The sequence below is a fragment of the Nocardia colli genome (assembly GCF_008704205.1).
GTDB lineage: Bacteria > Actinomycetota > Actinomycetes > Mycobacteriales > Mycobacteriaceae > Nocardia > Nocardia colli.
Genome location: NZ_VXLC01000001.1, coordinates 1 through 56,340, shown reverse-complemented (window position 1 = coordinate 56,340; position 56,340 = coordinate 1). Strand labels below are relative to the sequence as shown.

Here is a 56,340-nt window from a genome sequence, read left to right as displayed (position 1 = left end):
GATCAGGGTGCGCCGGAGACGTAATCGAGCGCCGCGTCGATCGCCGGCTGGCCACCGGACATCGCGAGTCCGGCCGCAGCCCCGATCGCCGCGCCCAGCACTGTGGTGATCGGCACCGTGATGAAGTCGATGACGAACAGCCCGAGCGGGAACCCGACCACGAAGCCGATCGCGGCGCCGATTCCCGCGCCCGCCAACACGATCGGCATGGCCTTCTCGACCTCGGCGAAGAAGCGTTCCTGGCTGCTCACGTCGCGCAGCGGCGCCTGCGACATGTGGTCGGGCACGAGGGTGAGCCGATGACCGGCCTCCTCGATGACCGGATTCAGCGCCACCCGCTTGTCGCCGACCCGCAATGCCATCGGTAAGGCGGCGACGACGCTGCCGTCGCGATCGGTCAGCGTGACCACCCGGCCGTCGTGGATCAGGTCGAAGCGGCCGTCCTGGATCGTCGTCACCGCGGCGCGCCGATCCTCGGATGCGGCCACCTGGTAGGCGATTTCGGCGAAGGACCCGTGCACGTCGAGTGCGGTGTCGGGTGTGGTGGGATCCGCGTGCGTGGCGCTCGTGCTGATGACGGTGGCCGCCAAGGCCAGCAGTGCGGTCGCGGTGATTCTGGAGAAGCTCATCGTGCTCTTTCGGTAGCGCTGCCCCCTGCGCAGTGTGTTCGTCGGCGACAGTATCAGGCGCAGGCGAGTACGGCTCGTCGTTCGGGCGCAAGAGAACTCGGCTCAGAGCTCGAGTTCGTTACTCAATCGACGCAGATATCCGGCGAATCGCTGCCGATCGGCGTCGTCCCAGTCGGCGGTGAGCTCGGTGAAGACCTGGCGTTGCCAGTCGCGGGCCTCGGCGAGCAGCCGCTCGCCGCTGGCGGTCAGCGCCAATGCCGTTCGGCGCCGGTCGTGTTCGGATTCCGCGCGGGACAGAAACCCCGCTGCCGTGGCATCGCGCACCATCCGGCTCGCCCCCGAATGGTCCAGTCCCAGTTGATGTGACACCGAGGTGATGGTGGCCTCGGCGTCCTGCTCGACGGTGGCCGCCACCGCCTCGACCACCTGGACGTGCTGGGCGTGCCGTAGCTCGTCGGGCAGGTCCGCCGAGGTCCGGTTGATCCAGCGCCGTGACCAGAACCGAACCAGCCGAAACAGCGCCGGTCCGCCGTCGGCGGCGGTTCCAGGCCTGGCGGCCGCCCGTCTGCTCATGGTGTCAGCCTAACCCGCCACTGGCAATCGCATGCGATACGCATGTATATTTATATGTGAACCGCACGCATCTAGGAGGTAAGCGTGACCATCGTCTTGAATCACACGATCGTGCCCGCGACGGACCGGCACGCCGCCGCAACGTTTTTCGCCGAATTGCTGGGCCTCACCGTGGGTGCGCCCAGCGACCCGTTCGCGCCGGTGCAGGTCAATGCCGACCTCACCCTCGACTTCGACGACCGCGGCCGGGTGGAACCGGGCCACTACGGATTTCTCGTCGACGACGAGACCTTCGACGCGGTGCTCGAGCGGCTGACCCGGTGGCCCGCGGTCGACTACGGGTCCGGTCCGCAACATGGGTGGGACCGGGCGATCAACCGTCTAGGTGGCGGCCGCGGCGTCTACGTCCACGCACCCGACGGCCACAGCTACGAGCTGTTCACCGCGGTCGCCTGACGCCACGTCCGAATCAGGTTCTGGCCGGGCCGATCCGGCGTTTGCGCGGCTTGAGATGCAGGCCGGGCAGCGGCGGGGCTGGGATGCGCTGCTCGGGCGGGTGTCCCGCGATGTCCGCGAAGCGGCCGAGATCGTGGTTCTCCCAATCGTTTCGGGCCGCCACGATCTCTTCGTGGCTGCGGCCGACGAAGTTCCACCACATCACCAGTTCCTCGCCGAACGGCTCGCCGCCGATCAGCGCGAAATGCGCTCCGGCAGCGCTGCTCAGCGAGATCTCGTCGCGATCGGTGCCGAGGTAGAGCAGCGGGCCCGCGGTCAGCGGCGTGCCGTCGACCGTCACCTCGCCCTCGATCACCATCAGCGCGTGCTCGAATCCACGCTCCAGCGGCAGGGTGGCCGCGCCCGGCTCCAGCCGCACGTCCGCGCCGACGATCGGCGTGTATGCGGTTGCGGGCGAGGCGATCCCGGCCAGCGTGCCGATCAGCACGATGGCGCGCAGGCCCGGCGCCTGATAGACCGGCAGCTCACGATGCTGCTCGAAGTGCGGATCGATCCCGGTCCGGTTGCCGGGCAAGGCGATCCACAACTGCAAGCCGTGTCCCGCGTGCGCGCCCGCCACGCCGTACTCGGAATGCGCGATGCCGCGCCCCGAGGTCATCAGATTCAGCTGCCCCGGCTCGATCTCCACATCGGAGCCGACCGAGTCGCGATGCCGGATCCGCCCGTCGAACGGCCAGGTCACCGTTTGCAGGCCGATGTGCGGGTGCGGATCGATATCCGGGGACGCCCCGGTATCAGTGACCGTCGGCGACCCGAAGTGATCGAGGAAGCACCACGCCCCGACGGTCGGCAGATCCCGTTGCGGCAGAACCCGTTCCACGAAGACGCCGCGCACACCGCCGAGCGGCACCTCCCGTGACGGGTACAGCTCCGCCACCGGACCCGGACCGGGCGCCGGCTCGCACAACGCCTCCGCCGGATGCGAATCCAGGTCGCTCACCGAGTGATGCCCTTACCGATCACATGCGCGTCGTACTGCGGGTGCTTGTCCAGGTAAGCCCGGATGAACGGGCACAGCGGCCGGATCGCCCGGTTCCGCTCGACCGCGTCCTCGACGGCGTGCTTGGCCAGCGTGCTGCCGAGTCCCTTGCCGGAGAACGCGCCGTCGATCTCGGTGTGGGTGAACACCGTCTCGTCGTCGCGCTCCTCGTACTCGGCGAACCCGGCCAGGTCGCCGCCGTAGAACACCTCGTACCGGTGCTTCTCGTCGTTGCGGACAACCTTGGATTCCGAGGCGGGTGTAGTCATGGTCGACTTCTCCTTCGATGCGCGTACCGGATGTCTGCTGAGGATCGACACGCGATTGAACGCGCCGATCGTGGTGGCGGCCCAGACGACGACCGAGAGCTGATCGTCGGTCAGAACTTTGCGCGCGAGCGCGTACTCACGCTCCAGCGTGTGCTCGTCCGGCAGCGTCGCGGTGGCCTCGGCCAGCCCGAGCGCGGCCTGCTCCAGCGGTGAATACAGCTCGGTGCGCCGCCACGCGGGCAGCACGGCGATTTCCTGCTCGGTGTTCCCCGCGGCGAGCGCGGCGCGCTGGTGCGTGTCCAGGCAGAAGGCGCAGCCGCTGATCTGCGAGACCCGCAGGTTGACCAGCTCGATGAGCTTGCGGTCCAGGCCGGCCTCGGCCGCTGCGGCATGTACTTCGTTCGCGACCCGGATGAGGGCGCGGAACGCGGCGGGCGTCTGTTTGTCGATCCAGACGCGATCGTGCGGGACATCGGGCTTCACTCCATTGGATGGTAGTAGCCCGCGCGGCCGGGCATCCGGTGGGGTCCGGTTCAAACGGACCGGGGTCCGAGTTCATTTACACCGGCGTACAGAACTCGTAGAGATCGTCCGCGACCACTGTCCCGGCCCCGCTCACGGGACAAATATGGAGGTCCATCGAAGGAGAAAACGTCATGAGGTTCCGCAACCGCACCGCCCCCACCTTGGTCGCCGCCTGCCGCCGCAGCGCGCACCGCATCTGGGCCAGGCAGGATCTCACCCCGCAGGAGCGCGCGAATTTCATGGTCGGCTGGACGCCGCCGGCCATCATCAGCGCCTCGCTGGGTGGGCGCACGTTCCACTGAAACGCCGCGGCCCCGGCGATCCGAACTCGGGTCGCCGGAGCCGCGTGCTCGTCCCTAGATCTCGGCGAATCGCCGGAGATTGAACGGCTCGACCAGGATCTGGTCCAGGGCCGCCGCGCACCGCTTCAGATGCGGGGTCTCGAAGTGCGCCGCCAACGCCTCGGCGTCCACCCATTCCTCGAGCAGCACCACCCGGCTCGGATCGGTCGGGTGCAGATACAGCTCGTAGGCGAGGCAGCCGCTCTCGGCGAGGGTCGGCTCGATCATGTCCTGCAACACCTCGCGCAGCTCGGCCTCGTGGCCTTGCTTGGCGGTGAAGCGGACATTGAGCGTCAGCGTGGACACGGTGGAACTCCTGATCTGTTGTGGTGCTTGCTATTCCCGGCCGGCGGTCGGTTCGATGCCACTGCCACCCAGTGTGGTGGCCGGCAATGTTCCGGTCACGCGTTGATCCCTTCGCTGTCCCGCACGGTGATCGTGGCCGGCCGGGCCAGTTGGGCTTTGCCCTCGTAGATATCGATCTTGTAGTCCAATACGGCCACGGTCTGTTGCAGTTCATCGATCTTGGCGAGCACCTCGGCGCGGGTTTTGCGGAACATCGCCAGCCGCTCGGGGAATGTGGATTCCCCTTCGCGCACCAGCTCGGCATAGCGGACCATGTCCGCCACCGACATCCCCGTGGTTCGCAATCGTCCGATCAGCGCGAGCCATTCCAGGTCTCGATTGCTGAACCGCCGCTTCCCCGCGTGATCGCGCCCGATGTAGTCCATCAGCCCGATCCGCTCATACCAGCGCAGCGTGTCCCGGCTCAGCCCCGACCGCTCGGCCACCTCGCCGATCGAATACCGAGGCTGCTCCCACTCCCCACCCCGCTCGTTCAATGCGGCTTCACCCACGACACTCGCCCTTCCCGTAGAACCCTGACGACGCTACCCACCTGGAGTGCACTCCAAGCAACTCCAATGTACGCAAACGCCGGATTGCCGCACCTCGGCGCGTATATGTTGCGTGCCGGAACCGAGTCGGATTCGTGGGGAGGTAAGGAACGTGGCAGGACTTCCAGCGCCAGGGCGGCCCTTGACGGTCGACGGATACATCGCGCTCGGCGAGGACGACGAGTATCGCTGGGAGTTGCAGGAGGGATTGCTCGCCATGATGCCGTCGCCGACACCGGATCACATGGTCGCCGTCATGCAGCTCTATGCCCGTCTGAAGGAGGATCTGCCGCCAGATCTCGTCGTCGTGCCCAGCGTGGATGTAGATCTTCAGCTTGCTGCTTCCGATGAGCCCGCAACAGTCCGCAGGCCGGATCTTGTTGTCGTCGATCGAACCGAGTACGACCGATGCAAGGGCGGCGACGCGATCCTGCGTGCATGCGGCGCTCGCCTAGTTGTCGAAATCGTCTCGACGGGCTCCCGGCGGATGGACTATCTGACGAAGCGTGCGGAGTACGCCGAGGCCGGGATTCCGCACTATTGGATTTTCGACCTGGAGCCGACAGTGCAGCTGCTTGCTTTGCGGCGTGCGAAGGAACGCACCTATGACGGTGACGAGGTGACCGGTACCTTCAAGGCCACCTCGCCGTGCTCGGTGACTATCCAGCTGGATCAGCTGGGCCGGTCCTGACCGGCTCTTCGGTCGATAGGTAACAACGATCGTCTCGATGATGGGAGCGAATGTCCGCGCTCAGTCCTTCTTCGGCAATTCCTGCACGGCCCACTGATTCCCATCGGGGTCGGCGAAGTAGGTGAAGCTGCCCCAGCTCAAGGTTTCCACCGGCTTCGCGTCCACCCCGGCGGCGACCAACTGCTGGTACGCCTCTTCCGCGTTGGAGACCACGATCTGCATGCCCCGCACGCTGCCGGGCGCGGCTTCGGTGATCCCTTCGCCGATGCAGATCGAGCACCCCGATCCGGGCGGCGTGAGCTGGACGAAACGCAGGTTCTCGTTCACCCGGTGATCGTGGTCGGCGTTGAATCCGATCTTGGTGTAGAAGTCCTTCGCGCGGTCCACGTCGGTGACGGGGATCGCGATGAGCTCGATTTTCCAATCCATCGCCCGAGCATCTCACCGGTCGCCGACAAAGTCCCGAGTTCCGGCTTACCCTGGGGACATGCCTGGTAAGGACGTCAACCGGATCAGGGCCCGCTCGGCCCTGGCAACGGTCAAGGAAAGCCCGGTGATCACCGCCATCGCGGTGGCGCCGGTGGTACTCGCACTCGCCGTCGTGTGGTGGCTGCTCGGCGGTTTCGCCGCGTTCGTGCTGCTGGTCGTGCTCGGCGCGGTCGTGGTGGTCGGCGGCAAGCTGCTGCGCTGACCGCGCATTCAGCGGGGGATGTGGAAACGCACCAGCTCACCGGTTCCCGGATCGACCTGTGCCCACGGCCGGTCGAATTCGAGCACGGCCAGCGCCGAGGTCGGGAACTTGCGACTGAGCTCGATCGCGGGCGTCGAACTTCGATTGCTCGCCAATTCCCATGCCGTCCATGGCATTCCGGGCGCGTGCCCGATCACCAGCAGCGTCGCCACGTCGTCGTCGCTGAGCTGGACCAGCTCGATGAGGCTCTGCGGGGAGGCCTCGTAGATGCCCGCCTCGTAGACCACCGGGGCGTCGATCCCGGTGGCCGCCAGGGTTTCTCTCGTGCGCGTCGCGGTGGAGCACCGCACCGCGTCGATCGTCGGTTGCGTCGTTCGCAACCACTCGCCCGCCAGCCCGGCTTCGCGTTGCCCGCGCGGCGCGAGCGGGCGTTCGTGGTCGCCGACACCGTCGGGATAGGCCGACTTGCCGTGCCGCATGAGGATCAGAGTCCGCACCATGGAGATACCGTAAGGCCTCCGGTCGCATGGCCTCGAACACACTCGAGGCAAACTGAAAGCGGCGTCACATCGCGGTGGTTCCGCGTCGTGCCGTTTTTGTCCACCTCTGCCCACCGGGTGGCCTACAGCCCACGTACATCTTCGAGGATCTGCACAATATGGCCTACGTAATCACGCAGCGTTGTTGCAACGACGCCAGCTGCGTTTCCGAGTGCCCTGTCGATTGCATCCGTCCGACTCCGGATCAACCGGAGTTCGCGACGACCGAGATGCTCTACATCGACCCCGACACCTGTATCGACTGCGGTGCGTGCGTCGATGCGTGCCCGGTCGAGGCGATCTTCTCCGAAGACGACCTGACCGCATCGCTGGCCAGATACCGCGAGATCAATGCCGCCTATTTCGAACGGCATCCGCTCGAGTCGAACTTCGACCCGATCGTCACCCCGCCCCGGCCGCCGAAGGAGCTCGGCACCCTGCGGGTCGCGATCGTCGGGGCCGGCCCGGCGGCCTGCTACGCCGCCGACGAGCTGCTGCGCCGGGCGGACGTGGAGATCGAGATGTTCGACCGGGTGCCGACCCCGTGGGGTCTGGTCCGGGCGGGCGTGGCCCCCGATCACCCCGGCACGAAGACGGTGTCGAGCCTGTTCGAGTCCGCGTTCCGGCGCGAGACCTTGCAGTACTACCTGAATGTCGAGATCGGCACGCACATCTCGCACGAGGAGCTGCTGAAGCACCACCACGCGGTGATCTACGCGGTCGGCGCGTCGACCGACCGTCGCCTCGATGTGCCGGGCGAGGATCTGCCGGGCAGCCACTCGGCCACCGAGTTCGTCGCCTGGTACAACGGCCATCCCGACTTCGCGGACCGGCAGTTCGACCTGTCCGGCGAGCGGGCGGTGATCGTCGGCAACGGCAACGTCGCCCTGGACGTCGCCCGCGTGCTGACCGTCGACCCGGACGAGCTGGCCAAGACCGACATCGCCGACCACGCCCTGGACGCCCTGCGGCGCAGCAATATTCGCGAGGTGGTCGTGCTCGGCCGCCGCGGCCCGCTGCAGGCGGCGTACACGTCGTCGGAGTTCCTGGCGCTGGCCCACCTCAGGGGCATCGACGTCGTGGTCGACGAGTCCGATCTGGCGCTCGATCACGCCAGCCAGTCGCTGCTCGACGACCCGGACATCGAACCGTCGCTGAAGCTCAAGTACACCCTCGCCGAGGAGTACGCCGGCGCGCCGCGCGACCCGAGCCACAAGCGGATCATCTTCCGCTACCTGGCCTCGCCGACCGCGCTCACCGGCACCGACCACGTCGAGGCGATCGAGTTCGTGCACAACGAATTGTTCGAGGACAACGGCCAATTGGTGGCGCGGGCGACCGAGCGCACCGAGCGGATCGAGGCCTCGCTGGTGCTGCGTTCCATCGGCTACCGCGGTTCGGCCGTCGCCGACCTGCCGTTCGACGAGCGGCGCGGCGTGCTGCCGAACGAACACGGCCGGGTGCTCGACACCGACGGCACCCCGCTGTCCGGCGTGTACGCGAGCGGCTGGATCAAGCGCGGCCCGCGCGGCGTCATCGGCTCGAACCGGACCGATGCCGAGGAAACGGTGGAGAACCTGATCGCCGACTTCACCAGCGGCAAACTCGGTGCGCCCGAGGCGAATCGAGCGGCGCTGAAGGCGTTGCTCAATGAGCGGCAGGCCGATCTGGTGGATCGGGACGGCTGGCGGGCGATCGATCAGGCGGAGAAGGCCGCGGGCAAGTCCGCGGGCCGGCCGCGGGTCAAGTTCACCACCCGCGAGGATCTGCTGAAGGCCGCACGCGGCTGACGGAGCCGGCCGACCGGATCCGTCAGGTTCCGGTCGGCCACTGCCTATTCGGGCGGCAGCGGCATGATGCGGACGACCGTGGTGGTCGTCCCGCCGACCACGAACCACAGGCGAAGCACCGGCCGCCCCGTGCGATCGCCCGGTTCGAACCGGCTGCGCACGGTCACGTGCTGACGCGCGAGCACCGGCGCGACATATTCGATGACCGCGCGATGCGGACCGGCGAGCAGCTTCGGGTACTCGACCATGAACTGTTCCACCGCCTGCCAGTAACAGGCGTTGTTGACGTGGTTGTACTGGTCGATGTCGGTCGCGCGCACCGGAAACGGCATGTCGGTGTCCGACTCGGACGGCGAGGTGTCGGTCAGGTACGGCCGCCAGCGCAGCCGATGCTCCTGCGTGGTCTGCGCGAGATAGGCCAGGCCCTCGTCGCTGATCCGCGCGGGCATCCCGGTCGACTCGCTGATGTTGATCCAGAAGCCCTCGGTCTCGATCAGCCCACCGTTCGAGCTGGTCACCCGCACCCGCATGTTCGTCCAGCGGGTCGACATCGCCGAGCACCAGCGCAGCAGCTGCACCTCGTCCGGCCACAGGATCGGCCGGATCACGTCGATCACCGTGCGCCGCACGATCCAGTTCGGATCGCTGCGGCTCAGGAACGTCTTGTGCAGGTTTTCCCAGGCGATGTCCTGCAGGTAGCGGGCGACGGCGTCGAAGCGCAGCCGATCGTAAGGGTCCACATCGCCAGCCCGGATGGGCCACGCCGAAGCAAAGCCCATGCCCTCCTGGGGAAGCGGGGCGAGTGGCTGATCGAGTGACACTGGTGCTCCTCGCGCTGCACGGTGTGCCGCGTTCTTCGTGTGGTGCTGTTGTGAGACGACTTTACGGGTCGTACGTCACACCATCGCGTCGAGTGCGTAGGTAGCCGCCGGTGTGCTCGCGAACAACGCCTCTACCAGGCATCATGGACGCCATGAGCGATTCGGATCTGCCTGGCCAACTCGGCAAACCCGCTGAACGCGCCTTGGCCGCGGCCGGAATCCGCGACCTCGACGACCTCACCTCCTGGACCGAGCGCGATCTCGCCGCGCTGCACGGGGTCGGCCCGACCGCGGTCACCAAACTCCGCGCCGCCCTCGCCGCGCGCAACCAAACCTTCGCCTGACGGCCACACCGGAATTCCGGTCACCACCAAGACGTGTCACATGTGCCCCGGTACGATCCCCGGAACAGGCACGACAGGGGAGGAACACGGGTGAAGGCGCTCGGCCGGCACGACCCGCGCGCGGCAGGCCGGCACCAGCCGATCGCGGTCGAGATGATTCCCCGTCACCCGGCCGGGAATCCGGAGTTCCGGGCCCGCTTCCGGCTGGAAGTTCAAGCCGCCCAACGTGTTACCGGTGTGCACACCACGGAGAGGAAACGCGTCGATCTGGTCCCGGAATATGCCGGATTCTCGGTGAACGGCAGCCCACTTGATGACTTACCCACGGTCCGCCGTATAGATTCCGACGGCACGTGTGCGACCTACCATCCGGTGCGGCCGACCATCGAGGATCGAGGAGAACAGATCGCCGTGACCGAGCGACCGACCGGACCCGGCGCTGCCGAGGCAGTCTGTGCCGCTACCGAATCAGTCCTCGGCGGTGTCGTGGCTCGCCTGCGGAGCCGGTGATGGTGACCCCGCTCGCACGCGACGAGCCCACCCAGATCGGCAGATACCGGCTGCTCGGCGAGCTCGGCTCCGGCGGCCTGGGACGGGTTCTGCTCGGCGTCGGACCGGACGGCCGCCTGGTCGCGATCAAGCAGGTGCATCGGCACCTGGTGGCCGAGCCGGACTTCCTGCCTCGGTTCCGTCGCGAGGTACGCACCTCCGTGCAGGTCTCGGGCGCCTTCACCGCCGCCGTGGTCGACTTCGATGTCGAAGCCGAAGTACCTTGGCTCGCTTCGGTTTTCGTGCCGGGGGTGCCGTTGGACAAAGCCGTCGAGAACTACGGCCCGCTCACCTCGGACGAATTACACAAGCTGGCAATCGGACTCGCCTCGGCCTTGCAGGCTATCCACGGCGTCGGGCTCATCCACCGAGATCTCGTGCCCGCCAACGTGATTCTGGCCGAGGACGGCCCCCGGGTCATCGATTTCGGGATCACGCGCGCGGCCGAGGGCGGCTCCGAGCACACCGGCCCGATCGCGGGCTCGCCCGCGTTCATGTCTCCGGAACAGGCGCAATCGCTGCCGCTGACGCCGGCCGGCGACATGTTCTCCCTGGGCGCCGTGCTCGCGATGGCCGCGGGCGGCGCGAGTCCGTTCGCCGGATCGTCGCCGCGCCACACCCTCCACAACATTGTGCACACCGAACCCGACCTGAGCGGATTACCGCCCGAAGTAAGAGAATTGGTTTCCCCATGCCTGAGCAAGGACCCACAGGAGCGTCCGACGCCCGCCCAGCTCCTCGACTTTCTCGGACCGCTGCCGCCGCAGCATCGACCCTGGTCGGCGCAGGTGCATAAGGAAATCCGGGAACAGGAGGCCGAGCTGTCGGCGCTCCGCGCCGATCCGAACGCCACGCAGGCCACCGGCGCGGATCCGGCCCGCTATCCGGAGGCCTCCAGTGTCGACGCCTTCGAGCAGCGCTTGCAGGCGCTCGTCGAGATCCAGCGGGCGAGCTCGCTGCGCCGGCGCCGGAAGCGGGCACTGATCGGGGCCGCGGCCGTGGTCGCCCTGCTCGTCGTCGTGTTCGCGGGCACGGCCCTGTTCGGTGGTGACGACGAGGGACCGGCCGAACCGGCGGTGAATCCGCTTGCGGCGCTGAATCTTACGAAGCTCCGGTCGATCGATCTGTGTGCCGCGGTGAAGGATCCGCTGGTCTCGTCGCTGGGGGCGTGGACGAAAGCGCCGAGCTCCACGCAATGGGGCACGTGCGCGGGGGAGTCGGGCGGCTATCAGTTCGACTTCGATATCAAGCGCGTCGAGGGTTACCGGGACAACGGTAAAACCGTCGCGGGAGTCCCGGTGCTGGAGGACGCGACCGGCGGAACCGACAGCTGCGGCCGGGCCTTGTTCCCCGCGAAAACCGATCCGCAATTCGGCATCGCGGTACGGGTGAAGGGCGCGAAGTCCGACACCCTGTGCGGGGTCGCGGACGAGGCGGCCACCGAACTCGCCCATCGGATATCCGAAGGGCCACCGCAACTTCCGAACATTCGCAACTCGCTCGCCCGGCAAGACCCGTGCGCGCTGGTCGATTCGGTCGTGGTGAAGCTGAATATCGGCGATCAAGTGCGCGGCGCTCCGGATCAGCTGCACACCTGCAAATGGACGTCGACCGGCACGGTCACGCTCGCCCTCGAACGCTCGAAGGCGTTGACGCCGACCGAAAAGCCGATCCCGTTCGACCTCGGCGGCGGCAATTTCGTCTTCTTGGACGAGGCGGAATTGGGCTCGCCGACCTGCGTGCGGCGCGGACAGTACCGGGCCATCGACGGCGGCGACGCCGAGGTGGTGTCGGTGCAGGTCGACAATCCCACCCTCGCCGAACATCCCGAATTCAGGTGTCTGGCAGCACAACAGGTGCTGCAGAACGTCCTGGACAACCTCCCACAGGTGAGTTGATGAACTGGAATACCCGAGTCGCCACGGCGCTCCTCGTCGTCCTCGCCACCGCCGCAGCGGGCGGCTGCGCAGCGGAAGTGCAGGGAACCAGCGTGTCCAGCGAGATCGATGTGCGCGCGCTGGACACCGGCAAGTTTCCGACCACGCCACCCAAGATCGCGAGCCGCCTGGACGATCTCGGCTACGCGCGATTGGAGGCGGCGCGCCTGGCCGATGCGGTCCTGAGTCCTCATGAGGTGGACCCGAAGTACTCCGTCGGTGCGTCGGCGCGCGTGCACACCGACGCCCAGTCGGTGGCGCAGTACCTCGCGGAGCCGGCCATCCCGGTGCTGCAGAATCACGGTTTCGTACTCGGGTTCTCCACCGGTTCGGCCGAGGACGTGCCGCCGCTCACCGATCCCGCGGCCGGCGTTCGCCAGCGCGACGGCCTGACCGTGACGGTGTCGCGTTTCCCGGACGCCGCGGCCGCGAAGGCGGCGGCGGCCGAACTCGACGCCGTCGACCTCGGCCTCAACCCGGAGAACGCGCCGGTCGGTCTGCCCAAATACCCGGACGCGCGGGCACACTGGCGTCCGGCGTTTCCGACGCTCGGCAGCACGACCCCGCACGGGAACTATGTGATCAGTGTGCTGGCGGAGGCGCGGACCGCGGATATCGATCGGCTGGTCGACGCGACCCAGAAGTATCTCGCCGCGGAGGTCGCCGAACTGGACAAGTTCAGCGCGACACCGATCGGGAAATTCAACACGCTGCACCAAGATCCGGATGGCTTGCTGGTCCGGGTCATCCAGGACAAGGGTGTTGTCCCGGCGCCGGACGGACAGGGTGAGGTCGTCTTGACCCTGCGCGGCTATCTGAACTACGTGCAGGATCAGGCGGGCCGCCTGCCGGTGCTGCGGAAAGCGGGGGTCGATCGGATCGCGGTGACGCCCAATGCGTTCGGGTTCCGGGCGACCGATGACGCGGCCGCGGCGCGCTTCGTCACCGAGTCCGCCGAACTCGGTAATGCGGCGGACCGCCGTGCGGTCGATCCGCCGGTGGATGTGCCCAGCGCGGCGTGCGTGCAGGACTATGTCGCGCCGAAGGAAGCGCAGTTCAGGTGCTTCGTGTCCTATCGGCGGTACGCGGCCCTGGTGCTCGGCGGCCGCCTGTGGGAAACCCAGCAGCGCGCGGCCGCGCAGTACGCGTTGTTAGCGAACGAAAGCGGTGAGCGTTAGTAGCCCTGGTACGCGCCACCGGAATTGACCGCGACCACGCCGGGCACGTTGTTGACCGATCCATACCTGTCGATCGAATAGCGAACGCCCGCAATAATATTGTCCACCGGGTTCCAGATGTCGTCGTGCCCCGGCGCCTTGTAGGAGTTGAAGGTGCTGTCGATCGTCTGCATCAGCCCCTTCGACGGGTGCCCGGCGACCCAGTTACTGTCCCACTGGTTTTCCGCGTACGGGTTACCTGCCGATTCGTGCTCGATGATCATGGCGATGGCGCGCTCATCGATGTCCTTGGGGTCGTACCCCATTTCGATGAGTTTCTGTTTCGCCTCCGCGATCCATTTCGCCATATCGCCGCTCGGCATCGGCCCGGTAGGCGCGGACGAACTGGGACTGCCGGAACCGCTGTAACTTCCGCTGTTGTACGGGGTGCCCGATCCGGAGTTGTGGTTCCCCATCGCGTAATTGGGCTTGCTCGACGACGGGCTGCCGTTACCGTTGTTCACCGCGGCGGGCGAACTGACGGCGGCCGGCACCGTGCTGGCCGGCGGCGCCACGTTCGCGCTCGGGTCGCCGAGCCCGTTGAACGCCTGCTCCAACTTGCCGACCGCCGTGTCCACCTGTGTCTTCGCCTGGCCGGCCACGGTTTCCGCGGTCTTGAGCGCATTGGTCAGTTCCCAGGTGCGCGACGCGGCCAGCAGCGACTCCTGGAAAACGAGCCCCTCCACGTCCGTCTTGTCCGAGTGTTCGCGCAGCGCCGCGATCCGGGTGGTGGCGTTGACCTTGCCGTTGTCCTCCACGTCGAACGGCGGCTTCTGGTTGATCGCGTCGTCGCGCAGCTGGATCACCTTGTTCTTCGCCTCGACCAGGTTCTGCGTCTGGGAGGTGAAGGCGGTCTTCAGTTCCAGCAGCGCGGCACTCACCGCGGAGGAACGGGTCTTCTCGGTGTCCATCCGCGCGTTCGCGGCGGCGCCCGCCGTTCCGGACCACTTGTGCCCGTCGTCGAGCGACTTCGTCTCGGTGGAGCCCTTGCCGACGGCGGTGTCGAGGCCCTGCGACATCGTCCCGGCCTGTTCGCCTGCGGCGGTGAGCTGTTCGGGCTTCCAGTTCTCCACGTCCGAGATGCTGAGCGTCATGCGGTCAATCCGATCGCGCGGAGTTTCGCGGCGAAATCGTCCTCGGCCAGTTCGTATTTGCCCGCGGCATTGTGCAGATTGTCGGCGATCGTGGTGAGCCGGCCGCCGATCCGTTGCAGGCAGCGGTTGACCACATCGTTGGCCTGGTTTGCCGCCGTGCCGAATTCGGTACCTGGTAGCGCGCCCGCCGCGGCGGATAACGCTCCCCCCGCGTTCAGCCCGGTCACCTCCCCGGCCTCGGTGCCGAGAGTTTGCGCGAACGATCGCAGTGCGCCCGGATCTACCTGCACACTTGTCGACGCCGGTTGATTTTGCTCGACCATGAGTCCCCCTTCACGCCCGACCATAGGTCGCGGTCAGCATAGCAAAACGGGGGCTGCCGGACAGGGGCCTCGGGCCGGTCTGGCAGTGCGGGCAAACGTAGACAGGGTGCGCACGCCGAATCGATGCGGGTTACGTTGATCACGGCGGCGTCGGCGTGGAGAAAAGCCGGTGCCACGACAGAGAGGTCGGCAGATGCGCGCAGCCCAGGTCAGCAAGCTGGAGGGACCGGAGTCGGTCGAGATCGTCGACATTCCGGAGCCCGAGGGATACCCCGGGGGCGTGGTGATCGACGTGCACGCGGCCGGTGTCGCCTTCCCGGACGTGCTGATGACCCGCGGGCTCTACCAGATGAAGCCGGAACTGCCCTTCGTCGTCGGCGGCGAGGTGGCCGGCATCGTGCGCGAGGCCCCGGCGGACGCGCACGTCAAGGCGGGCGACCGGGTCGTCGCGCTGACGCTGCTCGGCAATGCCATGGCAGAAGTGGCAGTCGTGCCGACCCAGATGGTGTTCAAACTGCCGGACAACGTCTCCCTCGAGGCCGGCGCCGGCATCCTGTTCAACGACCTGACCGTGCAGTTCTGCCTGCGCAAGCGCGGCAGGCTGGCCGAGGGCGAGACCGTCCTGGTGCACGGCGCCGCGGGCGGCATCGGCACCTCCACGCTGCGGATGGCGGCCGCGCTCGGCGCGGGCCGGGTGATCGCGGTGGTCAGCACCGAGGCGAAGGCCGAGGTGGCGCGCGCCAACGGCGCGACCGACGTGGTGCTCGCCGACGGCTGGCTCGCGGCGGTGAAGGAACTGACCGGCGGCCGCGGCGTGGACATCGTGCTCGACCCGGTCGGCGGCGACCGGTTCACCGACAGCGTCCGTTCGCTCGCGTCCGCGGGCCGCCTGCTGGTGGTGGGCTTCACCGCGGGCGAGATCCCGACCGTGAAGGTCAACCGGCTGCTGCTGAAGAACGTCGAGGTGATCGGCGCGGCCTGGGGCGAATGGGTGATGACGCACCCCGGCTACCTGACCGAGCAGTGGGACGAGGTGGCGCCGCTGCTGGCCGCGGGCAAGATCGAGGCGCCGAAACCGGTGCTGTACCCGCTCGACCGGGCCGCCGAGGCGATTGCCTCGCTGGACAACCGCACCGCGACCGGCAAAGTCGTGGTCACCCTCCGCTGACCGAAACATGCTGCTCTCCAATCGAACTCTGAACCGGACGCTGCTGGCGCGCCAGCACCTGCTGGAGCGTTCGCAGCTGACGGTGCACGAGATGTGCGACCACCTCGTCGGCCTGCAAGCCCAGGACTCACCGCCGCCGTTCGTCGCATTGTGGAGCCGCATAACGGATTTCGATCCGGCGACGGTGTCGGACGCGCTGGTGGATCGTTCGCTGGTCCGGATCACCTTGATGCGCGGCACCATTCACCTGGTCACCCCGCCGGACGCGCTACGGATCGCGCCGCACATCCAGCCGGAGCTCGAAAAGATCCCCTTCCGTAAGGGTTTCAACTACGGCGCGATGGTCGGCCTCGACGCCGACGAGGTGCGTGGGCACGGCGAGCGGGTGCTCGGCGACGAGCCGATGTCCGCCGCCGAGCTGCGCGAGCGCGCCGCCGAGATCTACCCCGACCGCAATCCGGGCATGGTCGTGCAGACCTGGCTCTACCAGCTGCCCGTGCTGCAAACTCCGCCGCGCGGCCAGTGGAAGGACAGCAGCAGGCCGATCTGGTCCCGGGTCGAGCCGTGGCTCGGCGCACCGCTCGACCCGTCGTATCCGTTGAGCGAGTTGCTCCTTCGCTATCTGCGCGCGTTCGGTCCGGCCTCCACCATGGACATGCAGACCTGGTCGAAGCTGCTCGGCATGAAGCAGGCGATCGAGCAGCTCGGCGACCGCGTGCGCACCTACACCGACGAGCGCGGCCGCACCCTCTACGACGCCGCCGACGCGGAATTGGCCGATCCGGACCTCCCGGCCCCGGTCCGTCTGCTCGGCTGGTACGACAATGCCGTTCTCTCGCACCAGGATCGAACCCGGATCGTGCCGGAGGGCAACGCCCCGCACCTGCGCGCGTTCGCCGCCGCGGTCGCCCCGGTGCTGGTCGACGGCTATCTCGCCGGCCTCTACAAGATCTTCCCGGAAGCCGGTGTCGCGCGCCTGCGGATCAGCCCGACCCGCACGTGGACGAAGGCAGAGCGCACCGCCGTGGAAGCCGAATCGCAGGCCCTGCTCGGTTTCATGGAGGCGGCGAAGGAACCTCGCGTAGAGATCCTGGAGGTCGGCGCCGACCTGCGTCCGTGAGGCTTAACCGCGTCGAAATACGGGCTCGGTAGGCTGCCCGCACGTCGCTCATGGCTGCAACGGGCGACGCGAGCCGCCGGATCGAGCGGGCGAACCAGCCGCATTTCCCAGGAGGAATGCCGCGTGTTCGAGAATCGACCTCATTCCGTCGTCATCGGTGCTGCCACCGTCTATACCCGAGGTGCGTGGCAGACCGGCCACGATGTCGTCGTCCAGGACGGCGCTGTCATCGCGATAGGTCCGAACGCGCGCGCGGATTACCGTGCGCTTCCGTTCGTCGACGGCAGCGGCGGCTATCTGATCCCCGGCTTCGTCAACACCCACACACACCTGCAACAGGCGGTGCTGCGCGGGATCGGCGAGGGCCTGCCGCTGCTCGAATGGCTGCGGTGCGTGGGGGAGCGCACGGTCGCCGCGACGCCGGAACAGACCTACCTGTCCGCGCTGGCCGGCGGACTCGAACTGCTGCGCAGCGGCGTGACCACGGTCGTCGAGCACATGTGGCCGAACCGCTCGGAAGCCGTGCACGACGCCATGCTTCGCGCGCTGGCCGAGCTCGGCATCCGCGTGGTCCTCGGCCGCGGCATCGCCGACCGCGCCGATCCCACCCGGCGCTGGGGTCTCGATCCGCGATTGATGCAGCCGCTGCCGGACGCGTTCGCGCACATCGATGCCTTGGACGCACAGCTGGCCGGTTCGCGGATCGGCACCGCCCTGGCCGTGCCGAATCCGCGCTGCCTCACCCCGGACGGCATGGCCGCCGCGCGCGAGTACGCCGGGCGGACCGGCAAAACGGTGTCGATACATGTACTCGAGACCTCGACCGACGAGGAAATGTGCCGATTGCATGCAGGCCGCGGCGCGGTCGATTATCTCGACGCCGGCGGACTGCTCTGGGATCGCACCCTGGCGGTGCACTGCTGTCACCTCGACAGTGCCGGCCGTTCGGTCTTCGCCGCTCGTGGCGTATCCGTCTCCTATAACCCGCTGAGCAATATGCGCCTGGGCAGTGGCGTCGCGCCCGTGCTGGAAATGCTGGCGGCCGGGATCGACGTCGGACTCGGAGTGGACGGCGCCGCCAGCAACGACACCCAGGACATGCTGCTGACCTTGCGCATGGGCTCCTACTTGCAGCGCGCCACTCGAAAACGCGCTGACCTCTTGGGATTCGACGAGATGCTGCGCATGGCGACCCGGGGCGCGGACCGGGTCCTCGGCCGGCCGACCGCGGCGCCGGGTGTCGCGATCGGCGATCGTGGCGACCTCACCCTGCTCCGGTTCGATCGGGACTTCGCCTGCCTGCCGGTTCTCGACCCGGGCGCGACGCTGCTGACCACGGGCTCGCCCCGGGTGGTGGACACGGTGTGGGTCGACGGCGAGGCCGTCATCCGGGCCGGCCGCAGTACCCGGGTCGACGCCGAGCTGCTCGCGCGTCGACTGAACAACATGCGATGAAGTTAATCAGACGGAAATCAATCGGCGATTGCATGTAATCACTCTCGATAAGACTGATGTTGTGCACGAGTTGCACGCAATATCGAGAGAAGGTGCGAACATGACGCGCTACGCGGAGACACTGCCGGAAGCCGGTGCGGGGACGCAGCTCTCGGGCCCGGCGGTCTCGTTCGTCAACGTGCACAAGCGATTCGGCGGCCCGACGGGAACCGAGGCGCTGGCCGACATCGGGCTCGAGCTACGCACGGGCGAGTTCGTCGCCGTGGTCGGGCCGTCCGGCTGCGGCAAGTCCACCTTGCTGCGGCTCGCCGCGGGACTGGAGCGGGCCACCTCGGGAGCCGTTGCTGTGCAAGCGGATTCGATCGGCTTCATCTTCCAGGAGGCCACCCTGTTGCCGTGGCGCAAGGTGCTGCGCAATGTGGAGCTGTCCGCCGAACTGCGCGGCATCGACCGAAAGACCAGGCGGCAGCGCGCACTTCGGGCGCTGGCCGCGGTCGGCCTCGCGGACGTCGCGAACAGCCTGCCCAGCCAGCTGTCCGGCGGCATGCGGATGCGGGTGTCGCTGGCCAGATCCCTCTCGCTCGAGCCGCAACTGCTGCTGCTCGACGAACCTTTCGGCGCGCTCGACGAGCTGACCAGGCTGAACATGCAGGAGGAGTTGCTCCGGCTGTATCGGGACAACGCCTTCACCGCGCTGTTCATCACGCACTCGGTGTCGGAGGCGGTGTTCCTCGCCTCCCGCGTCGTCGTCATGTCCGCGCGGCCGGGCCGGGTGCACGAGGTGATCGACGTGGACCTGCCCTACCCGCGCGACCGCGAACTGCGCTTCGATCCGGCGTTCACCGAGTTGGTCTCGCGCGCTTCGCATTCCCTGAAGGAGGCCTGCTGATGGTCAGTATCGCGGCACCCGTAACCCTGGTCCGGCCGATTCGGCGGATCGTTGTCCGTCCCCGCGCCGCGGTCACCAAACTCCTTCCGCCCGTGGTGTCCTTCGGGTTGGCGATCGGTGCGTGGTACCTGGTCTCGATGGTGCTGCTCGGTCCGAGCCGCCGCTTCCTGCTACCGCCGCCGCACGCGGTTTTCGCCGAGTCGCTGGCGAATCCGATCAAGCTCGAGGTGATGCTGCGCGCGCTCGCGGTCACCGCGAAGGTGGCGGTGAGCGGGCTCGCGGTGTCGGCGGTGCTGGGCGTCGCGATCGCGGTCCTGATGAGTCAGGCCAAGCCGATCGAGCGCGTGGTATATCCCTATGCGGTTGTGCTTCAGGCGATTCCAGTGCTCGCCGTGGTTCCGCTGATCGGGCTGTGGTTCGGTTACGGCACCGCCGCGCGGACCATCGTCTGCGTGCTGATCGCCATCCATCCGATCATTGCCATGACCCTATTCGGCATCCAGTCCGTCGACCGGAACCTCCAGGAACTCTTCACCCTTGGGCGCGCGAGCCGCTGGCGCAGGCTCTGGGCGCTGCAACTGCCCGCCGCGCTGCCGTCGATCATGACCAGCCTGCGCACCGCCGCCGGACTGGCCGTCACCGGCGCGATCATCGGCGACATGTTCTTCGCGCAGGGACGGCCGGGCATCGGCACCCTGCTCGACAACTACCGCGCGCGACTGCAATCCGAGGATCTGATCGCCGCGCTATTGCTGGCCGCGCTGTTCGGCGTGCTCGTCTTCGCCCTCTTCACCGCCGCCCAGAAGCTCACCGTCGGCCGCTGGCACGCGTCCGGTCGCTAGTCCTTGGAGAATCTCATGAGAACACCCCTTCGCCGGCTCGGCATAGCCGCCCTCGCGACCCTTGCCGTCGTGTCTGGAGCAGCCTGCTCCAGTAGCGAATCCGACACCGCCGCAGTGGATCTCCCCGCGGCGCCGGCCGAGCAGCAGCTGTCCGGCATCTGCCCGGGCACCGTCGTGGTGCAGTTGCAGTGGGAACCGGAGACCGATTCCGGTCCGATCTTCGGCCTGCTCGGTCCCGGCTACCGGGTCGATTCCGACCACAACAAGGTCACCGGTCCGCTGGTGACCGACGGCAAAGACACCGGGGTGAAGCTGGAGATTCGAGCGGGCGGGCCCGCCATCGGATTCCAGACGGTGCCGTCGCAGATGTACGTCGACCAGAGCATCACCCTCGGCCTGGCGCACTCCGAACACGCCATCGCCGCCGCGGGGGCGCAGCCGATCGTCGCCGTGACGACCTTGCTGCGCAACAGTCCCCAGCTGCTCATGTGGGATCCGAAGACGCACCCGGACTGGCACGGCATCGCCGATATCGGGAAATCCGGTGCGCCGATAGTAGTTTCGCAAGGTCAGCTCTACCCGGACTGGCTGGTGTCGCGCGGCCTGGTCGACGCGAAGCAGATCGACAACTCCTACGACAACGCCCCGTCGCGCTTCGTCGCCGGGCCGTCCTTCGCGCAGCAGGGCTTCCTGAATTCCGAACCGTACGTCTACGAGCACGAGGTCCGCGCCTGGGGCAAGCCGGTGGCTTACCAACTGCTGCGCGACGTCGGCTACGAGGGTTACGCGCGCACCGTGAACGTCCGGGCCGACCGGCTGGCCGAGCTGCGCCCCTGCCTGCAACGGCTCGTCCCGATGATCCAAAGGGCGACAGCGCAATTCCGGGCCGATCCCGGCCACATCGATGACACCGTCGTCGACATCGTTGCCAAGAGCGCCAATTTCAGCCCGTACAGCGCCGAACTGGCCGCCTACGGATCCAAGGCGCTGATCGACGGCGGCCTGATCGGCAACGACACCGACGGTGTGCTCGGCAGTTTCGACGAGGCCAGGGTGCAGCGCGTCATCGACGAGTTCGCCCCCATCCTGCGCCGCGGCGGTGCCGCGGTGCCCGCCGGACTGACCGCGCGCGACCTGATCACCAAAGAGTTCCTGAACCCGGCGATCAGCGTCGCCGGATGAATCACCCACGCAGACAAGGACGGACATCATGACCGCCAGCTACGACCTGTCCGAGGTTTCCCGCGAGCAGCAGATGGGCGGCCTCGGCCGGGAGACCGACCGGGAGATCCGGGTGATCGACCTGACCGATTTCACCGGCCGCCGCGCCGAGATCACCGACGAATTGTGGTCGGCCGCCACCGAGATCGGCTTCTTCCAGCTCGCCGGCCACGGCATTCCGCAGGACCGGATCGACACCGTATTCGAGCTCACCGCAAAGTTTTTCGCCCTCCCCGAACCGGTGAAGGCCAAATACCCACTGGTCAAAGCGAACAACGCGGGCTGGGAGAGCCTGAGCCAGGTGCGCCCGTCCATCGGCGTCCCGGATCAGAAGGAGTCCTACCAGGTCACCCGCCCGCACATGGCCGAGCTGTGGCCGAGCGAGCAGGAACTCGCCGGATTCCGCAGCGCCATCCTGGATTTCGAGCACCAGGCCTGGTCGGTCGCGATGCAGGTGCTCTCCTGCTTCGCCGATCGGCTCGCCTTCGACCGGGATCACTTCACCAGGGCGCACGACCCGAGTTCCGCGCAGTATCAGAGCACGCTGCGGCTGCTGCACTATTTCGCGGTGCCCGCGGAACTACGCGGCGTCGAAGGCCGTTGGCGGGCCGGCGCGCACACCGACTTCGACTGTCTGACATTGCTTTTCCAGCGTGACGGGCAGGGCGGCTTGCAGGTGTGCCCCGGCAAGGAGATGGCCGAGCAGGAATGGACCTCGATCACCCCGTCGTCCAGCCTGATCACCTGCAACATCGGCGACATGCTCACCCGGTGGAGCGACGACCTGCTGCCGTCGAACTTCCATCGCGTGCGCAGCCCGGGCGCGGGCGAATACCAGGGCGACCGCTACAGCATCGCCTACTTCGCGCAGGCCGACCGCGACGCCGTCATCCAGGGACCGCAGGGCAAGTACCCGCCGGTGACCGCGGCCGACTTCCTCACCCAGCGGGTACAGGCCAACTACCGCCCGCAGGGGTAACTTCACCTCCGGACACGGAAAGGACCCACGCGATGACCGACGACGACGCGACGAGCTCCGCCCTGCTCGGCGAGTCCGTGCACCGCCAGGTCAGGCAGCTGGTTCTCACCGGCGAACTCGAGCCGGGGCACCCGCTCAGCGTGCCCGCGCTGGCGGCCCGGCTCGGGGTCAGTCGCAGCCCGGTCCGCGAGGCCGTCCAGCAGCTCATCTACGAGGGGCTGGCGGTCAATGTGCGGCATGCGGGGGCCCGGGTCGCCGCGATCGGCGACGAGCAGGTGCGCGACGTCCTCGCGGTCCGGGCCGTGCTGGACGGGCTGGCCGCCGCGGCGGCGGCGACCCGGCTGTCCGAGACCGACCTCGCCGAGTTGGCGACCATCCTGGCCACGCAGGAGGAGAACTTGCGCGCCGGCCCGGACACCGCGCGCGACACCGAGCTCGACGTCGAGTTCCATACCTTCATCCGTGAGCGGGCGGGCAATCGCCCGCTCGCCGACGAGCTGGCCCGCCTCGAGGCCCAGACTCACCTCTACCGGGGTGACCTGTGGCGCTCCGACCTCAACCGCCGGGTCGCGCTGCGCGAGCACCGGCACATCGTCGAGGCGCTCGAGTCAGGCCACGCCGAGGCCGCACGTGCCGCCGCGCAGGCGCACGTGCACGGACTGGTCACCCGCATCGGCAGGCAATGACCCGGTTACCGCTCGTGCGCCCGATAGGCCGGCGCCTTCGTGTTCCCCGCCGGATCGAGCGTGCGCAGCAACGGCAGCGTGCGGAACGGCACCACGGTCGACAGCACGATCACGCTGTGCGACCGCACCACCGACGAGGTCCGATCGATGCTCAGCAGCACCGACTGCAATCCGGCGTGCGAGTCCGCGCCGATCCGGCACCACACGTCGCCGGTGCCGGTGGTCGCGTACGCCTCCAAAACCCCTGGGATCGTTTCCAGTTCGGCCGCGACCGCGTCCAGCGCACCCTGCGCGATCTCCAGCGTGACAAAGGCCTGCACATCGAAACCCGCTGCGGTGACGTCGATCTGCGGATCGTAGGAGGCGATGACGCCGGACTCCTCCATCCGGCCGATCCTGGACTGCACCGTGGCTCTGGCCACTCGCGTCCGGCGGGACAGTTCGAGAATGCCCGCCTTCTGGTATTCGTGCATCGCGGTCAGGATCGCGAGATCGAGTTCGTCAAGTTTCGCCGGCGTTCGTGACATGGCGGCCTCCGTTCCGAGCACAGGCTGGGATTCCAGCCATGGATAGCACCAGCCAGCTGATGCTATTCAAATTGTCCAGCATTCAAGGGCACTTCCTAGCCGAATTCGCCAGAGTGTCTATCGAAAATCGCCGCTGTTGCCTAACCGCCGACCCTGACGATTACTTGGTGCATGACCATCGAGCAGATGCCGAATGCCCGGTCCAGCACGGCGCCCAGTACCGCCCCCACCGACACTGAGCTGCGCAAGCTCGTCGGTCTCGTGGACCATGACACCAGCGTCGACAATTTCCCGGTGACCGGTTGGGACGCCCTCGTCTGGGTCGTCGGCAACGCCACCCAGACCGCGCATTTCCTGGAGTCCGCCTTCGGCATGCGCCTCGAGGCCTACTCCGGTCCCGAGACCGGCAACCGCGACCACAAGTCCTACGTGTTGCGCAGCGGCGGTGCCCGATTCGTGGTCAAGGGCGCGGTCGACCCGGACAGCCCGCTGGTCGCGCACCACGATCGGCACGGCGACGGCGTCATCGACATCGCGCTCGAGGTGCCCGATGTGGACCGCTGCATCGAATGGGCGCGCACGCACGGCGCGACCGTCGTCGTCGAACCCCACGACGAGACAGACGAATTCGGCACCGTGCGCTCCGCCGCCATCGCCACCTACGGCGAGACCCGGCACACCCTGGTCGACCGTTCCCGCTACAACGGGCCGTACCTGCCCGGCTACATCACCCGCAGCGCCGGCTACCAGCCGCGCGAGGGCGCGCCGGTCCGGCTGTTCCAGGCGATCGACCATGTCGTCGGCAATGTGGAGCTCGGCCAGATGGACGAGTGGGTCGAGTTCTACCGCCGCGTCATGGGTTTCACCAATATGGCCGAGTTCGTCGGCGACGACATCGCCACCGAGTACTCCGCGCTGATGAGCAAGGTCGTCGCCAACGGCAACCACCGGGTGAAGTTCCCGCTCAACGAGCCCGCGGTCAGCAAGAAGAAGTCGCAGATCGACGAGTATCTCGAGTTCTACCGCGGTCCCGGCGTGCAGCACATCGCGCTCGCCACCGGCGACATCCTGACCTGTGTCGACGCGCTGCGCCGGGAAGGCATCGAGTTCCTCGACGCCCCCGACTCCTACTACGAGGACCCGGAACTGCGCGCCCGGATCGGCCACGTCCGCGTGCCGGTCGAGGAACTGCAGAGCCGCGGCATCCTGGTCGACCGCGACGAGGACGGCTATCTGCTGCAGATCTTCACCAAGCCGATCACCGACCGCCCCACCGTGTTCTTCGAGCTCATCGAGCGCCACGGCTCGCTCGGCTTCGGCAAGGGCAACTTCAAGGCCCTCTTCGAGGCGATCGAGCGTGAGCAGGAGGCCCGCGGCAATCTGTGATCGGTTGTGGCCCTGAGTATCCGGCAGTACGCTGCTTGGGATTCGCCGGATGCTTAGGGGACTGTCGCAGTGCTCGAGAGATCTGCCGCCACCTTCGCACTGGCCGTCGCGCTCGCCCTCCCGCTGAGCGCGACGACCCGAGCCGACCCCCCACCCACCTATTACCCCACCCTCGACGCCTGCCTGGTCGCCATGTCGAAATACAAAACCGGCCCCGCCCAGTGCACCTATATCGACGCGATCGGCGGCTACGAATTACGGGTCCAGAGTGGCTGACCGGGCCCCGGTGCGGCCCGCGTCGTCCGGGCTGGCCCACCGTGCGCGTGGGTAGAGTGCAGGCTATGCGGATAGGGGCGTTGGTCGGCTGCGCGGCAGTGCTGTCGTTGGTGCTGACCGGGTGCGGTTCCGGGAACGACTCGGACAACACCAGCACCCCGCTCCGGCCGCCGCCGAAAGTGGCCGCGCTCGGACCGTTCGTCGGCGAGTGCGGAAATGTCACCGACGACGAGGTGCGCACCCTGACCGGAATCGGTCAGACCTCCCAGGTGCTGAAGAATTCGGTCGGCTGCAATTGGCAGACCGCCGGATTGGGCTCGCCCACCGTCACCTTCGCGTCCTACCGGGGCAGTCCGATCGCCCGCGAGAAGGCCTGGGTGACCACGCAGGGTCGCCCCACCCAGACGATCGACGTCGGCGGCCGCGCCGGCTGGCAGGCGCTCGAGCCGGACAGCCGGATCTGCGACCTCGCCGTGCAACTCGACGACGACTTCTTCGAATGGTCCATGTCCTTCGGGCTCTTCGCCCCGCCCACCGCCAACCCGTGCGACCTGATGCACAAGCTGGCGGAGCTGACCGTGCAGCGGCTGAAGTGAAGGGGACGACGACCATGCAGCTTCGCGGAATAGCCGTGGCCGCCGCCGTGTTGACCATCACAGCTACCGTGTCCGCCTGCGGTCAGACGGTCAGTGGGTCCGCCCACCCCGCCGGCTCGGGGACCGGGGACACCGTCAACACCAACTTCGACAAGTTGCTGCGCGAGTGCGAAATCGTCACGCCCGAGCAGATCGCCGATGCGGTCGGGGTCAAGGGAACCGCGGCGCAGCCGTCGTTCTACGGCGCGGTCTGCATGTGGGACGTGCAAGGCGCGCTGGTCACCCTGAACTGGTACGAGATCGGCTCGCTGAACAACGAGAAGGCCAATAACGACAAGCTGGGGTACTCGACGAACAACATCACCGTGCAGGGCCGGCGTGGGTTGGAGACGCGGCGGCCGAACGATCCGGACTCCTGCGGGGTCAGCGCGGGCGCGGCGGATCAAGGCGTGATCGGGTTCTGGATCAACTATCGGCAGGGATCCGGGCATCCGGATCCGTGCGCGGGCGCGAAGAAACTCGTAGAGTTGACCCTGAACCTGGCCAGGTAGCGGGGTCGGTAGCGACCCCGCTTTGACCCTGTGTCGCGACCACGAGTATCGTGGATCGCTGTGCCCGGAAGCATACGGGCAAGTTCGTGCGTGACCGTAGGCCAGCGAAAGCGGCTGACACCTCCAGCGTGCCCGCAATTCGGGCCCTACACCACGCGCGACACGCCCGACCTCGGGGCACGTAAAACGTGGCCGGACGTGCGAGTGAAAGCTCGATGACCAAGACATGAAGTTTCAGACACCGCGTAACTAATAAGGAAAGCCGGTCTATGCCAACCATCAACCAGCTGGTCCGCAAGGGTCGCCGCGACAAGGTCTCCAAGACGAAGACCGCGGCGCTCAAGGGCAGCCCGCAGCGTCGTGGCGTGTGCACTCGCGTGTACACCACGACTCCGAAGAAGCCGAACTCCGCGCTGCGTAAGGTCGCGCGCGTTCGCCTGACCAGCGCGGTCGAGGTCACGGCGTACATCCCCGGCGAGGGCCACAACCTGCAGGAGCACTCGATGGTGCTCGTCCGCGGCGGCCGTGTGAAGGACCTTCCCGGTGTCCGCTACAAGATCATCCGTGGCTCGCTCGACACCCAGGGTGTGAAGAACCGCAAGCAGGCCCGCAGCCGTTACGGCGCCAAGAAGGAGAAGAGCTGATATGCCACGCAAGGGCCCCGCACCCAAGCGTCCGCTGATCAACGACCCGGTCTACGGGTCCCCGCTGGTCACTCAGCTGGTCAACAAGATCCTGCTGGACGGCAAGAAGTCCACCGCCGAGCGCATCGTCTACGGCGCGCTGGAGCAGGCGCGCGACAAGACCGGCACCGATCCGGTCGTCACCCTGAAGCGCGCGCTGGACAACGTCAAGCCTGCCCTCGAGGTGAAGCCCCGCCGCGTCGGTGGCGCCACCTACCAGGTGCCCGTCGAGGTTCGGCCGGGCCGTTCCAACACGCTGGCCCTGCGCTGGCTGGTCAACTACTCCCGCGCTCGCCGCGAGAAGACCATGGTCGAGCGTCTCGCCAACGAGCTGCTCGATGCCAGCAATGGTCTCGGCGCCTCGGTGAAGCGTCGTGAGGACACCCACAAGATGGCCGAGTCGAACCGGGCCTTCGCGCACTACCGCTGGTGACGTCTGCCCGGCCCGTAGTTTCGGGTCGGGAGGCACAGCCGGCCGCGGCACCAACCTGCCGCAGCCGGCGTTGAACAGAGACGACCACAGGGTCGTCCCCGAAAATCCCATCTAGCTACGAGCGGGGAAGATTTCCGTGGCACAGGACGTGCTCACCGACCTGAACAAGGTCCGCAACATCGGCATCATGGCCCACATTGATGCGGGCAAGACGACCACAACTGAACGCATCCTCTTCTACACCGGCATCACCTACAAGATCGGTGAAGTCCACGATGGTGCAGCCACCATGGACTGGATGGAGCAGGAGCAGGAGCGTGGTATCACCATCACCTCCGCGGCTACCACGTGCTTCTGGAAAGACAACCAGATCAACATCATCGACACCCCCGGGCACGTCGACTTCACCGTTGAGGTGGAGCGGTCGCTGCGCGTGCTCGACGGCGCCGTTGCGGTGTTCGACGGCAAGGAAGGCGTCGAGCCGCAGTCCGAGCAGGTGTGGCGTCAGGCCGACAAGTACGACGTGCCGCGAATCTGCTTCGTCAACAAGATGGACAAGCTCGGCGCGGACTTCTACTTCACCGTGCAGACCATCAAGGATCGTCTCGGGGCCAAGCCGCTGGTCATCCAGCTGCCGATCGGCGCCGAGAACGACTTCGAGGGCATCGTCGACCTGGTCGAGATGAACGCGAAGGTCTGGAAGGGCGAGACCAAGCTCGGCGAAGAGTACGAGGTCGTCGAGATCCCGGCCGATCTCAAGGACCGCGCGGAGCAGTACCGCCAGGAACTGCTGGAGACCGTCGCCGAGTCGGACGAGGCGCTGCTGGAGAAGTTCTTCGGCGGCGAGGAGCTCTCGATCGAGGAGATCAAGGGCGCCATCCGCAAGATGACGGTCAACTCCGAGCTCTACCCGGTGCTCTGTGGTTCCGCGTTCAAGAACAAGGGCGTTCAGCCCATGCTCGACGCGGTCATCGACTACCTGCCCTCGCCGCTGGACGTGGAGGCCGCCACCGGCCACGTTCCCGGCAAGGAAGACGAGCTGCTGACCCGCAAGCCGAGCGTCGACGAGCCGTTCGCGGCGCTGGCGTTCAAGATCGCTGTGCACCCGTTCTTCGGTGAGCTCACCTACGTGCGCGTGTACTCGGGTCAGGTCGCCTCCGGCGCCCAGGTCGTCAACTCGACCAAGGGCAAGAAGGAGCGTCTGGGCAAGCTGTTCCAGATGCACTCCAACAAGGAGATGCCGGTCGCGACCGCGTCTGCCGGTCACATCTACGCCGTGATCGGGCTGAAGGACACCACCACCGGTGACACCCTCAGTGACGCGCAGAACCAGGTCGTGCTCGAGTCCATGACCTTCCCGGACCCGGTCATCGAGGTCTCGATCGAGCCGAAGACCAAGTCCGACCAGGAGAAGCTCGGCACCGCGATCCAGAAGCTGGCCCGCGAAGACCCGACGTTCTCGGTCAAGCTCGACCAGGAGACCGGCCAGACCGTCATCGGCGGCATGGGCGAGCTCCACCTCGACATCCTTGTCGACCGCATGAAGCGCGAGTTCAAGGTCGAGGCGAACGTCGGCAAGCCGCAGGTGGCCTACCGCGAGACGATCACCAAGAAGGTCGAGAAGCTCGAGTTCACCCACAAGAAGCAGACGGGTGGCTCCGGCCAGTTCGCGAAGGTCATCATCGCCATCGAGCCGTTCGTCGGCGAAGACGGCGCGACCTACGAGTTCGAGAACAAGGTCTCGGGTGGCCGCGTTCCGCGCGAGTACATCCCTTCGGTGGACGCCGGTGCGCAGGATGCCATGCAGTACGGTGTGCTCGCGGGCTACCCGCTGGTGAACCTGAAGCTGATCCTGCTCGACGGCGCCTACCACGACGTCGACTCGTCGGAAATGGCGTTCAAGATCGCCGGTTCCCAGGCACTGAAGGAAGCGGCCCGTAAGGCCGGTCCGGTGATCCTCGAGCCGCTCATGGCGGTCGAGGTCATCACGCCCGAGGACTACATGGGCGATGTGATCGGCGACCTGAACTCCCGCCGTGGCCAGATTCAGGCCATGGAGGAACGCAGTGGTGCCCGTGTCGTCAAGGCGCTGGTTCCGCTCTCGGAGATGTTCGGCTACATCGGTGACCTGCGGTCGAAGACCCAGGGCCGGGCGAACTACTCCATGGTGTTCAACTCGTACGCGGAGGTTCCGGCCAACGTGTCGAAGGAGATCATCGCCAAGGCGACCGGCGAGTAGGTGCCCTCGGGCGCTACGCAGGCTCCGCGCCTGCACGATGTCGGGGCAGGTGTAAGACTTGCCCCACATCCGCCGGGAGTCAGCACGACCCCAGTAATAACCGCACTGCTGCAACTGCACGCACCAACAAGTCCAGGAGGACACCACAGTGGCGAAGGCGAAGTTCGAGCGGACGAAGCCGCACGTCAACATCGGCACCATCGGTCACGTCGACCACGGCAAGACCACGCTGACTGCAGCGATCACCAAGGTGCTGGCTGACAAGTACCCGGATCTGAACGCGGCGTTCGCGTTCGATCAGATCGACAAGGCGCCGGAGGAGAAGGCTCGTGGTATCACGATCAACATCTCCCACGTCGAGTACCAGACGGAGAAGCGCCACTACGCGCACGTCGACGCCCCGGGTCACGCGGACTACATCAAGAACATGATCACCGGTGCGGCGCAGATGGACGGTGCCATCCTCGTGGTCGCCGCGACCGACGGCCCGATGCCGCAGACCCGCGAGCACGTGCTGCTCGCCCGTCAGGTCGGCGTGCCCTACATCCTGGTCGCGCTGAACAAGTCGGACATGGTCGACGACGAGGAAATCCTCGAGCTCGTCGAGATGGAGGTCCGCGAACTGCTGGCCGCCCAGGAGTTCGACGAGGACGCGCCGGTCGTGCGTGTCTCCGGTCTGAAGGCGCTCGAGGGCGACCCGAAGTGGACCGAGTCCATCGTCGAGCTGATGAACGCTGTCGACGAGTCGATCCCGGACCCGGTCCGCGACACCGAGAAGCCGTTCCTGATGCCGGTCGAGGACGTGTTCACGATCACCGGTCGTGGCACCGTCGTCACCGGTCGCGTCGAGCGCGGCATCGTCAACGTGAACGAGGAAGTCGAGATCGTCGGCATCAAGCCGACCTCGACCAAGACCACGGTCACCGGTATCGAGATGTTCCGCAAGCTGCTCGACCAGGGCCAGGCCGGCGACAACGTCGGTCTGCTGGTTCGTGGCATCAAGCGCGAAGATGTCGAGCGTGGCCAGGTCATCGTGAAGCCGGGCACCACCACCCCGCACACCGAGTTCGAGGGCCAGGCCTACATCCTGTCCAAGGACGAGGGCGGCCGGCACACGCCGTTCTTCAACAACTACCGTCCCCAGTTCTACTTCCGTACGACTGACGTGACGGGCGTTGTGACCCTCCCCGAGGGCACCGAGATGGTCATGCCGGGCGACAACACCGAAATGTCGGTCGTGCTGATCCAGCCGATCGCCATGGAAGAGGGCCTGCGTTTCGCGATCCGTGAAGGTGGCCGCACCGTCGGCGCCGGTCGCGTCACGAAGATCATCAAGTGATTCCCTGAATCACTGAACTGAACGGCGCCGCTCCGAAAGGAGCGGCGCCGTTTGGCATTTCCGGGGCCGAGCGCAGAGATAGCAGGAGACCATTCCAGACATCCAAGGTAGTGTGGATGTCATGAGTGCAGCCTATGACGTAGTTCCGTTCAGCGACCTGCTACATCGGCCTGCGGTTACCGCCGGGCTCCTCGATCAGGTGCGTGCTGTCCGCCTGCGCCGCCGTGATGCGGGCGATCTCGCATTGATGCGTATCGAGCAGCTGGATGCCGAAGGCGTGGTGGTCGATTTCACCGCACGCCTGCTCGCCGGGCTGGTCCGGCGTATCGGTTCGGAAGCTGTGCGCGAAGTGCTGCCCGATGCGGTTCCCTGGGTCACGTTCCTCCCCGCGGCAGACGTCGACAAGTTTCTGACCGAGCTCGTTGCAGTGGCACAGGGTGCGGCCGCATTGGAGAATCTGGCCCCGTTGGCCGGCTTGCTCACGCAATGGCAGCACACCGCAGAGGTCTACGCCGACCCGGTGTTGCTGGAACTGGTCACGAATGAACCGGAGGGTGATTTCGGACCTGCCCCGATGCCCGATCCGACCGAGCACGACCGATGAGCCCGAAGCGTGGCGACCGCGCCGCGCCTCCCGCAGTCGTCGGCGAATTCGAAATCCGCTTGGCCACCAGCGAATCCTGTGTCGGATGGGAGCAATTGGCAGCTGGCAATACGAAGTCACCGGCAGTGGCCGAATCTGGTACCTCATCGATGATGATCAGCGGACGGTGTGGATTGTCTATGCAGGCACGGGGCATCCGAAAGCCACCGACTGATCAGGCAACTCCTTGACGGGTGGTCGCTGGGTCGCCGCGTTGTTCATCGATGAGGTCGCTAACGGTGCCATGTGTTCGGACTGGTTCGGGTGCGGGTTGTTTCGGGCTCTGCGGGGGTTCAGTGCACCCGTCTTTTCGGAGCTGCTCCAGCTTCGGCACCGTCTAGATCTCCTTGCCGGGCTTGATGTAGTCGACGTGCAGGAGGAGGTAGGCGGGTTTTGTGCAGGCTTCTGCGGTGAAGGGTTGGGGGATGGGGGTGGGTTGGTTCGGGGGGTTGATCAGGAGGAATTGGGCGGGGGTGCGTTCGCAGTCGTAGTTGCCGGCCTGGGAGTAGCGGAGGGCGGCGTGGGCTGCTTGGGTGGGGGCGAGGGTGACCGGTTGGGGAGTGGCCGAGGCGGTGTCGGGTTCGGCGGGTGGGCCCAGCGGGGTGGGTGGGGTGCCGGCGGCCAGGGAGACGCCGGGGTAGCCGGAGAGGGTGCAGGGGGCGGGGGCGGTGCTGGTGAAGACGATGGGGACGTAGATGGAGCCTGCTGCTCCGCTGTTCTGGCCCAGGGAAATCGTGAGATCACCTGGGGCGCAGGTGGGTACGCCGTCAGGGGCGGCGGCCGCCGGGGTGGTCGGCGGGCCGGTGAGCGTCGGCGTTCGCTGGGACAGCGATGCCGCCGTGGGCGGGGTGGTGGCCATGGTCGAGGGGTCCCGCGTGGAGGTGCCGCATGCGGTCAGGGGTAGTGCCGCAGCGAGGAGGACCAATGCAGTGCCGCGCATGTGGCAACACTAGACCCGCGTGCGGGGTTTGCGCCGGGTTCGGCCCAGTGTCGCTCAGCAGCTGAAAGCCCGGCCGACGGACGGCTCACGCTTCGCTTCGGACAGTTCCCGGAGACAGCCGAACGGGACGATGCCGTCGTCGCTCATCTGCACGCCGGTGCGGCTGGCCGGGTTGACGCAGGTGAGGCCGCTGGTCGCGATGCGGCAGACGTAGTCGCCGAAGGTCAGCTTGCTGTCGTACGGCAGGGTCTGCCCGTCGCCGTGAATGAAAAGACCTGGGTCGCCACGGAATTGGCCGACCATCAGATTCTGTCCGGAGTAGTTGACGAACCCGCCGTCCCAGTTGCCGAAGCCCTCGCCGGGCTTCGGGATCGGGTTCTTCAGTTTGACCGTGCAGCTGAATCCGTCGATGTGGTACTCGGTTCCGGTGATGCAGCTGATCTTTCCGGACGGGCTGGTGAAGGCGATGTCGCCCTTCAGATCGGCGGCGGCCCCCGTGCCGGTGCTCGCGGAGTGATAGCGGTTCACGTCGACCGCGGTGCCGGACTGTGCCCAGGCGATCCGGTCCTTCAGCTGGCTTTCCGGGGTCTGCGAGGTGGTGGCCGGGGCGGTCGAGGTCGTCGTCGCCCGCGGTTGGTCCGCGCTGGGCTGGGGACGACCGGAGGTGGATTGGGAGCAGGCGCTCAGCGCCAGGATTAAGGCAGCGAGTGCCGCGATTCGCATGATCACAACACTAGTCTTTGTGTCGCAACGCAATCCGGCGGTGCTTGGCCCGCGAGGTGATTCGATGACCTCCGAGGTTATCGCGCCGGAGCGGACCGCTCCGTTAGCGTCGGAAACGAGAACGCGACCAGACGATGCGGAGAACATATGCGGAAGTCCACCCTCGCCACCGAGCTCGACGTCACCGCCGGCGCACTGCGCCACGGGATGCCCTACCTGGCGATGGGTGCCGGCCGCCCGCTGGTGTTCTTGCGCTGGTTCACCCCGGATCACGCGAATCCGCGCGGCTGGATGCGCGACTCGGAGATCAAGATGCTGGCGCCGTTGGCCCGGCACTTCCGGGTCTACGCGGTCAACCGCGCGCCGGGGATGGCCGAGGGCACCACGATGGCCGATATCGCCGCCGAGCACGCCGACGCGCTGCTCGCCGAGTTCGGCGAACCGGTGGACGTGCTCGGCGTCTCCTCGGGCGGCTCGGTCGCCTTGCAGCTCGCGGCCGATCATCCGGCCGCGGTCCGCCGCGTGGTGATCGCCTCGTCCGGCTACCGATTGGATCCGCTGGCCAAGGAGAGCCAGATCCGCTACGGCGAAGCGGCATTCGCAGGCCGCCGCGCACTGCACTACATGGCCTCGACCACCGTCTCGTCGCCGCTGCTGGCCCGCGTGGCCGGCACCGCGATGTGGCTGATCGATCCGCTCGCCCACCCGCTGATCACCGTCGCACGTCTTCGCACACCTACTTATTTCCTCGCAGCTCCATCGGACTGTTGTTTGCTGTGTCAAAGGTGAACCGGCTGTGCGAAGTTCAGATGGGCGCTGTCGGCGTCCAGCAACCGATGCGGTGGGTATGTGCTGCGGCTGCGGCGGCAGCGCGGATGCGTCGGATCAGCTGGTCTGGGTAGTCCAGGTCGCTCCAGGTCCAACGGACCACCATCCAGCCCAGCGCACGCAGCTTGTCTTCGCGGATCTTTTCCGCGATCACCACCTGCTCGGGCATACGCGCGCCTCGTAATTCACTCTGATACTTCACTTTTCCATCGAATTCGCCGATTACCCCGAATTCGGCGAACAGGAAGTCGACCCGCCCCACACAGATTCCGTTGTCGGTGAAAACGCGGGCTTGCAGTTCTGCCGGGGGCAACCCGCCACGACGAATGGCTATCCGGCTCCGGGATTCGCCAACACTTTCACTGCGGCCATCCGCGAAGCCGACAACGTCGGCGGCTTTCCGACACCCCGGCCGGTACCGCGCCCTCAGCAGGTGTGCGCGCAATTCGTCGGCGGTGGTCAGCCCTTGGCGAAGGAACGCATCAGCGACGGCGACCGATTGCTCGAAGCTTTCCGAGCGTGCGATATCGATGACCGTCCGGGCCGGGGTGGTGACCCGAATTCCGTTGACGATGGTGATTTCATCAGGTTCTATCTGCGCCGAGTGGACGACGAGTTGCCTGCCTTTGCGCCCGCCGTTTACTCTGTCACGCGTCATATGCACGCGGTCCAGTGGTAGCGCCCAGGTCGGCGCGCCATGGATCACCACCGCCGAACAATGGCTCGCCACTGCTGCATCGGACATCGCCTCGCCGGTCGCAAGGACAAGCATCAGATGACGACCCTCCGGAGTCAGCTCGGATAGCGGCGATCGCAAATACTGCCCCGCCCGCACCCGCTCCCACCCACCGCTATGGCACAACCTGCGCAAATCCGTATCCGACATCCCACAGGCCAACGCCTGGCGACGCGAAATCAGCTCCGATCCATCCATCCCCCGATCGTCACCACCCACCGCCCCCACCACCACCCCCACCCCGCCAAATGTGGACAACACGCCGCCTGTGGATAACTTTCGCCCGCATCTTTGCAGACCGTGGTCGCCTTTCACATACGCCTCGACTGCCAAATGGGTGTGCGAAGAACCAATGTGGTGTGCGAAGAACGCAAGCCCTATGCGAAGCAGTTAGCCGAGGTGAGTCATGCCTGCGGCGACCACCTGCGCGACATTGAGCAGGTCCTCGGCCGTCGGTATCGGCACACCGTCCAGCGCGTGCAGGCGATCGGTGCTCGCGATGGCGAACATGGCGGACACCCACGCGGCCGCGCAGGCCCGCAGCGTTCCCGGCCGCACCGGCACCGTCGCACTCGCCTGCAACACCCGCGCCGTCACGTCCAGCAATTGATCACGCAGCTGCCGCAATTGGCGCCGCACATCGGGATGGGTATCGGCCTCGCGCCACATGATCACCCGCAACACCGAGGAATGATGATCGCGCAGATTGAGCGCCGCATCCAGCGCCACCAGACTGGCCGCCGGATCACCGGGAGCGACCACGGTATCGATGTCATCGATCGGATGCGCGGGCACCCGTTCGTCCATCAATGCCGACAGGATCGAATCCTTGGTCGGGAAGTAATAGAAGACAAGGCCTTTCGGCACCTCCGCTGCGCCGGCGATGGCGGCCGTCGCGGTGGCGTCGAATCCCTGTGCCGCGAACAGCCTTTCGGCGGCGTCCAGGATGAGTTGCCGGGCGTCGCCGTCCACCTTCGCGCTGCGCCGGCGCCCGGCCCTCGGCTCCTTCCCCGGTCGCTTGGCGGCTGCCCGGCGACCGGGTTTCGGCATCTGCATCAGTGGTGTGTCGCCGCGCCGTGCAGACGTCCCGACACCGTCGGCAGCGCCGCTACCGCGACCACCGCCGTCACTACCCCGACTACCCATGCGGTCCAGGATGCGCCGCGGTAATCGGTGAAGTCCATCGCCCAGGGCGAAATGAACAGCAACACGCCGAACAGGCCCATCGCGTAGTCGGCGTTCGCCCCGAGGGCCGGCCGGTACATCTGCGCCAGGCCGGTGAGCGCGATGAGCACGCCGAGCACGACCAGTGACCACATCGCTTTGTCGGTGGTCTCCAACCACAGGGGTGAGAGCGCGGCGAAGATTCCGAGCACTACGGCCAGGAAATCCTGTGCGCGACTTTCGGTGAACATGGTGTGCCTCCTATGGGCTCAGGAATATGTCCTGTCTTCGGTATAGACCTGATTGACCGCCCGATCAATATTGGAACGGCCACGATTGCACCGCCATTGCCGAGTGATCGGGTTCACTCGAGTACTGAACCAAGCAGACGTTAGGGTGAGCTGCGTGGCACCTTCAGCAACAGATTCCGCGCCGATCGTGATCGTCGGAGCCGGGCTGGCCGGCCTGCGCACCGCCGAGGAATTGCGCCGCGCCGGCTACGCGGGCGAACTGATCCTGCTCGGCGACGAAGGCCGGTTGCCATACGACCGGCCGCCGCTGTCCAAGCAGTTCGTCCGCGGCGAAACCGACGACACCACCTTGCGGCCCGCGGAGTTCTTCGCCGAGAAGCAGATCGACCTGCGCCTCGACACCGCGGCGACCGGCGTCGACACCGGCGCGCGCCAGGTCCGCCTCGCCGACGGCTCGACCCTCGGCTACGACCAGCTGATCCTCGCGACGGGCCTGCGCCCGCGCCGGCTGCCCGGCCTGCCCGAGCTGTCGGGCGTGCACGTGCTGCGCGGCCACGCCGACGCCGCCGCGTTGCGCGCCGAATTGGCCGAGGCCACAACGGCGCTCGTGGTCGGCGCGGGTTTCATCGGCTGCGAGCTCGCGGCCAGCTTCCGCGCCCGCGGCGTCGAGGTGGTGCTGGTCGAGCCGCAGCCGACGCCGCTCGCCTCGGTCCTCGGCGAACAGGTCGGTGCGCTGGTGGCCGAGCTGCACCGTGACGAGGGCGTCGACCTGCGCTGCGGCACCGGTCTCGACACCCTGCTCGCCGACGGTGACCGGGTCCGCGGCGCGCTCCTGTCCGACGGCACCGAGGTCGCCGCCGACCTGGTGGTGATCGGCATCGGCTCGCGCCCGGTGACCGAATGGCTCGCCGATTCCGGCATCGCCCTCGCCGACCCGGCGCAGGGCGGCGGGGTGGTGGCCGACGAGGTGGGTCGCACCTCGGCCGACCGGGTCTGGGTGGTCGGCGACGTCGCCGCCTGGCTGCACGAGACCGGCCACCGCAAGCGAGTCGAACACTGGACCAACGCCGGCGAGCAGGCCCGCCTGGTGGCCTGCGCCCTGCTCGGCGCGGCCCCGCCGACCGCGGCCAGGGTCCCGTACTTCTGGAGCGACCAGTACGACGTGAAGATCCAGGCGCTCGGCACGCCGACCGCCACAGACGACGTCCACCTCGTCGTGCAGGACGGCCACAAGTTCCTCGCCTACTACGCCCAGGACGGCAAGCTCACCGGCGTCGTCGGCGCGGGCCTGACCGCCCAGGTGATGAAGACCAGAGCCAAGATCGCCGCGGGCGTCCCGGTCGCGGAACTGCTCACGCCCAGCTGAGTTCGGCCGCCGGACCGCAATTCCCGGCCGCCCGGAGACCGGATCGAGCCTGGTCGGCCGGTGGCCCAGGGCCACGCGCCTGCCGCTCGAACCGCTGCCGCGCAATTCGCGTCGGGGCACTGTAATACGGTTGACCCTGTGATCGTCGCGCTCATCGATTCGGGTCTCGGGCTGCTGCCCACATCCGCTTGGCTGCGCAAGCTGCGGCCGGACGTGGATCTGCTGCTGCAATTGGACCCGGACGGCGCACCGTGGGGACCCAAGCCGGATCAGTGGACGATCGACCGCGTGGTCGAAACCGCCCGCACCTCGATCGAGTTGGGCGCGGAGGTGATCGTGATCCCGTGCAACACCGCGAGCGTCACCGCCTTGGAACATGTGCGCGTGGAGGTCGGTCCCGACGTGCCGGTCGTCGGCACCGTGCCCGCGATCAAGCCTGCGGCCGCCGTCTGCCGCTCGGTGGCGGTCTGGGCGACCGCGGCGACCACCGCCAGCCGGTACCAGGCGGATCTGATCGCCAAGTTCGGCGGCGACGCGGACGTGGTCGGCGTGGCCTGCCACGGCCTCGCGGACTCGATCGATCGGGGCGACCTGGTCGCGGCCCGCGAATCCATTGCCCGCGCCGCCGAGCAGACCCCGGACGACGTCGAGGGCGTCGTGCTGGGCTGTACCCACTACCCCCTGGTGATCGACTCGATCGTCGCCGCACTGCCCGACGGCGTCCGGCTCTTCGACAGCGCGCAAGCCGTTGCCGCGCAAACCATTCGGCGGATGGACGCGCTCGGCCGCCCGACGCCGGGCAACGGCGAGGTGATCGTGCGCAACAGCGGACGGCCCGGCGAATTGCCCGCCAGCGCCGCCAGTTTCGAATCCGGCCGAATCCTGGGTGCCCAGGGGTGAATCACCGCGTCCGAAGGGAGTTCGCCAGATGACCGCAGCGGACGTGCGGGCCGCATTGCGCGCGGCGGCGAACCCGGCGGACGCGATCCATCTCCAGCGGTTCTTCAAGACCGGTCCGGGGGAGTACGGCGCGGGCGACGTCTTCATCGGCGTGCGCGTGCCGGCCAGCCGCGGCATCGCGAAACGCTTTGCGGCACTGTCGCTCGACGAGATCGACGTGCTGCTGGACAGCGCCGTGCACGAGGACCGGTTCGCCGGGCTGATCATCCTCAACGCCAAATTCGCCAAGGCGTCCAAGCCGAGCACCTTCGACGACGCGGCCCGCGCGGAGCTGGTGGATCGCTATCTGGCCGCCGTGCGCCGCGGCCGGGTGAACAACTGGGACCTGGTCGACGCGTCCGCCGAAAACATCGTCGGCCCATGGCTGTTGGACAAACCCCGCGATCTGCTCTTCGAACTGGCGGACGCGGATTCGCTGTGGGAGCGCCGGGTTGCCCTGCTCGCCACCTTCGCGTTCATCAAATCCGGGGACGCCACAACCACTTTCGAGTTGTCCGAGCGCCTGCTAGACGACCGCCGCGACCTCATCCAGAAGGCGCTCGGCTGGATGCTGCGCGAGATCGGCAAACGCATCGATCAGCAACTGCTGACCGGCTTCCTGGACAAACACGCGGCGAACCTGGGCCGCACCGCCCTGAGCTACGCCACCGAACACCTCGACGCCGGACTGCGCGCCGACTATCGCGCGCGATAACCCGGTTCAGAACTGGATCTTCAGGTGATCCGTCACCGGATGTGCCTGGCAGCCCAGGATATAACCGTTCTCGATGTCCTCCGGGTCGAGGATCTCGGCGTTGTCCATCTCGACCTTGCCCTCGAGCACCGTGCACGCGCACGACCCGCATTCGCCCTCCTGGCAGGAATACGGCACGTCGAGACCCTTGGCCAGCATGATGTCCACCAGCGTCTGCTTGCGCGGCCACTTCAGCTCGTGCACCTCGCCGTCGAGTTCCACCTCGACCGTCGCCGCACCGGCGGCCTCCTCGTCGGACACCTCGACCGGCGCCTGATCCGCGAACGGGTCTCCGGCAAGGGAATTGAACACCTCGGCATGCGTGCGCGAGCGCGGCATCCCGAGCTGGCCGAGCGCGTCGTGCACCCGGTCCATGAACGGCTTCGGTCCGCACATGAACGCCTCGTACGCCTGATACGGCGCGACCAGGGTGGCCAGCGCGTCGGCGGTCGGCAGGCCCTGGAGGTATTCGAGCCAGTGGATCACGGTGAGCCGCTGCGGATGCTTGTCCGCCAGCTCGCGCAGCTCGGCGGCGAAGATCACCGACTCGTGGTCACGATTGGCGTACACCAGCACGATTCGGCCGTTGCCGCGCGCGAGCGCCGACTTGAGGATCGACATCACCGGCGTGATCCCGCTGCCCGCGCCGAACAGCAGCAGATCCGCGTCGAGATCCTTGGGCGTGAAAACGCCTGAGGGCGGCAGGACTTCGAGCGAGTCGCCCGCTTTCAGGTTGTCGCACAACCAGTTCGAGCCGTACCCTTCGACTGTTCGCTTGACGGTGACCTTCGGCCGATCGTCGGTGTACGGCGAGCTGGCCAGCGAATAGCAGCGCGCCACCGAGCCGGTCCGGTCGCTGGGGATGCGCAGGGTGAGGAACTGGCCGGGCTGGTAGCGGAAACGCTCGGTCATCTCGTCCGGGATGTCGAAGACCAGTGAGCAGGTATCGACCGTCTCGGTGATGACCGCGGCTACCCGCAGTACGACCGATCGCGAGCCGTGTGGAACCTCGACTGTGGGCCCACCCGTCGCCCGACCGCCACCCCTCATCGGATCGCTACGCGATTCTGCGTCCATCTTGTCCTCTCGAACCTGGTACCGGCGCTGCGCGCGGGCAAAACTAGAACGTGTTGCAGTTTTATCGTACGTCGGACTCCGGCTGCCGGACAAGCTGAGCCTCCAGACCGGAGATCAGCACCTCCATGCCGAAGTCGTAGGCGTACTTACCGCGCAGGTCGGCCATGTACTTGGTGGCGCGCTCGACCGCCTCGGGCAGCGCGACGTCCGACAGCGGCGCGCGATCGCGCGGATTCACCCGGCTGCGGCCGAACAGGTAGGTGTGGATCGTCGCGTACGCGGCCAGCACGTTGCGATCGGTGAAACCCGCCTCGAACAGGATCTCCATGATGGCCGCGATCAGGTCGAGCTGCTTGCCGAGCATCTGCTCGATCAGCACGTCGCCGAGGCCGGGATGCTTGCGCAGCTTGTCGTCGATCTGGTCGATCAGGTCGCGCAGCCGGCGCTGCCACGGGCCGGATTCCGCTGGTGGCGTGCGTACTCCGGTCAGTGCGGCGGTAGCGACCAGGTCGAGCAGTTCGCGCTTGTCCGCGACGTAGTAGTACGGCGCCATCGGCGAGACCCCGAGTTCCCGGGAGAGCCGTCGCATCGACAACTTCTCCACGCCGTCTTCGCGGACCACCCGCAGCGCGGCCTCGACGATCTCGGATTCCGACAGGGTATTGCCGCCTCCGCTCGCCTGCATTCGTCCGACTCCCATGCCACCTCTACCACCGCGGGCGCGTGTCGCCCGTCACGTCCTGTTCAGCTGCTTTCCATCCGAAGTCTAGAGGGCGCGGCTGCCGCGGGTTCGGTGTGCGTACGACTGGGCGGAACCACGGACCAGGGAGATCTGTCCAGATCTAGTCCCAGTTGGTAGAACAGGTTCCATTTTGTCATCGAATGACGTTATCGTGTGACGGCGGCCACCAGCTGGCGGCCGCAGGCACGGATCGCTCGCTCGGAGGTAGAGATGCCGGAATACGGATCCAACGGACACACCGACACCGACCACTCGGGAACGGTCGGCACGGTCGAGGCACACGAGGACGCGGCACCGCTGATCGAGGAGACCCTCATCGAAGAGGTGTCCATCGACGGCATGTGCGGCGTGTACTGACGAAGGCGGTGGAGACCATGCTCGATCTCGATACCCGATGGCAGCTGCATCCGCGGGTGGCCCTGCGGCCGGAACCGTTCGGTGCGCTGCTCTACCACTTCGGCACCCGCAAGCTCTCCTTCCTGAAGAGTCCGCGGATCGTCGAGATCGTGCGGTCGCTGCCGGAGCACACCTCGGCCCGCACGGCCATGCGCGCGGCGGGCGTCACCGACGCGAATTCCGCGCAATACGTGAAAGCGCTGACCCAGCTGGTCGATTCGGACATGATCGTCGGTGCGCCCGCGGACGCTCCGCAGGCGCCCGCCGCGGTGCGTTCGGTCGCGGCGTCGTCGGCGGCGGGGGTGGTCCCGTCGTCCGACAAGGCGGTGCGCCTGATCGATCGGTTCGAAACCGGTCTGGCCGCACCGATTTGCCTGACCTGGGAACTGACCTACGCCTGCAACCTGTCGTGCGTGCACTGCCTGTCCTCGTCCGGCCGCCGCGATCCGCGGGAGCTGAGCACCGAACAGTGCAAGGCGCTGATCGACGAGTTCGAGCGCATGCAGATCTTCTACGTGAACATCGGCGGCGGCGAACCGACTGTGCGCCCGGACTTCTGGGAGCTGGTCGACTACGCGACCGAGCACCATGTCGGAGTGAAGTTCTCCACCAACGGAGTTCGGATCACCCCGGAGGTCGCCGCCCGGCTGGCCGCGAGCGACTATGTCGACGTACAGATCTCACTCGACGGCGCCGACGCCGCGGTGAACGACGCGGTGCGCGGACCCGGCTCCTACGACATGGCCATCCGCGCGCTGGAAAACCTTGCGGCGGCGGGCTTCCAGGACGCGAAGCTGTCCGTCGTGGCGACCAGGCACAACATCGGTCAGCTCGACGAGTTCCGGGCGATCGCCGAAAAGTACGGCGCCACCTTGCGATTGACCCGGCTGCGCCCGTCCGGTCGCGGCGCGGACGTCTGGGACGAGCTGCATCCGACCCAGGAGCAGCAGCGGGTGCTCTACGACTGGCTGGTGCGCAACGGCGAGGGCGTGCTCACCGGCGACTCGTTCTTCCACCTGTCCGCGTTCGGCGAGGCGCTGCCCGGATTGAACATGTGCGGCGCCGGCCGGGTGGTCTGCCTGGTCGATCCGCTCGGCGACGTGTACGCCTGCCCGTTCACCATCCACGACCGGTTCCATGCCGGAAATGTGGTGTCCGACGGTGGTTTTCGCACGGTCTGGCACGAGTCGGCGCTCTTCGCCGAGCTGCGCGAGCCGAGCGGTGGCGGAGCGTGCGCGTCGTGCAGTCACTACGACTCGTGCCGCGGCGGCTGCATGGCGGCCAAGTTCTTCACCGGCCTGCCCGCCGACGGGCCGGACCCGGAATGCGTCCAGGGTTACGGCGAGGCCGCGCTGGCCGACACCGCGCGGTTGATCCCGCGCTCGTCGGTCGATCACTCCCGGCGGGTGACGCCGAGGGCGGGCGCGCGTAAACCCGCGCCGGTTCCGCTGACCCTGTCCGTGACGCGCCCGAGCGTATTTCCGCCTGAACGTCCGCCGGCGCGCGCCTGCGACGAGAGTCCGCTGGCCTGATGCACGGCAGTAGCCAGTCGTATGCTGCCGTCCGCGCGGCGGGGGTCTTCCGGTCACGACCGGCCGATTGCCGCCGCGTTGCCGGATGCTGGAATCGAGCGGAAGTCGGCGCTTCATCGTCCGCCGCAACGACTGTCGCGGGGCTCGGCGTGCCGGATTCGTGCGGAATTCTGTCCTTTAAACCGGACGGATGATGCTTGTGCGCGAATCTCCGCCTAGCATGCCAGGAATGCGCCATGATCGCCTGCCCGACGGATTCGGGGTGCGGATTGATCCACGGGTACGCGCATACTCCGGAGGGCGGGTGCTGATCGGCGGCTCGCCCGCTCGGTTGCTGCGACTTGCCCCGGAGGCCGCCGAGATGATCGGCGACGGGTACCTCGAGGTGACCGGCCCGAAGTCCGCGACCGTTGCCAGACGGCTGCTCGACTCCGGAGTTGCCAACCCGCGTCCCCGGCTGCTCCCGTCCCCCGAGGACGTCACCGTCATCGTGCCGCTGCACAACAACCCCGACGGACTGGCCAGGTTGCTCGCCGCACTGCGCGGGCACAACGTCATCGTCGTCGACGACGGCTCGGACCAGCCGGTGCAGATCCCGCGCGACCGGGGCACCCGCTGCCGGGTGACCGTGCTGCGCCACGACGAGAAGCAGGGCCCCGCCGCCGCGCGCAACGCCGGATTGAAGGCCGCGACAACCGACTTCGTCGCGTTCCTCGATTCCGACGTGGTGCCGCGCAGCGGCTGGCTCGAGGTGATGCTCGGGCATTTCAGCGACCCGGAGGTGGCGCTGGTCGCCCCCAGGATCGTCGCGCTGGATCCGGAGTCCAATGCCCTCGCCCGCTACGAGCACACCCGCTCCTCGTTGGACCTGGGCCGGCGCGAGGCCGCCGTACAGTCGCACGGCCTGGTCTCCTACGTGCCGAGTGCCGCGCTGCTGGTGCGCCGCCGGGCGCTGCTGGCGCAGGACGGCTTCGACGAGTCGATGCTGGTCGCCGAGGACGTCGACCTGTGCTGGCGGCTCGAGCAGGCCGGTTGGCGGCTGCGCTACGAGCCGGCCGCACACGTCGCGCACGACCACCGGGTCTCCTTCCGCGCCTGGTTCGGCCGAAAGATGTTCTACGGCACGGGCGCTGCGCCGCTCGGCGAGCGCCATCCCGGGATGGTCTCACCGTTGTCGCTGCCCTCCTGGACGATGCTGGCCGCGTTCCTGTTCGCCACGCTGTCGAAGTGGGGACTGATCGGCGGGGTGATCACCTTGGTCACCGCGCTGGTCCGACTACGCCGGGTCTTCGCCGAGCTGGACAACCCGACGCGGATCGCCGCGATCTACCTGTCCCGCGGTTTCTTCGCCGGGCTGTGGCGGCTGGCCTCGGCGATGTGCAGGCACTACTGGCCGGTGACCCTGCTGGCAATGCTTGCCTCGCGGCGCATTCGGCGGATCGCGATCACCATGGCCGTCGCGGACGGCCTCGCCGACTGGTTCACCCATCGCGATGCCGGTGGCCTCGATCCGGTGCGTTACGTGGCGTACAAGCGGCTCGACGACATCGCCTACGGCACCGGCCTCTGGGTGGGCGCGTTCCGCGCGCGCAGCCCGGAATCGCTGAAACCTACTGCGCCGTCACACTGATCGGCGCGGTCACACTGATCGGACAGGGTTCGGATGACCGACACGCTCATCGTCGGAGGCGGAACCGCGGGCTGCGTGCTCGCGGCGCGGCTGAGTGAGAATCCGGACCACACCGTTCGACTGCTGGAGGCCGGGCCGATGTGGCGCGCGCCGGCCGGATTCCCGGCGGAGCTGCTCGATGCCGCCCGCCTGCCGGTCGGCGCGGACGCGCCATGGCTGTGGCGCTATCCGGTCACGCTGGCCGACGACGGCGTCGCGGTCACCGCAAACATCGTGCGCGGCAAGGTGATCGGCGGGTCCGGCGCGGTCAACGGCAGCTACTTCGTGCGGGCCACCGCCGCGGACTTCGAGGCGTGGAGCGGTGCGCTCGGGCCGTCGAAGCTGTGGTCGTTCGATTCGGTGCTGCTCGCGTACTGCCGTTCGGAGCGCGACCTCGACTTCGGTGATCGCCCGTGGCACGGACGGTCCGGCCCGATTCCGGTGCGCCGCAGCGCGAATCCGGTCGCGTCGAGCGAACGGTTCGCGACTGCCTGTGCGGCACTGGGTTTTCCGGCGATACCCGATCTGAACGAAGCGCACGGCGCTGTCGATGGCGTCGGCGCGGTGCCGTGCAATATCGAGGACGGTAAACGGGTCAGCGCGGCATCCGGATATCTCTTGCCCGCGTTGTCCCGGCCGAACCTCACGGTTCAGGGCGCAACGTCGGTGCTGCGCATCCGCTTTCGTGGCGCTCATGCGGTCGGTATCGATGTCGTGCAGGAGAACCGATCCGAGACCATCTGGGCCGACCGCATCGTGCTCAGCGCGGGCGCGATCGAATCCGCCGCGCTGCTCCTGCGTTCCGGCATCGGCGCCGCCGAACACCTCCGGGCCCTGGATATCCCGGTCGTGCAGGACGCCCCGGTCGGCGCCTGGTTCACCGACCACCCGGAGATCGGCCTCGAATACCGGCTCGGCGCCGACGAACAGGCAACCGTCCCACTGGAATACGTGCTGGAGCAGGACGACATCGAAATCCGGCCGTACACGACCGCTTTCAGCGCCGGCGTTCGACGCCTCGGCGTCGCCCTCATGCGCCCGCAGTCCGCAGGCGTGCTGCGGTTGCGCTCGGCCGACCCGGCAGTGCCGCCGGTGATCGAGCACCGGTATCTCGCGGCCGAGCACGATCGGACCCGGCTGCGCGCCGCGGTCGCGACGGCCGCGGAGGTGCTGCACGGGATGTCCGCGCAACCGGTCACCGACCCGCTGCCGCAGCCCTCGAAAGCCGCCGATGCGTGGCTGCACGCGAATCTGGCTACCTCGCAACACCTGTCCGGAACCTGCCGAATGGGACCCGCCACCGACGATCGGGCGGTGGTGGACGAGTTGTGCCGAGTGCACGGAGTGACCGGTTTGTCGGTGGTCGATCTCTCCGTCGTCCCGGTGCCGCTGAGCCGCGGCCCGCAGGCGAGCACGGTGATGATCGCGGAAAACGTCGCGGACTACCTCGGGCGGTGATGTGGAAGACGGATAGGTCACATTTGTAAGGGGTACAAACACGGTGTGACCTGGCGGACAAACCCAGGCATCCGCCCTTGCCGCGGTATCACCGCCGGTACAGTTTGGGTCGGAAAGAAAGGCAAATGGTCAGCAACATTGCAGGTGGGCGGCCCCCACAGCACGGCGTCGAGCCCGGCACGCAACTCGGCGCGCTCGAGGCCTATGCCGCGCAGGCCCACGGATACCTTAGCGCGGGTGGCGATCAGCTTACCCAGCTTGCCGGATTGTTGCGCCCTGCCGTGCTCGAATCCTGGCTGCGCAGCGTGCGCGGCGGCGTCGATCCGCTGGATCCGCTGGACGGGCGCGGTCTGCGCGGCGCCGATCTGCAGCGCTATCGCGAGGCGCACCCGATCGCCACGCTGATGCCGCTGATCGACAAACTGCTCGTACAGGACACGGCCAGAACGGGTTTGATCGTCGTGGTCGCCGATCAGTTCGGCCGGGTGCTCTCCGTGCACGGCAATCCGGATCAGGTCGGCGCGGCCGCCGAGATCGGGCTGCGGGCCGGCGACGATCTGAGCGAGCGCCGCATCGGCACGAACGCGGTCGGCCTGGTGGTGCGCACCGGCCGGGCCGCTTGGATCCACGGCCCCGAACACTTCCTGCACCGGATGCATCAGATCACCGGAGCCGCTGCGCCGGTGCATGATCCGGACGGCAGGCTGGTCGGCGTGCTGATGATCGCCGGCGGCGTGCGGGTCGCCCAGCCGGAGATCCTCGCCCTGGTCAAGGCCGCCGCGACCGCCGCGGAAATGGATCTGCTGCTGGCCGCGATGCGCTCGACCCGGCACGGTTCCCCGGGCGGCCAGGCGCTCGACGCGCCGACGTCGGGCCGGCTGGGTCTGGAGGTGCTCGGTCTCGGGCAGCCGCAATTGAGCGTCGCGGGCGACCGGGTCCCGTTGTCGCAACGGCACGCCGAGATCCTGCTGCTGCTCACCGAACACCTGGAGGGCCTCGGCGCCGATCACCTCGCGCTGCTGCTCGACGACACGGATCTGGACAACGGCACCATCCGCGCCGCGGTGTCCCGCTTGCGCAGCGTGGTCGGCCCGACCGTATTCGGTTCGCGCCCTTACCGTTTGCGCGTCCATATCGCAACCGATGTGGAGGCGCTGCGGGCCGCGCTCGACTCCGGTGATGTCGATGCGGCATTGCGGCTCTATGCCGGACCGGTCCTGCCGCGCTCGACCGCGCCGGGGATTATCGACATTCGCGACGAACTGCGGGTGCGACTGCGCACCGCCGTCCTGAGTTCGGGTGATTCCGGCGTGCTGCGCCGCTGGACCGCGGGCGCCGAGGGCCGCGACGACGCCGCCGCGTGGGCCGCCTACCGGGCGACAGTCGATCGTGATTCGCCCCTGTATGCGCAGATCGAGGCCAAGATCCGGGTGCTCGATCGGCGGCTCGGCGCCGATGCAACGTGGATGCAACGTTCCGGCTCATAGTCTGCACTTCCGAACGTGTGGTAGCTCACAAACGTGACCTTGATGTGGTCGCGCACACACTTCTGTCTGGCCGCGTCGGCCCTGGTAGTGGTCCTGGACAAGTGACCAGAAGTTTTTGAGGGAAAAAGTTCCTTTTTATTAACCGAACGCCTAGTGTTCGCAATGCACGGATCAGCTCCGTGTGATGTAGCCGACATGGCCGCGACGCCCGCCGAGCGGCAGTGAAGTTGGAGGATCGAGCAAGAGTTGGGCCGACGGCGGGAAATCTGTCGGATCTCGCGGTGACGCTTCGCGTTACGCGCATTCACCGAATCGCCTGTGCTGGTCGACGCCATGCATGCGGGCTCAGCCCGTCCCTGCCATGGCTTATTCGCGCTGCCCAAAACCATTCGGCCAGCTGTTGTTTCGCAAATCTAGGAGGCTCTGGTGCACGGTACGGAGTTGGGCCGGTTCAGTGTGCGGCCGCCGGCGGCCGCGGTCCCCGCGTCGTTTCCGCTCGCCCCCGCGCAGCTCGGCGTCTGGTACGCGCAGCTGCTCGATCCGGATGTGCCGATCAATATCGCGCAGTACGTCGATGTCCGTGGCGAGCTGGATGCCGCCCTGCTGCAACAGGTCTCGACCGAGGCGGGCCGGGAGTTCGAATCGGTGCTGGTGCGGCTCGGCGAATCCGGCGGTGTGCCTTACCAATGCGTCGACCCGGCGCTCTCGATCGACATCCCGCTGATCGACCTGCGCACCCAACCCGACCCCGAGGCCGCCGCGCACGAATGGATGCGCACCGACGCGAGCACGCCGGTCGACCTGCTGACCGATCGGCTGTTCGCGGGCGCGGTGCTGCGGATCGCCGAGCACAGATACTTCTGGTACCTGCGGGTGCATCACATCGTGCTGGACGGGTACGGCGCGCTGACCAACATGATGCGGATCGCCGAGCTCTATACCGCCCGGCTGCGCGGCACCGAACCCACGCCGGTGCGACCGAGCACGATGGCGGACCTGGTCGCCGGCGAGCTCGACTACCGGGACAGCGCCCGCCAGGCGACCGACCGCACGCACTGGGCCGAACGAGTCGCCGGGCTGGACGGCGCGACCAGCCTCGACGGACGCACCGCGACGCGCGCGGCGAGCAACCTGATCGCCGGACGACCGCTGTCGGCGGCCCAGGTGGCGCGACTGAATTTGCTTGCCGAGAGCCAGGATTCGACGCCCGCGGTAGTACTGCTCGCCGCGTTCGCCGGGTACCTCGCCCGGCTGGCCGACCGTGACGAGGCGGTGCTCAGCCTCCCGGTCACCGCGCGCACCACGGCGGCGCTGCGGCGCTCGGCGGGCATGCTGTCCAACATCGTGCCGCTGCGGCTCCCGATCGGCGAGACCACCTGGGGCGCGCTGCTGCGCGCGACGAGGGTCGAGGTGACCGGCGCGCTGCGCCACCAGCGCTACCGCCACGAGGACATCCGCCGCGATGCCGAGCACGCCGGCGGCTCCACACGCCGCGCGCTGTTCGGGCCGCTGGCAAACATCATGCTGTTCCGTAACGACCTGGCCCTCGGCGATACGGTCGGCTACTACCGCGTGCTCTCCACCGGTCCGGTCGAAGATCTCAGCCTGAACGTCTACTACGGCGAACGCGACGGCGTGCACGTGGATTTCGAGGCCAACCCGAATCTCTACACCGCCGACGACATCGCCAGGCACCACGCCCGTTTCCTCCGCTACCTCGAGCGTTTACTCGGCACCGACGCGAGCACACCGATGAGCGAGGTGCCGGTCGCGACCGAGCTGGAGCTCGAGGTCAGTACCCGGATCTGGAACGCCACCGCCTTCGATGTGAACACGGTGCTGACCGATCGATGCTCGGGCGCCGCGCCCAGGGCCACCTTGGTCGCGATGTTCGAGGCGCAGGCCACGCGCACCCCGGACGCGGTCGCCGTGCGATACCCGGGCGCGGCGGACCTGACCTACGCCGAATTGTCCGCGCGCAGTAACCAGCTGGCACGGCATCTGATCGCGCGCGGCGCCGGGCCGGAGACCCTGGTCGCGCTGCATATCAGGCGTTCACCCGAACTCGTGGTCGCGATCTACGCGATCCTCGCGGCCGGCGCCGCCTACGTGCCCCTGGACCCGGACCATCCGGCCGAGCGCACCGCGCACATCCTGGAGCTCGCGCGCCCGATGTGTGTGCTGATCACCGAGGACGACGTGGTCTCCGCGACGCCGGTGCTGCGGCTGAACGACCTCGAGGCGACCTATTCCGTGGGCCGCGTGTGGGATCGCGAGCGCACCGCCGCGCTGCGTTCGGAACACCCCGCGTATGTGATCTTCACCTCGGGCTCCACCGGCCTGCCGAAGGGCGTGGCGATCACCCATCAGGCGATCGTGAACCGGCTCGTCTGGATGCAGAGCGCCTACCGGCTGAGCACCGAAGATGTTGTGTTGCAGAAGACTCCGGCGACCTTCGACGTCTCGGTCTGGGAGTTCTTCTGGCCGTTGCAGATCGGCGCGACGCTGGTGCTCGCGCATCCCGACGGGCATCGCGACCCGGCCTACCTCCGCGAGGTGATCGCCGAGTACGGCGTCACCACAGCGCATTTCGTGCCGTCCATGCTCGAGGCGTTCCTGGCGAACCACGACTTCGCCCGCCGGACCACGTTGCGCTCGGTGTTCGCCTCCGGTGAGGCGCTGCCCGCCGCGCTCGCCCAGCGGCTGCGGGTATCGACCGGCGCCCGGCTGCACAACCTGTACGGTCCGACCGAGGCCGCGGTCGACGTGACCTTTCACGAAGTGATCGACACCGATACCCTCTCGGTGCCGATCGGCGCGCCGGTATTCAATACCAGGCTCTATGTCCTCGATTCGCGGCTGCGGCCGGTTCCGGTCGGGGCGCCGGGTGAGCTGTATCTGTCGGGGGTACAGCTCGCCCGGGGTTACGTGGCGCAGCCGGGACTGACCGCGGCGCGGTTCGTCGCGGATCCGTTCGGCGGGCCCGCGACCGGCAATCGGATGTACCGCACCGGCGATCTGGTCCGCTGGACCACTCGCGGCCAGCTCGAATACCTGGGCCGCACCGACTTCCAGGTGAAGCTGCGCGGGCTGCGGATCGAGCTCGGCGAGATCGAATCCGTGCTCGGCGCGGTCGATTCGGTGGTCCGCGCGGTCGTCGTGGTGCGTGACGACGCCGGAATCGGCGAGCAGCTCGTCGCCTACGTCGTCGAATCCGAGCCCGGGACCGTGCATTCCGCGCAGCTGCGCGCCGCCGCGGCACGTGCGCTACCCGGCTACATGGTGCCGGCGACCTACATGGTGCTCGACACGCTGCCGGTCAACGCCTCCGGCAAGCTGGACCGATCGGCGCTGCCTGCCCCGGTCCGGCCGAGCGCGGAGTATCACGCGCCGACGACGCCCACCGAGCAGGCGGTGGCCCGCGTATTCGGCGAGGTGCTCGGCCGCGCACCGGTCGGCCGCACCGACGACTTCTTCGCCCTCGGTGGCAACAGCTTGGTCGCGACCCAGGTCGCCGCCCGGCTCGGCACCGACCTCGGCTGCCTGCTCGGAGTTCGCGAGGTGTTCACCGCCCCAACGGTGTCCGGCCTCGCCGAACTGATCGAGCGGGCGGGTGGATCCGGCGGCGCGCCCGTGGTCGCGCAGCTGCGGGCACGGCCACGGCCGCCGCTGGTTCCGCTCTCACCCGCACAGCAGCGGATCTGGTTCCTGAACCGATTCGAGCGGGCGGGCGCGGCTTACAACATGCCGTTCGTGGTCCGGCTGCGCGGCGCGGTCGATATCGCGGCGCTGCGCCGCGCGCTCGATGATGTCGTGGCCCGGCACGAGGTGCTGCGCACCATCTTCCCCGCGCTGCTGCCCGGTGATGCCACCGGCGCGGCGGCGCGGCAGGTGGTGTTGTCGGTCGCCGCGGTGAGCGACGCGCCGGAATCGATCGGCGCGGACGAACTCGACGCCGAGCTGGCCGAGTTCGCGGCGCGCGGCTTCGATGTGGAACGCGAGATCCCGATCCGGGCGCGGGTGTTCGTGCTGGACGACGGCAGCTGCGCCTTGGCGCTGGTGCTGCATCACATTGCCGCCGACGGCCTTTCGCTGCGGGTGCTGGCCCGCGACGTGATGATCGCCTACGGCGCCCGGCAGGGCGGTGCCGCGCCCGACTGGGCGCCGCTGCCGGTGCAGTACGCGGACTACAGCCTCTGGCAGCGGGAGCTGCTCGAATCATCGGCCTATCCCGACCAGTTGGCGTTCTGGACCGAGACGCTGGCCGGCGCTCCCGATCAGCTCGATCTGCCCGCCGACCGGCCGCGGCCCGCGGTGAGTTCCGGGCGTGGCGCGGTGTTCGGCTTCGAACTGCCCGGCCCGGTGCACGCCGGGATCGCAGACCGCGCACGCGCTCACGGTGTTTCGACGTTCATGGTGCTGCACGCCGCGCTGGCGGCGTTGCTGGCGCGGTTGTCCGGCAACACCGACATCGTGATCGGCACCCCGGTCGCGGGACGCGGCGACCGGGCGCTGGACGACCTCGTCGGGATGTTCGTCAACACGCTGGTGCTGCGGACCACGATCGACTTCGCAGACCCCGTCGCGACCCTGCTCGCCCGGGTCCGGGAGGCCGACCTCGCCGCCCTCGGACACGCCGAACTCCCGTTCGAGCAGCTAGTCGAGGCCATCAACCCGGCACGCTCGCAAGCACGGCATCCGCTGTTTCAGGTAATGCTCGCCTTCGACAATGCGGAGGCAATCGCGTTCGAACTGCCCGACATGTCGGTGCTGACCAGTACCCTGGACACCGGAGTGACCAAGTTCGACCTCCTGCTGACGGTGACCGAGCACGCGACGGTGACCGGAAGCTCGGAGGTTGCCGCAAGCTCGGCGGTCACGGAAGGCTTCGCCGGTGCCGGACTCAGGGAAGGTTCGGCACCGGCGGGGATCCGGGCGGAATTCACCTACGCCACGGATCTATTCGACGAATCCACCATCGCCGACTACGCGCAGTGGTTCGTGCGATTTCTGCGGGCGATCATCGACGACGCCGACACCGCGGTGGGCGATCTGCCGCTGCTCGACGCCGCGGGTGCCCGCAGGGCCATCGAATGTGGGCGGGATGCTCGGCAGGCTGGTGCGGGGACCTTGCTCACCGCCTTCGAGGCGCAGGTGCGGCGGACGCCGGACGCGATCGCGGTGGTCGAGGGCGATCGTGCGCTGACGTACGCGGAGTTGGCGGCGGACGTCAACCGGCTCGCGCGGGTGCTGATCGAGGCGGGGGTCGGGCCGGAAGCACTTGTGGTGCTGGGTATGCGCCGGTCTGTCGAGTTGGTGGTCGCGGTGTACGCGGTGCTGACCGCGGGCGGCGCGTACGTTCCGGTCGATCCGGATCAGCCGAGGGCGCGGATCGAGCATGTTGTCGCTTCGGCTCGTCCGGTCTGCGTTCTGACCCGATCCGGTGATGGGTGGGCGGGGGACGCCATCGCCGTCGATGTCCTCGACTACGCCAGGTATTCGAATGCGCCGGTGACCGATGCGGATCGGCCGGCGCCGCTCCGGTCGGCGAACACCGCGTATGTCATCTTCACCTCCGGGTCCACTGGGCGGCCGAAAGGTGTGGCGGTTCAGCACTCTTCGGCGGTGAACCAGATCACCTGGATCGCGGGCGAGTACGGCATCGGGCCGTGTGACGTCGTGTTGTTCAAGACCCCGGCGACGTTCGACGTGTCGGTGTGGGAGTTGTTCGCTCCGTTGGCTCGGGGTGCTCGGGTGGTGGTCGCGGAGCACGACGGGCATCGGGACAGCGCCTATCTCGCGGAGGTCATTGCCACCCACAGGGTCACGATGACGTCGTTCGTGCCGTCGATGTTGACCGTATTCGCCGATGCCGTATCGGCAACTGCGCTCGGGTCGCTACGCATTGTGCTGGTTGCCGGTGAAGCGATGACCGGCGAAGCTGCCGCGACGTTCGGCGCGGTCAGTTCCGCGAGGTTGTACAACCTGTACGGCCCTACGGAATTCACCGTGCACGCGACGCACGCGCCGGTCGACCCCGCAGCGTCCGGGCCGGTGCCGATCGGTGGTCCGGTACTCGACAGCCATGTGCTGGTCCTCGATACGCGGCTGCGTCCGGTGCCCGGCAACGTGATCGGTGAGCTATATCTGTCGGGTGTTCAGGTGGCGCGCGGTTACCACGGGCGCGCGGACCTGAGTGCTGAACGGTTCGTGGCGAATCCGTACGGGCCGGCCGGGGCGCGCATGTATCGCACTGGCGATCTGGTCCGGCGGAACCGAGCGGGTGCGCTGGAGTATCTGGGGCGCAGTGATTTTCAGGTGAAGCTGCGTGGGCAGCGGATCGAACTGGGCGAGATCGAGGCCGCGCTGCTGGCATCGGCCGAGGTGCGTGCCGCGGCGGTGCGGGTATTCGCCCACCCGGCAGGCGAATTGCTCGTCGCGTACGTGGTGACAGAGGTTGATGCGCCGGCGCTCGAAGCACGGTTGCGGGCCGCACTGCCCTCGTACATGGTGCCGACCGCGTACGTGTCGTTGCCGGCCATGCCGTTGAGTGCTTCGGGCAAGTTGGATCGTCAGGCGCTGCCGGATCCGGTCATTGCCGCCAAGGCGTTTCGAGCGCCGGTCACGGCCGCCGAGCGGGTCGTCGCCGCGATCTTCGGGCAGGTGCTGGGACTCGATCTGGTGGGGCTGGACGACGACTTCTTCGCGCTCGGCGGGAACTCGTTGGTCGCCACGCAGATCGCGGCCCGGATCGCCGCGGAGCTGAATGTCGATGCGCCGGTGCGGATGCTGTTCGAGTACCCGGTCGTCGGAGCGCTGGCCGCCCACCTGGCCGCATCCAGTTCGGTGCGAGCACGGCGCGAGCTGACTACATCGGAACGTCCGGAGCACGTGCCGTTGTCCTATGCGCAGCAACGGATGTGGTTTCTGCACCAGTTCGACGCCGACTCGGTGGCGAACAATCTGGTCGCCGCGGTTCGGCTACGTGGCGCGCTCGAATACGCGGAATTCGCGGCGGCGGTCACCGACGTGTTCGCCAGGCATGAGGCGTTGCGCACCAGTTATCCAGCAGCCGAGGGTATTCCGCACCAAGAGATCTCGGCGGTCGACGAGTTATCTGTCGTCCTGGAGCCTCAGGAGATCGATGCAGCCGATCTTGCCGGGCACCTCGATGCCGCCGCGGTGGCACCGTTTCAGGTGGATCGGGAGCCGCCGGTTCGACTGACCCTGCTGCGCAACGGTTCCGACGAACATGTGCTGATCGTCGCGATGCACCACCTCAGTGCGGACGGCTGGTCCATCGCGGTGTTGACCCGCGATCTCATGCGCGCCTACGCGGCTCGTCGTGCCGGTAGGGAACCGGACTGGTCACCGCTGCCGGTGCAGTACGCCGACTACACGCTGTGGCAGCGGGAGACATTGGGATCCGAGGACGATCCGGAGTCCGTGCTGGCCGGGCAGATCCGGTACTGGTCGACCGCGCTCGACGGATTGCCGGACGCGCTGACCTTGCCGACCGACCGCCCGCGTCCGGCGCTCGCTTCGGGTCGTGGTGCCCGTCATGCCTTCACCATCGACGCGGCGACGCACCGGCGGTTGCGGGGGATCGCCGAGGCGGCGAATGCGTCGCTGTTCATGGTGGTGCATGCTGCGTTCGCGACGCTGCTGACGAAACTGTCTGGTCAGCACGATATCGCGATCGGTACGCCGGTGGCCGGACGTGGCGCGCGAGCGCTGGACGACCTGGTCGGCATGTTCGTCAACACGCTGGTGCTACGAGCCCAGGTACCGCCGGAGCTGTCGTTCACGGCACTGCTCGCCGCCATTCGCGATGACGACCTGGCCGCATTCGCGCACGCCGACGTCCCGTTCGAGCGACTGGTGGAGGTCCTGCGGCCGCAACGCTCTGCGGCACGGCACCCGCTGTTCCAAGTAATGCTCGACTTCCAGAACACCGCGCAAGAGTCCATCGAATTGGCCGGGCTCGCGGCGTCGCGGATCGAGATCGACACGAACACAGCGAAGTTCGATCTACAGCTGACTGTGACAGAAGCCGGCCCGGGTGGGCTTGCCGCGGTACTCGAGTACGCGACCGATCTGTTCGATGCGGCAACGGTCGAGATGATCGCGACTCGTCTGCGGCTGGTGCTCGACGCGGTCGTCGCGGACCCGACGACGGTCGTCGGCGATATCGATCTGCTGATCGACGGCGAGCGGGCCTCGCTGAGCGCCTGGAATGCCACCGCGTATGCGGTGGATGAGTCGGCGACGTTGGTGTCGATGTTCGAGGCGCAGGTCGCTCGGACGCCGGATGCCACCGCTTTGACGTTCGAGGGGACGAGTCTGTCCTATGCCGAGTTCTCGGCGCGGGTGAATCGTCTTGCGCGTCATCTGATCTCGCTGGGTGTGGGCCCGGACTCGATGGTCGCTCTCGGTATGCGCCGGTCGATCGATCTGGTTGTCGGTATGTACGCGGTGAGCGTCGCGGGTGGTGCTTATGTGCCGTTGGATCCGGATCATC

Annotated in this window: 54 protein-coding genes and 2 pseudogenes; 36 read left to right on the top strand and 20 right to left on the bottom strand. The window is 67.5% G+C overall.

Features of this window, described 5'->3' with window-relative positions; translation table 11 throughout:
* Positions 1–2: 2 nt before the first annotated feature.
* On the bottom strand, positions 3–629 hold the full coding sequence (locus tag F3087_RS00275) for a hypothetical protein (RefSeq protein ID WP_150399737.1): 627 nt from the start codon (positions 627–629) through the stop codon (positions 3–5).
* Between the two features lie 102 nt (positions 630–731).
* Positions 732–1,202 carry a MarR family winged helix-turn-helix transcriptional regulator gene (locus F3087_RS00270; RefSeq protein WP_150399736.1) on the bottom strand — a complete coding sequence of 157 codons (471 nt, stop codon included), beginning with the start codon at positions 1,200–1,202 and terminating at the stop codon, positions 732–734.
* 84 nt (positions 1,203–1,286) lie between these two features.
* Between F3087_RS00270 and F3087_RS00265 the strand changes: the two genes are divergently transcribed.
* Positions 1,287–1,658, top strand: coding sequence for a VOC family protein (locus F3087_RS00265; protein WP_150399735.1), 372 nt, complete (start codon positions 1,287–1,289; stop codon positions 1,656–1,658).
* 13 nt (positions 1,659–1,671) lie between these two features.
* On the opposite strand, the gene F3087_RS00260 is transcribed toward F3087_RS00265, so the two are convergent.
* From F3087_RS00260 to F3087_RS47370, 3 genes and pseudogenes are all read right to left on the bottom strand, one after another.
* The gene (locus F3087_RS00260; RefSeq protein ID WP_150399734.1) at positions 1,672–2,658 is read right to left on the bottom strand and encodes a pirin family protein; all 987 of its coding nucleotides are present in this window, start codon (positions 2,656–2,658) and stop codon (positions 1,672–1,674) included.
* The gene (locus F3087_RS47375) at positions 2,655–2,966 is read right to left on the bottom strand and encodes a GNAT family N-acetyltransferase (RefSeq protein ID WP_375912508.1); all 312 of its coding nucleotides are present in this window, start codon (positions 2,964–2,966) and stop codon (positions 2,655–2,657) included. Before F3087_RS47375 ends, F3087_RS00260 begins: the two co-directional genes overlap by 4 nt.
* 21 nt (positions 2,967–2,987) lie before the next feature.
* Positions 2,988–3,449, bottom strand: a pseudogene (locus tag F3087_RS47370) (carboxymuconolactone decarboxylase family protein); the annotation flags it as partial.
* A 173-nt stretch (positions 3,450–3,622) separates the two neighbouring features.
* Here F3087_RS47370 and F3087_RS45785 point away from each other — a divergent pair.
* Positions 3,623–3,793, top strand: coding sequence for a hypothetical protein (locus tag F3087_RS45785; RefSeq protein ID WP_191093715.1), 171 nt, complete (start codon positions 3,623–3,625; stop codon positions 3,791–3,793).
* Positions 3,794–3,847: 54 nt separating this feature from the next.
* On the opposite strand, the gene F3087_RS00250 is transcribed toward F3087_RS45785, so the two are convergent.
* Together F3087_RS00250 and F3087_RS00245 are read right to left on the bottom strand one after the other, a co-directional pair.
* Positions 3,848–4,138, bottom strand: a complete 291-nt coding sequence (locus tag F3087_RS00250) for a putative quinol monooxygenase (protein WP_223884750.1) — start codon at positions 4,136–4,138, stop codon at positions 3,848–3,850.
* Between the two features lie 95 nt (positions 4,139–4,233).
* A complete protein-coding gene (locus F3087_RS00245) occupies positions 4,234–4,689 on the bottom strand; it encodes a MerR family transcriptional regulator (protein WP_150399732.1) in 456 nt (151 codons plus the stop codon).
* A 151-nt stretch (positions 4,690–4,840) separates the two neighbouring features.
* Here F3087_RS00245 and F3087_RS00240 point away from each other — a divergent pair, with 151 nt between their 5' ends.
* On the top strand, positions 4,841–5,419 hold the full coding sequence (locus tag F3087_RS00240) for a Uma2 family endonuclease (RefSeq protein WP_150399731.1): 579 nt from the start codon (positions 4,841–4,843) through the stop codon (positions 5,417–5,419).
* Between the two features lie 60 nt (positions 5,420–5,479).
* On the opposite strand, the gene F3087_RS00235 is transcribed toward F3087_RS00240, so the two are convergent.
* A complete protein-coding gene (locus F3087_RS00235) occupies positions 5,480–5,848 on the bottom strand; it encodes a glyoxalase superfamily protein (RefSeq protein ID WP_150399730.1) in 369 nt (122 codons plus the stop codon).
* 58 nt (positions 5,849–5,906) lie between these two features.
* Between F3087_RS00235 and F3087_RS00230 the strand changes: the two genes are divergently transcribed.
* Positions 5,907–6,110 (top strand): hypothetical protein, encoded by a 204-nt coding sequence (locus tag F3087_RS00230; protein ID WP_150399729.1) that lies wholly within the window; start codon positions 5,907–5,909, stop codon positions 6,108–6,110.
* 8 nt (positions 6,111–6,118) lie between these two features.
* On the opposite strand, the gene F3087_RS00225 is transcribed toward F3087_RS00230, so the two are convergent.
* Positions 6,119–6,610, bottom strand: a complete 492-nt coding sequence (locus F3087_RS00225) for a SixA phosphatase family protein (RefSeq protein WP_150399728.1) — start codon at positions 6,608–6,610, stop codon at positions 6,119–6,121.
* Between the two features lie 158 nt (positions 6,611–6,768).
* Between F3087_RS00225 and F3087_RS00220 the strand changes: the two genes are divergently transcribed.
* Entirely contained in the window at positions 6,769–8,439 is a 1,671-nt protein-coding gene (locus F3087_RS00220) for an FAD-dependent oxidoreductase (RefSeq protein WP_150399727.1), read from the top strand.
* Between the two features lie 44 nt (positions 8,440–8,483).
* On the opposite strand, the gene F3087_RS00215 is transcribed toward F3087_RS00220, so the two are convergent.
* Complete coding sequence (locus tag F3087_RS00215; RefSeq protein WP_191093714.1) at positions 8,484–9,260, bottom strand: acyl-[acyl-carrier-protein] thioesterase; 777 nt, start codon at positions 9,258–9,260, stop codon at positions 8,484–8,486.
* A gap of 152 nt (positions 9,261–9,412) precedes the next feature.
* On the opposite strand from F3087_RS00215, the gene F3087_RS00210 reads away from it, so the two are divergent.
* The 4 genes from F3087_RS00210 to F3087_RS00195 all read left to right on the top strand — a co-directional run bounded on the left by F3087_RS00210 (position 9,413) and on the right by F3087_RS00195 (position 13,268).
* Positions 9,413–9,604, top strand: coding sequence for a helix-hairpin-helix domain-containing protein (locus F3087_RS00210; protein WP_191093713.1), 192 nt, complete (start codon positions 9,413–9,415; stop codon positions 9,602–9,604).
* Positions 9,605–9,694: 90 nt separating this feature from the next.
* On the top strand, positions 9,695–10,114 hold the full coding sequence (locus F3087_RS00205; RefSeq protein ID WP_150399725.1) for a hypothetical protein: 420 nt from the start codon (positions 9,695–9,697) through the stop codon (positions 10,112–10,114).
* Positions 10,114–12,051 (top strand): serine/threonine-protein kinase, encoded by a 1,938-nt coding sequence (locus F3087_RS00200; RefSeq protein WP_150399724.1) that lies wholly within the window; start codon positions 10,114–10,116, stop codon positions 12,049–12,051. The genes F3087_RS00205 and F3087_RS00200 overlap by 1 nt, the downstream gene beginning before the upstream one ends.
* On the top strand, positions 12,051–13,268 hold the full coding sequence (locus tag F3087_RS00195) for a DUF7373 family lipoprotein (RefSeq protein WP_150399723.1): 1,218 nt from the start codon (positions 12,051–12,053) through the stop codon (positions 13,266–13,268). The genes F3087_RS00200 and F3087_RS00195 overlap by 1 nt, the downstream gene beginning before the upstream one ends.
* Here F3087_RS00195 and F3087_RS00190 read toward each other — a convergent pair.
* Complete coding sequence (locus tag F3087_RS00190) at positions 13,265–14,401, bottom strand: transglycosylase SLT domain-containing protein (protein ID WP_150399722.1); 1,137 nt, start codon at positions 14,399–14,401, stop codon at positions 13,265–13,267. The two genes, F3087_RS00195 and F3087_RS00190, sit on opposite strands and share 4 nt — an antisense overlap.
* Positions 14,398–14,724, bottom strand: a complete 327-nt coding sequence (locus tag F3087_RS00185) for a type VII secretion target (RefSeq protein WP_150399721.1) — start codon at positions 14,722–14,724, stop codon at positions 14,398–14,400. Before F3087_RS00185 ends, F3087_RS00190 begins: the two co-directional genes overlap by 4 nt.
* Before the next feature lie 193 nt (positions 14,725–14,917).
* Here F3087_RS00185 and F3087_RS00180 point away from each other — a divergent pair, with 193 nt between their 5' ends.
* From F3087_RS00180 to F3087_RS00145, 8 genes are all read left to right on the top strand, one after another.
* A complete protein-coding gene (locus F3087_RS00180) occupies positions 14,918–15,892 on the top strand; it encodes an NADPH:quinone oxidoreductase family protein (protein ID WP_150399720.1) in 975 nt (324 codons plus the stop codon).
* A gap of 7 nt (positions 15,893–15,899) precedes the next feature.
* Positions 15,900–17,012 carry a winged helix DNA-binding domain-containing protein gene (locus F3087_RS00175; protein WP_150399719.1) on the top strand — a complete coding sequence of 371 codons (1,113 nt, stop codon included), beginning with the start codon at positions 15,900–15,902 and terminating at the stop codon, positions 17,010–17,012.
* A gap of 123 nt (positions 17,013–17,135) precedes the next feature.
* Positions 17,136–18,467, top strand: a complete 1,332-nt coding sequence (locus tag F3087_RS00170) for an amidohydrolase family protein (RefSeq protein ID WP_150399718.1) — start codon at positions 17,136–17,138, stop codon at positions 18,465–18,467.
* Positions 18,468–18,567: 100 nt separating this feature from the next.
* Positions 18,568–19,356: an ABC transporter ATP-binding protein gene (locus tag F3087_RS00165; RefSeq protein WP_150399717.1), complete on the top strand. Its 789-nt coding sequence runs from the start codon at positions 18,568–18,570 to the stop codon at positions 19,354–19,356.
* Positions 19,356–20,198: an ABC transporter permease gene (locus tag F3087_RS00160; protein ID WP_150399716.1), complete on the top strand. Its 843-nt coding sequence runs from the start codon at positions 19,356–19,358 to the stop codon at positions 20,196–20,198. Before F3087_RS00165 ends, F3087_RS00160 begins: the two co-directional genes overlap by 1 nt.
* Before the next feature lie 15 nt (positions 20,199–20,213).
* Positions 20,214–21,380: a periplasmic binding family protein gene (locus tag F3087_RS00155; protein ID WP_223884749.1), complete on the top strand. Its 1,167-nt coding sequence runs from the start codon at positions 20,214–20,216 to the stop codon at positions 21,378–21,380.
* Positions 21,381–21,408: 28 nt separating this feature from the next.
* Positions 21,409–22,398, top strand: coding sequence for an isopenicillin N synthase family dioxygenase (locus F3087_RS00150; protein ID WP_150399714.1), 990 nt, complete (start codon positions 21,409–21,411; stop codon positions 22,396–22,398).
* A 32-nt stretch (positions 22,399–22,430) separates the two neighbouring features.
* A complete protein-coding gene (locus tag F3087_RS00145; RefSeq protein ID WP_150399713.1) occupies positions 22,431–23,084 on the top strand; it encodes a GntR family transcriptional regulator in 654 nt (217 codons plus the stop codon).
* 5 nt (positions 23,085–23,089) lie between these two features.
* On the opposite strand, the gene F3087_RS00140 is transcribed toward F3087_RS00145, so the two are convergent.
* Positions 23,090–23,611: an Lrp/AsnC family transcriptional regulator gene (locus F3087_RS00140; protein ID WP_150399712.1), complete on the bottom strand. Its 522-nt coding sequence runs from the start codon at positions 23,609–23,611 to the stop codon at positions 23,090–23,092.
* A gap of 186 nt (positions 23,612–23,797) precedes the next feature.
* Between F3087_RS00140 and hppD the strand changes: the two genes are divergently transcribed.
* The 9 genes from hppD (at position 23,798) to F3087_RS00095 (ending at position 31,718) form a co-directional block, all read left to right on the top strand.
* Positions 23,798–24,997 (top strand): 4-hydroxyphenylpyruvate dioxygenase, encoded by a 1,200-nt coding sequence (gene hppD / locus F3087_RS00135; protein WP_150400805.1) that lies wholly within the window; start codon positions 23,798–23,800, stop codon positions 24,995–24,997.
* A 69-nt stretch (positions 24,998–25,066) separates the two neighbouring features.
* Positions 25,067–25,273 carry a hypothetical protein gene (locus F3087_RS00130; protein ID WP_150399711.1) on the top strand — a complete coding sequence of 69 codons (207 nt, stop codon included), beginning with the start codon at positions 25,067–25,069 and terminating at the stop codon, positions 25,271–25,273.
* A gap of 65 nt (positions 25,274–25,338) precedes the next feature.
* Complete coding sequence (locus F3087_RS00125; protein ID WP_191093712.1) at positions 25,339–25,869, top strand: DUF3558 domain-containing protein; 531 nt, start codon at positions 25,339–25,341, stop codon at positions 25,867–25,869.
* A gap of 14 nt (positions 25,870–25,883) precedes the next feature.
* The gene (locus tag F3087_RS00120; protein WP_150399710.1) at positions 25,884–26,420 is read left to right on the top strand and encodes a DUF3558 domain-containing protein; all 537 of its coding nucleotides are present in this window, start codon (positions 25,884–25,886) and stop codon (positions 26,418–26,420) included.
* Between the two features lie 269 nt (positions 26,421–26,689).
* Positions 26,690–27,064, top strand: coding sequence for a 30S ribosomal protein S12 (gene rpsL / locus F3087_RS00115; protein ID WP_019049359.1), 375 nt, complete (start codon positions 26,690–26,692; stop codon positions 27,062–27,064).
* A 1-nt stretch (position 27,065) separates the two neighbouring features.
* A complete protein-coding gene (rpsG, locus tag F3087_RS00110; protein WP_150399709.1) occupies positions 27,066–27,536 on the top strand; it encodes a 30S ribosomal protein S7 in 471 nt (156 codons plus the stop codon).
* A gap of 136 nt (positions 27,537–27,672) precedes the next feature.
* Positions 27,673–29,775, top strand: a complete 2,103-nt coding sequence (fusA, locus tag F3087_RS00105) for an elongation factor G (RefSeq protein ID WP_150399708.1) — start codon at positions 27,673–27,675, stop codon at positions 29,773–29,775.
* Between the two features lie 148 nt (positions 29,776–29,923).
* Positions 29,924–31,114, top strand: coding sequence for an elongation factor Tu (gene tuf / locus F3087_RS00100; RefSeq protein ID WP_107659457.1), 1,191 nt, complete (start codon positions 29,924–29,926; stop codon positions 31,112–31,114).
* A 121-nt stretch (positions 31,115–31,235) separates the two neighbouring features.
* Complete coding sequence (locus F3087_RS00095) at positions 31,236–31,718, top strand: hypothetical protein (protein WP_150399707.1); 483 nt, start codon at positions 31,236–31,238, stop codon at positions 31,716–31,718.
* 376 nt (positions 31,719–32,094) lie between these two features.
* Here F3087_RS00095 and F3087_RS00085 read toward each other — a convergent pair whose 3' ends face one another.
* Complete coding sequence (locus F3087_RS00085) at positions 32,095–32,697, bottom strand: DUF4232 domain-containing protein (RefSeq protein ID WP_150399706.1); 603 nt, start codon at positions 32,695–32,697, stop codon at positions 32,095–32,097.
* A 54-nt stretch (positions 32,698–32,751) separates the two neighbouring features.
* On the bottom strand, positions 32,752–33,420 hold the full coding sequence (locus F3087_RS00080; RefSeq protein ID WP_150399705.1) for a hypothetical protein: 669 nt from the start codon (positions 33,418–33,420) through the stop codon (positions 32,752–32,754).
* 147 nt (positions 33,421–33,567) lie between these two features.
* Here F3087_RS00080 and F3087_RS00075 point away from each other — a divergent pair, with 147 nt between their 5' ends.
* A complete protein-coding gene (locus tag F3087_RS00075) occupies positions 33,568–34,209 on the top strand; it encodes an alpha/beta fold hydrolase (RefSeq protein ID WP_223884748.1) in 642 nt (213 codons plus the stop codon).
* A gap of 16 nt (positions 34,210–34,225) precedes the next feature.
* Here F3087_RS00075 and F3087_RS00070 read toward each other — a convergent pair whose 3' ends face one another.
* From F3087_RS00070 to F3087_RS00060, 3 genes are all read right to left on the bottom strand, one after another.
* Positions 34,226–35,182, bottom strand: coding sequence for a type IV toxin-antitoxin system AbiEi family antitoxin domain-containing protein (locus tag F3087_RS00070; RefSeq protein WP_150399704.1), 957 nt, complete (start codon positions 35,180–35,182; stop codon positions 34,226–34,228).
* Positions 35,183–35,374: 192 nt separating this feature from the next.
* Positions 35,375–36,034 (bottom strand): TetR/AcrR family transcriptional regulator, encoded by a 660-nt coding sequence (locus F3087_RS00065; protein ID WP_396897531.1) that lies wholly within the window; start codon positions 36,032–36,034, stop codon positions 35,375–35,377.
* Positions 36,035–36,039: 5 nt separating this feature from the next.
* Complete coding sequence (locus F3087_RS00060) at positions 36,040–36,399, bottom strand: SPW repeat domain-containing protein (RefSeq protein WP_150399702.1); 360 nt, start codon at positions 36,397–36,399, stop codon at positions 36,040–36,042.
* A gap of 154 nt (positions 36,400–36,553) precedes the next feature.
* Between F3087_RS00060 and F3087_RS00055 the strand changes: the two genes are divergently transcribed.
* The 3 genes from F3087_RS00055 to F3087_RS00045 all read left to right on the top strand — a co-directional run bounded on the left by F3087_RS00055 (position 36,554) and on the right by F3087_RS00045 (position 39,419).
* Entirely contained in the window at positions 36,554–37,765 is a 1,212-nt protein-coding gene (locus tag F3087_RS00055) for an NAD(P)/FAD-dependent oxidoreductase (protein WP_223884747.1), read from the top strand.
* A 138-nt stretch (positions 37,766–37,903) separates the two neighbouring features.
* Positions 37,904–38,665, top strand: a complete 762-nt coding sequence (locus F3087_RS00050) for a glutamate racemase (RefSeq protein ID WP_150399701.1) — start codon at positions 37,904–37,906, stop codon at positions 38,663–38,665.
* A gap of 28 nt (positions 38,666–38,693) precedes the next feature.
* Entirely contained in the window at positions 38,694–39,419 is a 726-nt protein-coding gene (locus tag F3087_RS00045) for a DNA alkylation repair protein (RefSeq protein WP_150399700.1), read from the top strand.
* Between the two features lie 6 nt (positions 39,420–39,425).
* On the opposite strand, the gene F3087_RS00040 is transcribed toward F3087_RS00045, so the two are convergent.
* Positions 39,426–40,535: a ferredoxin--NADP reductase gene (locus F3087_RS00040; protein ID WP_223884746.1), complete on the bottom strand. Its 1,110-nt coding sequence runs from the start codon at positions 40,533–40,535 to the stop codon at positions 39,426–39,428.
* A 61-nt stretch (positions 40,536–40,596) separates the two neighbouring features.
* Positions 40,597–41,220: a mycofactocin system transcriptional regulator MftR2 gene (gene mftR2 / locus F3087_RS00035; RefSeq protein WP_150399698.1), complete on the bottom strand. Its 624-nt coding sequence runs from the start codon at positions 41,218–41,220 to the stop codon at positions 40,597–40,599.
* 354 nt (positions 41,221–41,574) lie between these two features.
* Between mftR2 and mftA the strand changes: the two are divergent.
* The 6 genes and pseudogenes from mftA to F3087_RS00005 all read left to right on the top strand — a co-directional run.
* A pseudogene (gene mftA / locus F3087_RS47275) lies at positions 41,575–41,634 on the top strand (mycofactocin precursor MftA); the annotation flags it as partial.
* Positions 41,635–41,651: 17 nt separating this feature from the next.
* On the top strand, positions 41,652–43,205 hold the full coding sequence (gene mftC, locus F3087_RS00025) for a mycofactocin radical SAM maturase (RefSeq protein WP_150400801.1): 1,554 nt from the start codon (positions 41,652–41,654) through the stop codon (positions 43,203–43,205).
* A gap of 229 nt (positions 43,206–43,434) precedes the next feature.
* Complete coding sequence (gene mftF, locus F3087_RS00020; RefSeq protein ID WP_150399697.1) at positions 43,435–44,835, top strand: mycofactocin biosynthesis glycosyltransferase MftF; 1,401 nt, start codon at positions 43,435–43,437, stop codon at positions 44,833–44,835.
* A 33-nt stretch (positions 44,836–44,868) separates the two neighbouring features.
* Entirely contained in the window at positions 44,869–46,332 is a 1,464-nt protein-coding gene (gene mftG / locus F3087_RS00015; RefSeq protein WP_150399696.1) for a mycofactocin dehydrogenase MftG, read from the top strand.
* Positions 46,333–46,457: 125 nt separating this feature from the next.
* Positions 46,458–47,819, top strand: a complete 1,362-nt coding sequence (locus tag F3087_RS00010) for a GAF domain-containing protein (protein ID WP_150399695.1) — start codon at positions 46,458–46,460, stop codon at positions 47,817–47,819.
* A gap of 426 nt (positions 47,820–48,245) precedes the next feature.
* Positions 48,246–56,340 (top strand): non-ribosomal peptide synthetase (locus F3087_RS00005; RefSeq protein WP_223884744.1); only part of this gene is annotated, 8,095 nt, incomplete at its 3' end.

What these genes read in the sequence shown, in the direction of transcription:
- F3087_RS00275 (WP_150399737.1), bottom strand. Translation starts at nt 629, where the DNA reads ATGAGCTTCTCCAGAATCACCGCGACCGCACTGCTGGCCTTGGCGGCC.
- F3087_RS00270 (WP_150399736.1), bottom strand. Translation starts at nt 1,202, where the DNA reads ATGAGCAGACGGGCGGCCGCCAGGCCTGGAACCGCCGCCGACGGCGGA.
- F3087_RS47375 (WP_375912508.1), bottom strand. Translation starts at nt 2,966, where the DNA reads ATGACTACACCCGCCTCGGAATCCAAGGTTGTCCGCAACGACGAGAAG.
- F3087_RS45785 (WP_191093715.1), top strand. Translation starts at nt 3,623, where the DNA reads ATGAGGTTCCGCAACCGCACCGCCCCCACCTTGGTCGCCGCCTGCCGC.
- F3087_RS00235 (WP_150399730.1), bottom strand. Translation starts at nt 5,848, where the DNA reads ATGGATTGGAAAATCGAGCTCATCGCGATCCCCGTCACCGACGTGGAC.
- F3087_RS00230 (WP_150399729.1), top strand. Translation starts at nt 5,907, where the DNA reads ATGCCTGGTAAGGACGTCAACCGGATCAGGGCCCGCTCGGCCCTGGCA.
- F3087_RS00225 (WP_150399728.1), bottom strand. Translation starts at nt 6,610, where the DNA reads ATGGTGCGGACTCTGATCCTCATGCGGCACGGCAAGTCGGCCTATCCC.
- F3087_RS00220 (WP_150399727.1), top strand. Translation starts at nt 6,769, where the DNA reads ATGGCCTACGTAATCACGCAGCGTTGTTGCAACGACGCCAGCTGCGTT.
- F3087_RS00210 (WP_191093713.1), top strand. Translation starts at nt 9,413, where the DNA reads ATGAGCGATTCGGATCTGCCTGGCCAACTCGGCAAACCCGCTGAACGC.
- F3087_RS00200 (WP_150399724.1), top strand. Translation starts at nt 10,114, where the DNA reads ATGGTGACCCCGCTCGCACGCGACGAGCCCACCCAGATCGGCAGATAC.
- F3087_RS00195 (WP_150399723.1), top strand. Translation starts at nt 12,051, where the DNA reads ATGAACTGGAATACCCGAGTCGCCACGGCGCTCCTCGTCGTCCTCGCC.
- F3087_RS00190 (WP_150399722.1), bottom strand. Translation starts at nt 14,401, where the DNA reads ATGACGCTCAGCATCTCGGACGTGGAGAACTGGAAGCCCGAACAGCTC.
- F3087_RS00185 (WP_150399721.1), bottom strand. Translation starts at nt 14,724, where the DNA reads ATGGTCGAGCAAAATCAACCGGCGTCGACAAGTGTGCAGGTAGATCCG.
- F3087_RS00180 (WP_150399720.1), top strand. Translation starts at nt 14,918, where the DNA reads ATGCGCGCAGCCCAGGTCAGCAAGCTGGAGGGACCGGAGTCGGTCGAG.
- F3087_RS00175 (WP_150399719.1), top strand. Translation starts at nt 15,900, where the DNA reads ATGCTGCTCTCCAATCGAACTCTGAACCGGACGCTGCTGGCGCGCCAG.
- F3087_RS00165 (WP_150399717.1), top strand. Translation starts at nt 18,568, where the DNA reads ATGACGCGCTACGCGGAGACACTGCCGGAAGCCGGTGCGGGGACGCAG.
- F3087_RS00160 (WP_150399716.1), top strand. Translation starts at nt 19,356, where the DNA reads ATGGTCAGTATCGCGGCACCCGTAACCCTGGTCCGGCCGATTCGGCGG.
- F3087_RS00155 (WP_223884749.1), top strand. Translation starts at nt 20,214, where the DNA reads ATGAGAACACCCCTTCGCCGGCTCGGCATAGCCGCCCTCGCGACCCTT.
- F3087_RS00150 (WP_150399714.1), top strand. Translation starts at nt 21,409, where the DNA reads ATGACCGCCAGCTACGACCTGTCCGAGGTTTCCCGCGAGCAGCAGATG.
- F3087_RS00145 (WP_150399713.1), top strand. Translation starts at nt 22,431, where the DNA reads ATGACCGACGACGACGCGACGAGCTCCGCCCTGCTCGGCGAGTCCGTG.
- F3087_RS00140 (WP_150399712.1), bottom strand. Translation starts at nt 23,611, where the DNA reads ATGTCACGAACGCCGGCGAAACTTGACGAACTCGATCTCGCGATCCTG.
- hppD (WP_150400805.1), top strand. Translation starts at nt 23,798, where the DNA reads ATGCCGAATGCCCGGTCCAGCACGGCGCCCAGTACCGCCCCCACCGAC.
- F3087_RS00125 (WP_191093712.1), top strand. Translation starts at nt 25,339, where the DNA reads ATGCGGATAGGGGCGTTGGTCGGCTGCGCGGCAGTGCTGTCGTTGGTG.
- F3087_RS00120 (WP_150399710.1), top strand. Translation starts at nt 25,884, where the DNA reads ATGCAGCTTCGCGGAATAGCCGTGGCCGCCGCCGTGTTGACCATCACA.
- rpsL (WP_019049359.1), top strand. Translation starts at nt 26,690, where the DNA reads ATGCCAACCATCAACCAGCTGGTCCGCAAGGGTCGCCGCGACAAGGTC.
- rpsG (WP_150399709.1), top strand. Translation starts at nt 27,066, where the DNA reads ATGCCACGCAAGGGCCCCGCACCCAAGCGTCCGCTGATCAACGACCCG.
- F3087_RS00095 (WP_150399707.1), top strand. Translation starts at nt 31,236, where the DNA reads ATGAGTGCAGCCTATGACGTAGTTCCGTTCAGCGACCTGCTACATCGG.
- F3087_RS00085 (WP_150399706.1), bottom strand. Translation starts at nt 32,697, where the DNA reads ATGCGCGGCACTGCATTGGTCCTCCTCGCTGCGGCACTACCCCTGACC.
- F3087_RS00080 (WP_150399705.1), bottom strand. Translation starts at nt 33,420, where the DNA reads ATGCGAATCGCGGCACTCGCTGCCTTAATCCTGGCGCTGAGCGCCTGC.
- F3087_RS00075 (WP_223884748.1), top strand. Translation starts at nt 33,568, where the DNA reads ATGCGGAAGTCCACCCTCGCCACCGAGCTCGACGTCACCGCCGGCGCA.
- F3087_RS00070 (WP_150399704.1), bottom strand. Translation starts at nt 35,182, where the DNA reads ATGGATGGATCGGAGCTGATTTCGCGTCGCCAGGCGTTGGCCTGTGGG.
- F3087_RS00065 (WP_396897531.1), bottom strand. Translation starts at nt 36,034, where the DNA reads ATGCCGAAACCCGGTCGCCGGGCAGCCGCCAAGCGACCGGGGAAGGAG.
- F3087_RS00060 (WP_150399702.1), bottom strand. Translation starts at nt 36,399, where the DNA reads ATGTTCACCGAAAGTCGCGCACAGGATTTCCTGGCCGTAGTGCTCGGA.
- F3087_RS00045 (WP_150399700.1), top strand. Translation starts at nt 38,694, where the DNA reads ATGACCGCAGCGGACGTGCGGGCCGCATTGCGCGCGGCGGCGAACCCG.
- F3087_RS00040 (WP_223884746.1), bottom strand. Translation starts at nt 40,535, where the DNA reads ATGGACGCAGAATCGCGTAGCGATCCGATGAGGGGTGGCGGTCGGGCG.
- mftR2 (WP_150399698.1), bottom strand. Translation starts at nt 41,220, where the DNA reads ATGCAGGCGAGCGGAGGCGGCAATACCCTGTCGGAATCCGAGATCGTC.
- mftC (WP_150400801.1), top strand. Translation starts at nt 41,652, where the DNA reads ATGCTCGATCTCGATACCCGATGGCAGCTGCATCCGCGGGTGGCCCTG.
- mftF (WP_150399697.1), top strand. Translation starts at nt 43,435, where the DNA reads ATGCGCCATGATCGCCTGCCCGACGGATTCGGGGTGCGGATTGATCCA.
- mftG (WP_150399696.1), top strand. Translation starts at nt 44,869, where the DNA reads ATGACCGACACGCTCATCGTCGGAGGCGGAACCGCGGGCTGCGTGCTC.
- F3087_RS00010 (WP_150399695.1), top strand. Translation starts at nt 46,458, where the DNA reads ATGGTCAGCAACATTGCAGGTGGGCGGCCCCCACAGCACGGCGTCGAG.